The following is a 56303-nucleotide window of genomic DNA, read 5'->3' as shown; positions in this document are numbered from 1 at the left end:
TCCGCCGCCAGCAGCGGGTTGCCGCTACGTGGCGGCTCCTCGCTGAGCACATCGAACGCCGCGCCACCCAGCTGGCCGGCGCGCAGGGCATCGGCCAGGGCCTGCTCGTCGACCAGACCGCCGCGGGCGGTGTTGATCAGCAGCGCCTGGGGTTTCATCAATGCCAGCTCGGCGGCACCGATCAGGTGGCGGGTCTGCTCGGTCAGCGGGCAGTGTAGGCTCAGGGCATCGACCTGTGGCAGCAGCTCAGCTAATGGCAGGCGATCGGCGCGGGCCGGACGGCCGGGCAGGGCGCCATACAGCACGTGCATGCCCAAGGCCTCGGCCAGGCGGGCGAAGGCGCCGCCCAGCTCACCGTGACCGAGGATGCCGAGAGTCTTGCCCTGCAGCTCGATGATCGGGAAGTCGAGCAGGCAGAACTGGCTGGCGCGTTGCCAGGCACCGTCGCGGACTGCCGCCTGGTAATCCGGCAGGCGGGTGGCCAGGGCGAGCAGCAGCATCAGCGCGTGCTGCGCCACCGAAGCGGTGCCGTAGCCCTGGCAATTGGCGACCGTGATGCCGCGCGCGCGGGCGGCGGCCAGGTCGATGTTGTTGGTGCCGGTGGCGGAAACCAGGATCAGCTTCAGCTCGGGGCAGGCGGCCAGGGCGGCGGCGCTCAGGTGCACCTTGTTGCTGATCGCCACCTGGGCGCCATGCAGGCGTTCGGCGGCCTGTTCGCTGGTGGAGGCGTCGTGCAGGACCAGTTCGCCGAACACCTGGCGCAGAGGCGCCAGGTCGAGGTCGCCGAGATCGAGGGAGGCGTGATCGAGGAAGACCGCGCGAGGGCTGTTGGTCATCGGCTGTACCTGTTGCTAATACGAAGGACTGGCGTAAGGTTGCCAGCCCGTTGTCCTGATTCCCACTATTCGGAGGTCGCATGTACTGGGCGGAGTTTTTGACCGTGGCGCTGATCCACCTGCTGGCCGTGGCCAGCCCGGGGCCGGATTTCGCCATCGTGGTGCGCGAGAGCGTGGCCCACGGCCGTCGCGCCGGCACCTGGACGGCGCTGGGCGTGGGCACCGGCATCTTCGTGCATGTGGCCTATTCGCTGCTGGGCATTGGCCTGATCGTGTCGCAGTCCATCGTGTTGTTCAATGCGCTGAAGTGGCTGGCGGCGGCTTATCTGTTCTACATCGGCATCAAGGCGCTGCGCGCCAAACCCGCTGCGCCGGGCAGCCTGGATGTGGTTGGTGATACTGCCGAGCGTTCGCCGCGCGGTGCCTTCATGACCGGTTTCGTCACCAATGGCCTGAATCCCAAGGCCACGCTGTTCTTCCTCTCGCTGTTCACCGTGGTGATCAACCCGCACACGCCGCTGGCGGTGCAGGCCGGCTATGGCGTGTACCTGGCGTTCGCCACGGCGATCTGGTTCTGCCTGGTGGCATTGCTGTTCAGCCAGCATCGAGTGCGTGCCGGTTTCGCGCGCATGGGCCACTGGTTCGACCGGCTGATGGGCGCGGTATTGGTGGGGCTGGGTATCAAGCTGGCCTTTACCGAGTTGCGATAAACCGTCGCCCATAAAAAAGCCCCGCCTAGGCGGGGCTTTTCATTTATGCGCTGGTTACAGCAGCTCGATGGCCACGGCAGTGGCTTCGCCGCCACCGATGCACAGCGAGGCCACGCCGCGCTTGCCGCCCTTCTTCTGCAGGGCGTTGATCAGGGTGACGATCAGGCGCGAGCCAGTGGAGCCGACCGGGTGGCCCTGGGCGCAGGCGCCGCCGTAGACGTTGACCTTGGAGTGGTCCAGGCCGTGCTCGCGCATGGCCAGCATGGTGACCATGGCGAAGGCTTCGTTGATCTCGTACAGATCGACGTCTTCCTTGCTCCAGCCGGTCTTTTTGAACAGGTTGCTCATGGCACCGATCGGCGCGATGGTGAACTCACTCGGGTCCTGGCTCTGGGTGGCGTGGGCGACGATCCTGGCCAGCGGCTTGAGGCCGCGCTTGGCCGCTTCCTCGGCGGTCATCAGCACCAGCGCGCTGGCGCCGTCGGAGATCGAGCTGGCGTTGGCGGCGGTGATGGTGCCGTCTTTCTTGAATGCCGGCTTGAGGCCGGGGATCTTGTCCAGGTTGGCGGTCAACGGCTGCTCGTCGTCCTTCACCACCACCTCGCCCTTGCGGCTGGTGACGGTGACCGGGACGATCTCGCTGGCCAGCTCGCCGCTCTGGATGGCGGCCTGGGCGCGCTTGAGCGACTCGATGGCGTAGGCGTCCATCTCCTCACGGGTGATGCCGTACTTGTCGGCGGTTTCCTGGGCGAAGGAGCCCATCAGGCGACCGGTGCGGGCGTCTTCCAGGCCGTCGAAGAACATGTGGTCCTTGATCTCGCCATGGCCCATGCGCAGGCCGCTGCGAGCCTTCTCGATGATGTAGGGGGCGTTGGACATGCTTTCCATGCCGCCGGCGACCATCACTTCGTTGCTGCCGGCCTTGAGCGCGTCGAAGGCCTGCATCACGGCCTTCATGCCGGAGCCGCACAGCTTGTTGATGGTGGTGCAGCCGGTGGCGGACGGCAGGCCGGCGTTCAGCGAGGCCTGGCGGGCCGGGCCCTGTTTGAGGCCGGCGGGCAGTACGCAGCCCATGATCACTTCCTGCACGTCGGCGGGCTGGATACCGGCACGGGCCACGGCCTCGCGAATGGCGGCGGCCCCCAGATCCACGGCAGGGATGCTGGACAGGCTGCCCTGGAAGCCACCCATGGGGGTGCGGGCGCCGCTGACGATGACGATATCGGACATCGGTATTACCTCTGAAGAGTGACGCCGGAACGGCAGGTACGAGGAAATTCTACTGGGTGACCAAAGATGGCCAAAGAGTCACCGGCAAAATCATCCTTTGGGTGGATTAAGCCAGTGGCAGAGCGGTTCTAGATTGTCGACCAACAAAAAACGCAGAACGACAGGTTACCGCCATGCTGCAGACCCGTGTCATCCCCCCGACAGAAAACGCCAACCAGGCCCCGCTGCTGATCAAGCGCCTGCTGCTGTCCGGCAGCCGCTACGAGAAGACCCGCGAGATCGTCTACCGCGACCAGCTGCGCTACAGCTACGCCACCTTCAACGAGCGCGTGGCGCGCCTGGCCAATGTGCTGAGCGATGCCGGGGTGAAGGCCGGTGACACTGTGGCGGTGATGGACTGGGACAGCCACCGTTACCTGGAGTGCATGTTCGCCATCCCGATGATCGGAGCGGTGTTGCACACCATCAACATTCGCCTGTCGGCGGATCAGATCCTCTACACCATGAACCACGCCGAGGATAAGTTCGTGCTGGTCAACAGCGAGTTCGTGCCGCTGTACAAGGGCATCGAGAACCAGCTGACCACGGTGGAGAAGACAATTCTGCTCACCGACGGCGCCGAGAAGACCGCCGAGCTGCCCAACCTGGTCGGTGAGTACGAGAATCTGCTGGCTGCTGCCAGCCCGAAGTACGACTTCCAGGACTTCGACGAGAACTCGGTAGCCACCACTTTCTACACCACCGGCACCACCGGTAACCCCAAGGGCGTGTACTTCACCCATCGCCAGCTGGTGCTGCACACTCTGGCCGAGGCCAGCGTGCTGGGCAGCGTGGATAGCGTGCGCCTGCTGGGTACCAATGACGTGTACATGCCGATCACGCCGATGTTCCATGTGCACGCCTGGGGCATTCCCTACGCGGCCACCATGCTCGGCATCAAGCAGGTCTACCCGGGGCGCTACGATCCCGAGCTGCTGGTGCAGCTGTGGCGGAAGGAGAAGGTCACCTTCTCTCATTGTGTGCCGACCATCCTGCAGATGGTGCTCAACGCCAAGGCGGGGCAGGGCCAGGACTTTGGCGGCTGGAAGATCATCATCGGCGGCAGTGCACTCAATCGTGCGCTTTACGAGGCGGCCAAGGCGCGTGGCATCCAGCTCACCGCGGCCTACGGCATGTCCGAGACCTGCCCGCTGATCTCCTGCGCCCATATCAACGAAGAACTCAAGGCCGGCAGCGAGAGCGAGCAGATCACCTACCGCATCAAGGCCGGCGTGCCGGTACCGCTGGTGGAGACCGCGCTGATGGGCCCGGACGGCCAGCTGCTTCCGGCGGACGGCGAAACCCAGGGTGAGCTGGTGCTGCGCGCCCCCTGGCTGACCATGGGCTATTTCAACGAGCCGCAGAAGAGCGCGGAGCTGTGGGAACATGGCTGGCTGCATACTGGTGACGTCGCCACCCTGGACGATCTCGGTTACATCGATATCCGCGACCGTATCAAGGATGTGATCAAGACCGGCGGGGAGTGGCTGTCGTCGCTGGAATTGGAGGATCTGATCAGCCGGCACTCGGCAGTACGCGAAGTCGCGGTGGTCGGTGTGCCTGACCCGCAGTGGGGCGAGCGTCCCTTCGCCCTGCTGGTGCTGCGCGAGGGCCAGAGCCTAGATGCCAAGGGCCTCAAGGAACACCTGAAGCCTTTCGTGGAACAGGGCTGCATCAACAAGTGGGCGATACCCAGTCAAATCGCACTTGTTACCGATATTCCCAAAACCAGTGTGGGCAAGCTGGATAAGAAGCGAATTCGTCTTGATATCGCTCAGTGGCAGGCGGCAGGCAGCGCATTCCTGTCTACGCTCTGAGGCCTGAGGGCGGGGCGCATGGCCCTTTTATACTCCGTCCGAGCAAACGCTTGGCTTGTTAATTGCTATCGCGTGATGAATCTGGCTGGCACGCATGCGCGTGACCGGCCGGTCTAGAGAGGCTGGGGACTGGAAATCACACTTTAGGGGGATCAAGCCCAGGGGGGTGGTAGCTATAGTCCGCGGCATCCATAACAAAAAACACATGGAGTAGCGTCGATGACAACCACTAAACCGTTCTGGCGTATGGCCAAACTGCCTCTGGCAGTCAGCCTTGCCTCAACCCTCGCTGCCCCGGCTTTCGGTGTCACCTTCAATATTGGTGAGATCGAGGGTCAGCTCGATTCCTCTCTGTCCGTGGGGGCCAGCTGGTCGGTGCGCAGCGCCGATCGTGATTTGATCGGTGTCAACAACGGCGGCCAGGGCCTGTCGCAAACCACCGACGACGGTCGTCTGAACTTCAAGAAGGGCGAAACCTTCTCGAAAATCTTCAAGGGCATCCACGACCTCGAACTGAAGTACGGCGATACCGGCGTATTCGTCCGTGGCAAGTACTGGTACGACTTCGAACTGAAGGACGAGCATCGCCTGTTCAAGGACATCGACGACTCCAACCGCAAACAGGGCGCCCAGGCCTCCGGTGCCGAGATCCTCGACGCCTTCGTCTATCACAACTACGCCATCGCCGATCAGCCGGGCTCCGTGCGTTTTGGTAAGCAGGTCGTGAGCTGGGGTGAGAGCACCTTCATCCAGAACGGCATCAACGCGGTAAACCCGGTCGACGTGGCTGCGTTCCGTCGTCCTGGTGCCGAGATCAAGGAGGGCCTGATCCCGGTCAACATGTTCTACGTCTCGCAGAGCCTGACCGACAACCTGTCGATGGAAGCCTTCTACCAACTGGAGTGGGAGCAGACCGTAGTCGACAACTGCGGCACCTTCTTCTCCCAGGTTGACGTCGCGGCGGATGGTTGCGATGACAACCTGCGTCTGCTCACTAACAACGAGGCTCGCGTCAACGGTGTTCTGAACCCGCTGCTGGTTGCCAACGGTCTCGATCCGCTCGATATCAACAGCGAAGGTAACTTGGTCGTTCGCTCTGACGATCGTGATGCTCGCGATAGCGGACAGTGGGGCCTGGCATTCCGCTACTTCTTCGAACCGCTGGATACCGAGTTCGGCGCCTACGCCATGAACTACCACAGTCGCGCGCCGATCCTCAGCGCCACCGCGCCGGGTCAGGAAGTCTACGATGTGGCTAACGGAATCCTGCCAGTTCTCAATGGTTCGGCTTCTGCCCTGGCCATTGCCGGTAGCTCCAGCTACTTCATAGAGTATCCGGAAGACATCCGTCTTTATGGTCTGAGCTTCTCCACCACTCTGCCCACCGGCACCGCCTGGAGCGGCGAGGTCAGCTATCGCCCGAATGCACCGGTCGCTCTGAACACTACCGACGTGCTGTATTCGGCTGTTCGACCGCTGAACAACCCCGGCTTTGCAAACCCGTATGCCGATGCGTCCGTTCTGAGCGCAGCCCCGGGAGCGACCCGTCACGGCTACAACCGCAAGGAAGTAACGCAGATTCAGACCACCTTCACCCACTTCTTCGATCAGGTCATGGGCGCAAGCCGTCTGACCCTGGTGGGCGAAGTCGGCATGACCTTCGTCGGCGGCCTGGAGCACAACAGCGAGGCCCGCTACGGCCGTGATCCGGTCTTCGGTCCGGGCGAGCTGCCGAATGGTACCTGTGAGGCTCTAAACAATGTGACCATCGCTGGTGCGGTCGACAACGCCGACTTCAGCAATGCCACCAAGAACTGCAATGACGACGGCTTCACTACCCACAGCTCCTGGGGCTACCGTACTCGTGCCATCTGGGATTACCCGGATGTGTTCGCCGGTATCAACCTGCGTCCGAGCGTGGCCTGGTCGCATGACGTCGATGGCTACTCCCCGGGTCCGGGTGCCAACTTCGAAGAAGGTCGTAAGGCCGTCAGCCTGGGCCTCGAGGCCGAGTACCAGAACACCTACACGGCCAACCTGTCCTACACCGATTTCTTCGGTGGCGACTACAACACCTCGATTGACCGTGACTTCGTAGCCTTTAGCGTCGGCGCCAGCTTCTAAGCGACCAGGATCCTCTGAGGAAACACATGCAAATGAAAACAACAAAGTACATGCTGCAATCCGGTGTCCTGGCGCTTTCCATGCTGGCCACCAGCGTAATGGCTGCTGTTTCTGCCGATGAAGCTGCCAAGCTCGGCACCACCCTGACTCCGCTGGGCGCCGAGAAGGCCGGTAACGCCGATGGCTCCATCCCCGAGTGGACCGGTGGTCTGCCGCAGAACGCCGGCACTGTCGATGGTCGCGGCTTCCTGTCCGATCCCTTCGCCAGTGAACAGCCGCTGTTCACCATCACCGCGCAAAACGTCGATCAGTACAAGGACAAGCTGACCCCCGGTCAGCAGGCCATGTTCAAGCGCTACCCGGACAGCTTCAAGATCCCGGTGTACCCGACCCATCGTTCCGCCACTGCACCGCAGAGCGTGCTGGACGACGTGAAGGCTAACGCCACCACCACCAAGCTGGTCGAAGGTGGTAACGGTCTGGAAGGCTTCAAGACCGCCTATCCCTTCCCGATTCCGCAGAACGGCCTGGAAGCGATCTGGAACCAGATCACCCGCTATCGCGGTGGCAGCGTGCGTCGTCTGGTGACCCAGGCTACTCCGCAGGCCAACGGTTCCTACAGCCTGGTTTACTTCCAGGATGAGTTCACCTTCCCGACCAGCCTGACCGACTACGATCCGAGCAAGCCGAGCAACATCCTGTTCTACTTCAAGCAGCGCGTAACCGCTCCGGCTCGCCTGGCCGGTAACGTTCTGCTGGTCCACGAGACCCTGAACCAAGTGAAGGAGCCGCGTCTGGCCTGGCTGTACAACGCCGGTCAGCGCCGCGTGCGCCGCGCTCCGCAGGTGTCTTATGACGGTCCAGGTACCGCCGCCGACGGTCTGCGTACTTCCGACAACTTCGACATGTACAACGGTGCTCCTGACCGTTACGACTGGAAGCTGAACGGCAAGAAGGAGATCTACATTCCGTACAACTCCTACAAGCTGGACTCGCCGAAGCTGAAGTACGCCGACATCATCAAGGCCGGCCACCTGAACCCGGAGCACACTCGCTACGAGCTGCACCGCGTCTGGCACGTGACCGGTACCCTGAAGGCCGGCGAGCGTCACATCTACGCCAAGCGTGATGTGTTCATCGACGAGGACAGCTGGCAGGCCGCGGTCATCGACCATTACGACGGTCGTGGCGCCCTGTGGCGTGTCGCCGAGGCTCATTCCCAGTACTACTACGACAAGCAAGTGCCGTGGTACACCGTGGAAACCCTGCACGACATCATCTCCGGTCGCTACCTGGCCCTGGGCATGAAGAACGAGGAGAAACAGTCCTACGACTTCAACTACAAGGCCGCTACCACCGATTACACCCCGGCAGCTCTGCGTCAGGCCGGCGTGCGTTAATCCTCGCTCCACCCCTGAAAAAGCCGGCCTTGCGCCGGCTTTTTCTTTTCTGACGGACCGGCTGGGCTTCAAATGCACGGCGCAAGGGGATAGGCTGCGGGCATTTCACGTCCAGCCCAAGACCGCCCTTGTGACCGATCTTTCCAGCTCGCCCGGCCTCGTCAGCGTACCGGTTTCCACCGGCGAGCCGCGCTTCTTCAGACCTCCGCTACCTGCCGGACATGTGCGTCGGCCGCGCCTGTGCGAGCGTCTGGAACAGGGCATGGACGGGCGCCTGCTGCTGGTTTGCGCACCGGCCGGATTCGGCAAGAGCTCGTTGGCCGTGGAGTTCTGCGAGCGTCTGCCCGCCCAATGGCAGAGCCTGTGGCTGAGCCTGAATCGTCGCGACAGCGATCCCGGGCGCTTCCTCGAACGCCTGCTGGAAGGGCTGCGCCAGCATTTCCCGCGGATCGGTGACGAGGCCCTGGGCATGCTGAAGATGCGCCAGCGCCACCAGCCCTTCGCCTTCGAGGAATGGCTGGACGGCCTGCTCGACGAGCTGGGCGAGCACCTCGATCCGCATAACCCTTTGCTGCTGGTGCTGGACGACTACCACCTGGCTCAGGGTGCGGTGCTGGATCGCTGCCTGCAGTTCTTCCTCAACCATCTGCCGGCTGGGATGCTGGTGCTGGTCACCAGCCGTCAGCGCCCGGACTGGCATCTGGCGCGTCTGCGCCTGTCGCGGCAACTGCTGGAGCTGCAGGAGCAGGACCTGCGCCTGACCCTGGACGAGACTCGCGAGCTGTTCTGCGCCCAGGGCGCCGAATTGCCCGGTGAGGCGCTGGACAGCCTGCTGCAGCGCAGCGAGGGTTGGGTTGCTGGCTTGCGCCTGTGGCTGTTGGCCGCCAGCGAGGGCGAGCGCGATCTGCACGGCGCCCAAAGCATGATTCGCGACTACCTGCTGGAGGAAGTCATCGAGCGTCAGCCTCCCGAGCTGCAGGCCTTTCTCTATGACACCGCCTGCCTCGAGCGCTTCTGCGCCGAACTGTGCGATGCGGTGCGCGACAGCCACGACAGCACCGCCATCCTCCAGCACCTGCAGGCCCACCAGGTGTTCCTGGTGCCGCTGGACGATCAGGGGCGCTGGTTCCGCTATCACCACCTGTTCTCCGACCTGCTGCGCGCCAATCCGGCCAGCCAGCTGTCGCAACCGCCGGCGCGCCTGCACCTGCGTGCCTGCCGTTGGTTCAGCAGCCAGGGCCAGCTGGACGAGGCGGTCGAGCAGGCGTTGCGCGCCGGGCAGCCGGATGTGGCAGCCAGCCTGGTGCAGAACTTCTCCGAAGAACACCTGCTCGCCGAGCAGAACGTGGCCATGCTGCTGCGCTGGAAGATGGACCTGCCGGACAGCCTGCTGACCAGCACGCCGCGCCTGATCCTGCTGTACAGCTGGGCCCTGGCATTGGCCTGCCAGCTGGATGCGGCGGAGGACCTGGCCAATCACCTGGTGCGCTTCCTGCCGGCGCCCACCGCGGCCGAGCAGCAGTCGCTGCTGGCCCAGTGGCTGGCCGTCAGCGGAGTGATAGCCCGCGGCCGCGGCGACAGCCAGAATGCCGAACTCTATTGCGCCGAGGCCCTGGCCGGCATGCCTGCGCAACACTACGGCTCGCGCCTGCTGTGTCTCTCCACCCTGGCCAACCTGGCGGTGGTGCGTGGCGACCTGTGGCGCGCGCGTGGGCTCAACCGCGAGGCTCTGGAGCTGGCCCAGCGCCAGGACAACCCGTTGTTCGAGGCCTTCTGTCATTACGATCGTGGCCGGGTCCTGCTGGCCCGCGGCGAGATACTGCGGGCGCTGGAAGAGGTGCGTGCGGGGCTGGAACGCCTGCGTGGTCTGTCGCTGCAGCGGGTCTACGCGGTGCGCGCGCGTCTGACTCTCTATGAAGGTTTCCTGCTCGCCCTGCGTCTGCAGCCGGAGGAGGCCAGCCGCCGCCTGCAGGCCGGCATCGCCGAGGCGCGCAGCTGCCGCGACATCAGCCTGCTGATCGGCTACTGCATCCTGGCCAGCCAGGAGGGCAGGGCGGGGCGCTTCAACGAAGCCTTCGCCCAGCTGGCCGAGGCAGAGCGCCTGATGCACATCTGGGACGTGCCGCCGGTGTATTACCTGGCGATGATCACCGTGACCAAGTGCGAGCTGTGGCTCAGTCAGGGGCAGGTCGACCTGGCCAACGCCTGGCTGCTGCGCCTGGCCGAGACCTATGGTGGCGAGCAGGCGGCCGCCGCGCCGGAGTTCCATCCACAGTTGCCGCTGCATATCGAGCTGCAGCGCGCGGCCCTGGAGCGCCGCCAGGGCCAGCCCGAGGCCGCCGAGCGGCGTCTGCGTGCACTGGTGCTGCGAGCCCAGGCCCAGGGCGGACAGTTGCTGGGTGTATTCGCCCAAGTGCAGTTGAGTCTGCTGCTGTTTGCCGGTGGGCGCGAGCGCGATGCCCAGCAGCAGTTGCTGACCAGTTTCGAGACGGCTCGGGGCGGTACGCTACTGCCGTTCTATGAGCTGCTCGCCCACCAGCCGACCTGGCTGCGGGCGCAGTTGCAGACGGCGCCAGCGAGCCCGCTGAGTGAGGCCCTGCGCGAGCGCCTGCCGGCGGAGGTCGAGGCCGAGCCGCTGCCCAGCGGCGCGACCGAAGCGCTCAGCACCCGCGAGTTGGCGGTGCTGCGCCTGATCGCCTTGGGTTGCTCCAACCAGGAGATCAGCGAGCGCCTGTTCATCTCCCTGCACACGGTCAAGACCCACGCCCGCCACATCAACAGCAAGCTCGGCGTCGAGCGGCGCACCCAGGCGGTAGCCAGGGCCAAGGGCCTGGGCCTGCTCAGCTGACTTCCGCCACCGCGTCGAATTCGCGGCGTTTCTCCAGGATCAGCTGCAGATTGTCGTGCTGCCAGGGATGGAAGTCGGCCCGGTAGAAGTCAAAGTAGGCCCGTACCAGCGGGCGCAGGATGCCGCGGCTACCCCACAGCCAGACCAGGCCGTCGCGCCAGATTCGCCAGCTCGCCAGCAGGCCGTCGCGGCGCAGCATGTGCAATAGCCCCTTGATTGTGTCCAGGGTGAAGAAGAAGGTGCTCTGCAGCATGGCGCGGCGACGCATCCACAGTTGGCCGCAGACCTGCTGGTAGAGGTCGAAGGCCACCGCCTTGTGCTCGCTCTCCTCCAGCGCGTGCCAACGCCACAGACGGGCCATGTCCGGGTCGGCGCCTGCCAGCCAGTCGGGGTTCTGCAGGATGGCGTCGGCCATGATCGCGGTCAGGTGCTCCACTGCCGTGGTGGCTGCCAGGTGCACCTTGGGCGGCAGGTGCTTGCGCACGAAGCCCAGGCGTCGCTTCAGGCGCCGTTCCAGGTAGTCGAGGTCATAGCCGGTGGCGCGCAGGGCGTCGCTGTAGTGCTGGTGTTCGCGGCTGTGATGCGCCTCCTGACCGATGAAGCCGCGGATCTGTGCCAACTGCTGGGGATCGGTCACCTGGTCGCGGTAGGCGCGCACCGAGTCGATGAAGAAGCGCTCGCCCTCGGGGAACAGCAGCGACATGGCATCGAAGAAATGGCTCTTGAACGCGTCGCCGCCGTGCCAGTGGCGAGCCCAGGGCGTAGGGAAGTTGAACTCGGGCTGACGCGGCGCGATCTGCAGGTCGTGCGGGGTAAGGCTGTGCATGCGGCCTCCCATCTTGTTGTTATGGCGTGGTCGGACTATGGGCTTGCCGGCTTTTCGCGGACAAGGTTATCTTCAGCCAATATTCAGGTCATATCCGGCCACTGGCGAATACGGCGAGCGCTGATGAGCAGACCCCTGAACCTGCATTCCGAACTGGTGCCGATCACCTATGCCGAGGCCCTGCTGCAGCTGGCCGGCGAGTTCGGTGTCGCGCGTGAGCGCCTGCTCGGCGCCGCCGGTTTGCGTGCGGAGCTGCTGCTCAACCCCACGGGCCGGCTGTCCCTGGCCGACTTCCACCAGCTGGCCGGCGCCGCCTTGCTGTTGTGCGATGAGCCGGCCTTGGGCCTGCTGCTGGGCCTGCGCCTGAATGCCTCGGCCCACGGCATTCTCGGCTATGCCCTGCTGTCCAGCGCCAACCTCGGGCGCGCCGTGCAGTTCGCGCTCAGGTACTACCGGGTGCTGGGTCTGACCTTCGAGCTGGAGCTGGTGGACAACCCGGACTCGCTGGAGCTGCGCGCCAGCGAGTCGATTCCTCTGGGCGTGCTCGGTCGCTTCGCCGCCGAGGGCCTGTTCGGCAGCCTGTATGGCATCGCCCAGTTCCTCCTCGGCGAGCGCCCGCAGGGGGTGGAGATCGGCTTCGCCTATCCCGCGCCCGAGCATGCCGCGCGCTACGACGAGGCCTTCGGCGTGCCTGCCCAGTTCGATCAGCCCTGGCACTGGTTCCGCCTGCCGCGCCACTACCTGGACCGCCCCATGGCCCTGGCCAACCCGGCCACCATGCAGATGTGCGAGCAGCAGTGCGAGGCGTTGCTGGCCACCCTGGACGTGCAGGAGGGGCTGCTCAGTCGCCTGCGCCGTCTGCTGCTGGCCCGTCCCGGCGACTTTCCCAATCTCGACAGCGCCGCCAGTGCCCTGCACACCAGCGGGCGCAGCCTGCGCCGGCACTTGTCAGCCGCCGGCACCAGCTACCAGCAGGTGCTCGACGAGGTGCGCAAGCGCCTGGCCCTGCAGTACCTGGAGACCACCCACCTGCCGCTGTTCGAGATTGCCCTGCTGCTGGGCTTCAACGATCCGTCCAACTTCCGCCGGGCCTTCCGCAAATGGACGGGGAGGGCGCCGAAGGATTATCGTGCGCGGCCCGTGCCAGCCGAGGAGAGCTCCAGATGACCGCCGCCCCGCCACCCAGCCTGATCCGTGAAACCTTCCCGGCCGGCCCGCTGCAGTGCAACTGCACCATCATCGGCGACCCGGTGAGCAAGAAGGCCATTGTGGTCGACCCGGGCGGTAATCCCGACCTGATCATGGCGCGTCTGGAGGCCCATGGCCTCAAGGTGGTCAGCATCATCCACACCCATGCGCATCTGGATCACTTCCTCGCCTCCGGGCAGATGAAGGAGAAGACCGGCGCCAGCCTGCACCTGCACAAGGAAGACCAGTTCCTCTGGGACAACCTGGAAATGCAGTGCCAGATGTTCGGCGTGCCCTATACCCCGGTGCCGGCGCCGGACCAGTGGCTGGCCGACGACGAGGAGCTGGCCTGCGGCTGCGGTGTGGCCCTGCACACGCCGGGGCACACGCCGGGCTCCACCAGCTTCTGGTTCCCCGAAGCCAAGCTGCTGATCGCCGGCGACACCCTGTTCCGCCGCGGCATCGGCCGCACCGATCTGTGGGGCGGCGACTACGCCACCATCGAGCGCTCGATCAAGCGCCTCTACACTCTGGATGAGGACGCCACCGTGGTCACCGGCCACGGTCCGGATACCCGTCTGGGTGACGAGATGCGCGAGAATCCGTTCATTCGCGCCTGACCGGGAATCTTTGTCTGCCGCTTCGCTCTAACCCGTTGTCGGCCCTTTCGACCGTCAACCGCCGTTCCAGGAGTACTCCCATGTCTACCCCCTCACGCCTGACTCTCGCCGCCCTGCTGTTGGCGCTGCTGACTGGCTGTGCCTCGCAGAATCCCTATGAAAATCAGCCCCAGCAGAGCTCCGGGGGCATGAGCAAGACCGCCAAGTACGGCGGCCTGGGCGCGCTGGCCGGCGCCGTGGCCGGTGCCGCGATCAACCACGACAACCGTGGCAAGGGCGCGCTGATCGGCGCCGCGGTGGCCGGCGCGGCCGGTGCCGGCTACGGCTACTACGCGGACAAGCAGGAAGAAGAACTGCGCCGCAGCATGGAGGGTACTGGCGTCGAGGTGCAGCGTCAGGGCGACACCATCCAGCTGATCATGCCCGGCAACATCACCTTCGCCACCGACTCGGCGGACATCGCCAGCAGCTTCTACAGCCCGCTGAACAACCTGGCCACGTCCTTCCGCCAGTACAACCAGAACAGCATCGAGATCGTCGGCCACACCGACAGCACCGGCAACCATGCCTACAACATGAGCCTGTCGCAGCGCCGTGCGCAGAGCGTGGCCAATTACCTGATGGCCCAGGGCGTGGACGCCTCGCGCCTGAGCACCCGTGGTGCCGGCCCGGATCAGCCTATTGCCAGCAACGCCTCGGCCGACGGCCGCGCACAGAACCGCCGCGTCGAAGTCACCCTGCGTCCGTTGCCCGGCGCCCAGTACTGATAACGCCGTACAGAAAGGCCCCGCGAGGGGCCTTTTGCGTTTCTGCTGATGGCTAAATGCAGTCCGTCGTGCTGGTCTACCTAGGTAAATTCCTGACTACACTCTCAGCAGATAGCGCGCTAAGCCGCGTTCGAGTCGGCCTGCCTCAGGTGAGCGAGGCGTGTCGGGCTGGATCAGGAGACTTCATGGACGGCACCGCTCCCATCTTCCACTCCCGCAAACCCTGGATTCCCCTGCTGATCAGCCTGGTTCTGCTGATCGGTCTCGGCGCCCTGGTGTTCTGGCAATGGCGCACCCTCGAACAGAGCAATCGTCAGGCCCAGGAGCAGCGTTTCGCCCTGGCGGTGGACGGCGTCGAGCTGAGCGTGCGCGAGCGCATGCGCGCCTACGAAATGGTGCTGCGCGGCATGGCCGGGCTGATGGCCGGTAGCGACCAGGTCTCCAACGAGGAATGGCAGCGCGCCGCCGACCAGTTGCAATTGCAGGAGCAGTACCCGGGCATACAGGCCCTGTCCTGGAACCGTTACCTGCGCCAGGGCGAACTTCAGTCCTTCATCGATACGGAGCGTGCTAGCGGGCGTGGCGATTTCCAGGCCTACCCATCGGGGGAGCGAGAGGCTTACCTGGTGGTTACCTTCATCAACCCTCTGGACTGGCGCAACCGTCGCGCGCTGGGCTTCGACATGTACAGCGAGGCGACGCGCCGCGCCGCCATCGAGCGCGCTCGCGACAGCGGCGAGGCCGTACTCACCGGGCCGTTGCGCCTGCGCCAGGAAACCGAGAAGGACGCGCAGACCGGCATGCTGCTGTACCTGCCGGTGTTCCGCCCCAATGCCCCGCTGAGCACCACTGACGAGCGCCGCGAAGCGCTGCATGGCATGGTTGCCGGCACCTTCCGTCTGGCCGACCTGATGCACGGCATCCTCGGTAGTGGCGGCAGCCAATTCGAGATAAAGCTGCTCGATCTGGCCGATCCCGCCCAGCCGCTGCTCAGCAGGAGCGGCATGCAATCTCACAATCCGCGCTTCCGTGCGCAGCGCACACTGAGCATCTATGGCCGGGAGTGGCAACTCGACGTGGGTAGCACTGCAGCCTACGAGGCTGCTCTGGGTGACGGAGACCTGCCGATCAGCCTGGGCACCGGCCTGCTGGCTGCGCTGTTGCTGTCGCTGCTGGTCGGCGGCTTCCTGTTCCTGCGCGACCGCGCTCTGGGCGACAGCGAGCGGCAGCGCCAGCAGTTGCGCGAGAGCGAAGGGCGCTTCCGCCTGGTGGTCGAGGCCTCGCCCAATGCCATCGTGCTGGTCGACGGCAGCGGCAAGGTGGTCATGGTCAACCGCCAGGTCGAGTTGATGTTCGGCTACGAGCGTGACGAACTGCTGGGCCAGCCGGTTGAGCGCCTGCTGCCGGAACAACTGCGCCAAGGCCACCCGGCCATGCGCCAGGCCTACCAGAAGGCCCCCGAGCAACGGCGCATGGGCGGCAACCGCGAGCTGTTCGGCCAGCACCGCGATGGTCGCCTGATTCCCCTGGAGGTCGGCCTGGCGCCGATCCGCGTCGGCGAGGAGATGCTGGTGCAGGCGGTGATCATCGACATCAGCGAGCGCAAGTCCGCCGAAGAGCGCTTCCGCCTGGTGGTAGAGGCCTCGCCCAACGCCATCGTGCTGGTCGACGGCAAGGGCCGGCTGAGCATGGTCAACCGCCAGACCGAGCAGATGTTCGGCTACGAGCGCGCCGAGATGCTCGGTCAGCCGGTAGAGATGCTCCTGCCGGAAGCCGCCCGTGCCCAGCACCCGAGCCTGCGCGACGGCTTTATCAAAGACCCGTCGCCGCGGCGCATGGGCGGTAACCGCGAGTTGTTCGGCCAGCACCGCGATGGCCGCCTGATTCCCCTGGAAGTCGGCCTGTCGCCGATCCGCGCCGACGGCGAGCGCCTGGTGCAGGCGGTGATCATCGACATCAGCGAACGCAAGGCCGCCGAGCAGCGCCTGCGCGAGCAGGCCGAGCAGCTGGCATTGGCCAACCGCTACAAGTCGGAGTTCCTCGCCAACATGTCCCACGAGCTGCGCACGCCGCTCAACAGCATCCTGATCCTCAGCGAGCAGCTGCGCCACAACGTGGCCGGCAATCTGACCGAGAAGCAGGTCAAGCATGCGGATATCGTCTACAAGGCCGGCAACGACCTGCTGCAGCTGATCAACGACGTGCTCGACCTGGCCAAGATCGAGGCCGGACGCGTGCAGCTCAAGCTCGAACCGCTGAACATCCACGACCTGCTGGTGGAGCTGGATTCCAGCCTGCGACCGATGGCCGAGATCAAGGGGCTGCGCCTGCTCACCCACCTGGAACCGGGCGTGGCGCGGATGATCCACAGCGACCGTGGGCGCCTGCAGCAGATCCTGCGCAACCTGCTGTCCAACGCCCTCAAGTTCACCGAACACGGCGAGGTGGAGCTGAGCATCGGCCTCTCGCCGGTGTCCCTCGACGACGAGCGCGAGACCCTGCAGTTCGTCGTGCGCGACAGCGGCATCGGCATCGACCCGGCGCAGCACGAGCGCATCTTCCAGGCCTTCCAGCAGATCGACGGCTCCACCAGTCGCCGTTTCGGCGGTACCGGCCTGGGGCTGGCCATCACCCGCCAGCTGGTGGAGGTGCTGGGTGGGCAGATCAGCCTGGAGAGCACGCCGGGGCAGGGCTCGCGCTTTATCGTGCGGCTGCCGGTGGTGGCGCTGAATCCGCAGGCGAAGGAGGACGAATCGCTCAGTGCCACGCCGCAGCGCAGCGGCAGCGGGCCGGCGGTGCTGATCGTCGAGGACGACCCCAACTTCGCCGCGGTGATCGCCGAGGAGGCCCAGGCCCACGGCTTCTCCAGCGTGCATTGCCGCAACGGCAAACAGGCCATCGGTCTGTTGCAGAGCGAGCGTTTCGTCGCGGTGATCCTCGACATCCTGCTGCCGGACATCAGCGGCTGGCAGATCTACCGACGCCTGCGCGGCCTGATGCAGTACCGCGACGTGCCGGTGCACATCGTCTCCTGTGTACCGCAGCCGCAGGACTGGCACGGCGACGGCACGCGCTACCTGGTCAAGCCGGTGGCGCGTCAGGACCTGGAGCGGGTGTTCGAGGATATCGTCGTGCTCAGCGCGCCGAGCCGCGACCTGCTGCTGGTGGAAGACGTGGAGGTGGAGCGCGAGCATTACCGCGAGCACCTGGTTCAGATGGGCTTCCGGGTCACCGCCGTGGCCAGCGCCGAGCAGGCGCGCCAGGCCTACGCGGCACAGTCGTTCGACGCCCTGGTGATCGACCTCGATCTGCCCGATCAGGATGGCTTCGACCTGCTCGAGACGCTGCAGCGCGAACGCGCCCTGCGGGACACCCAGGTGGTGATCAATACCGGCGTGGACATCACCCGTCAGGACCTGCAGCGCCTGCGCCGCTACTCGGCAGTGGTGGTGCGCAAGAGCGGTGACGACCTCCGCCCGCTCGGTGCCGCGCTGCAGGGCTTCCTCTCCACCGTGCGCGAGCCCCCGGCCGATGGCTCGCAGCTGGCCGGCAAGCGCGTGCTGCTGGTGGACGACGACATCCGCAACATCTACGCGATGACCGCCCTGCTCGACGAGCTGGGCCTGGCGGTGGTGCCGGCCAAGGATGGCGAAGAGGCCCTGGTGGCGTTCGATCGCGAGCCCTTCGACCTGGTGCTGATGGACATGGCCATGCCCAACATGGACGGCTACACCGCCACCCGTATCCTGAAAGATGAACGTGGCTGCGGCATCCCGGTCATAGCCCTCACGGCACATGCCATGAAGGGCGACCGCGAGAAGTGCATCACCGCGGGCTGCGACGACTATCTGGCCAAGCCGGTGGCGCGTCAGGAACTGCTGGAAATGCTCCATCGCTGGCTGGCGGCATCGGCGCAGTCGCGACGCCAGGCGCGGGGCTGAGGAGATGAAAGGGATGCCGAAGAGAGGAGGGCTGCATGGCGCAGTTGCAACTTGAGGCGTTAGCGGAGCAGCAGATTCTGCTGGTGGTCGACGACCGCGAGGAGAATCTGGTGGCCATGGAGGCGCTGCTCGGCGATGAGGGTTGGAACGTGCGCACCGTCGATTCCGGCGAGGCGGCGTTGCGCTGCATGATGGACGAGGATGTCGGCCTGGTCCTGCTCGACGTGCAGATGCCGAAGATGGATGGCTTCGAGGTGGCCCGCCTGATGCGCGGCAGCCCGCATACCCGGCATACACCGATCATCTTCCTCTCCGCCATCGCCCATACCGAAGAGTCTGTTCTGCAGGGCTACGCCATCGGGGCGGTGGACTTCATCCTCAAGCCCTTCGATCCCAAGGTGCTCAAGCACAAGATCGGTACCCTGCTGGAGCAGGAGCGCCATCGCCACGAGCTGCTACAGCTGACCCAGCAGCTGGACCGCGAGCGCGCCTTCAACGCCTCGGTGCTGGACAACGCCTCCGAAGGCATCCTAGTGATCGACAAGGATGGCTTCATCCGCTTCGCCAATCCGGCCATGGCGCAGATGCTTCAGGGCGAGGTGGCCGATCTGCAGGGCAGTGCGCTGCTGTCTTACCTCAAGGCGCCGGAGATGCCCGGCGAATGGAAGGACAGCGAGTTCTACCAGCACTGGCGCTCCGGCCAGACCTATCGCATCCATGACGCGGTGCTCGGCACCCTGACCGGCGGTTATCTGCCGGCCGCGCTGTCCTGCTCGCCATTGCCGCAGTACCAGAACTCCATGGTGCTGATCGCCCTGGACATGTCGGTGGTGCGCAACCTGCATGCCCAGCTCGAATCCCAGGCGGTCACCGACGCGCTGACCGGCCTGTACAACCGCCGTGGCTTCCACCAGGCGCTGGATAGTGCGCTGTCGCGCGTCGACCGCAGCGGCAAGCGCATGGCCGTGCTGTACCTGGATCTGGACGGTTTCAAGCGCATCAACGATTCCCTCGGCCACGACGCCGGCGACCAGATACTGCGCAAGGTCGCCGAACAGCTGAAGACCTGCCTGCGCCCGTACGACATCGTGGCGCGCATGGGCGGCGACGAGTTCACCGCACTGCTGGATACCCTCGACCATCCCGAGGACGCGGCGCGGGTGGCGGAGAAGCTGATCGAGCTGATCTCGGTGCGCCACCAACTGGACGGTGTGGAGGTCACCCTGGGCGCCAGCATCGGCATCGCCTGTTTCCCCGAATGCGGGCAGAACGTGGACGGCCTGCTGCGCTCGGCCGACATGGCCATGTACGAGGCCAAGCGCGCCGGCCGCCAGCAGTACCGCTTCTTCTCGCCGGAAATGAACGGCCGCGCCCGCTCGCGGCTGATGCTCGAGGAGAGCCTGCGCACGGCCATCGAGCAGGACGACTTCGTGCTGGTCTACCAGCCGCAGATCGACCTGGCCAGCGGTTGCCTGCGTGGCTTCGAGGCACTGCTGCGCTGGGAGCACCGGGTCGCCGGGACCATCTCGCCGGGGGTGTTCATTCCGCTGCTGGAGGAGACCCGCCTGATCAACCGCCTGGGCGACTGGATCTTCAACCAGGGCATTCGCCAGTGCCGGGCCTGGCGTGCCCAGTTCGGAGAAAAGCTGCTGCTCAGCCTCAACGTCAGCCCCGTGCAGTTCGGCATGCCGCAACTGGTGGACGATCTGCGGCGGATGCTGGAGTTGCACCAGCTCAAACCGTCACAGCTGGAAGTGGAGGTCACCGAGAGCGCGCTGATGCAGGACCTGGACACCACCCGCGAGCAGCTGCGCCAGCTGCGCGAGCTGGGGGTGCGCATCGCCATCGACGACTTCGGCACCGGCTATTCGTCGCTGGCCTACCTGCGGCATTTCGAGCTGGACACCCTGAAGATAGACCGCCTGTTCGTCGCCAACATGCTCGATTCGCCCAAGGACGCGGCGATCGTCAGCACCATCATCGACCTGGGGCACCACCTGGGCCTGGAGGTGGTCGCCGAAGGCGTGGAAACCCTGGAGCAGCGCGACTGGCTGATCGCCCACCGTTGCACTACCATGCAGGGCTTCCTGGTGGCGCCGGGACTGCCCGTGGAGCGCGCCGGCGCATTCCCGCCGCGCCTGGACTGGGCCAACTGGCGGCCCGACGAGCCGCCGCTGGTGGTGCGCTGAGCTTCAGTTGCGGCCGGGGAACTGCTGGTGCAGCTCACCCAGCTGCGCGTCCTTGGCCTGCCACAGCTGATTGACCCACTGCTGGAACTGCAGGCGGTATTCCTCGTCCTGGTCGTAGTTGCGACCGATGAACTCGGTGGGAATGGCCAGCTTGTCGAAGCGCACCACCACCTGGTCCAGGCGGCCGCAGAGCAGGTCCCAGAAGCCCGGGTTGCCGGACGGGTAGTGGATGGTGACGTTGACGATGGCGTCCAGCTGCTCGCCCATGGCATCCAGCACGAAGGCGATGCCGCCGGCCTTGGGCTTGAGCAGGTACTTGAAGGGCGATTGTTGCTGGGCGTGCTTCTGCGGGGTCAGGCGGGTGCCTTCGAGGAAGTTGAACACCGACACCGGGTTGCTCTTGTAGCGGGCGCAGGCCTTGCGGGTGGTGGCCAGATCCTGGCCGCGCTTCTCCGGGTACTTGGCCAGGTATTCCTTGCTGTAGCGCTTCATGAACGGGAACTCGAGCGCCCACCAGCACAAGCCGATCACCGGCACCCAGATCAGCTCCTGCTTGAGGAAGAACTTCAGCAGCGGCATGCGCCGGTTGAGCAGGTACTGCAGCACCAGGATGTCCACCCAGCTCTGGTGGTTGCTGGTGACCAGGTAGGAGTGGCGCATGTCCATGCCGGCGATGCCCTCGACATCCCAGCGGGTGTCGCGCACCAGGTTCATCCAGAACTTGTTGACGCTGATCCAGAACTCGGCGATGCCGTGCATCACGAAGCGGAGGCCGCGCTGGATCGGCGGGATCGGCAGCAGCAGCTTGAGCAGCGCCACGGCGAACAGCGGCCAGCAGCAGATCAGGGTGTTGAGGGCCAACAGCAGCGCGCTGATGACACCGCGCAGAGGGGCGGGCAGGAAATGCAGCATGGGCTCGAAAGGCTCCTGGTCAGGGGGCTTTCTGTGTGCGCCCCGATGCGGTCGAGATACCTGCAGCACTCCTTGCGGCAAGTCGGTCCGGCGCCAAGGTTAACGCTTGTACACTGAACGGCAAGTGCTGCGGCTGACCTGTTGGTCAGCCCGGCGTTGTCGGCCAGCTGCGACGGGCGGGCGGATTCTAGCGCAGCATCAATGGGGCGGGTGAGCCCGCGTCGGCTCACCCGCCCCACGAAGCGCCTTAGCCTTCGCGTACCGCCTGGATCGCGGTGAGGGCGATGGTGTAGACGATGTCGTCCACCAGGGCGCCGCGCGACAGGTCGTTCACCGGCTTGCGCAGGCCCTGCAGCATGGGGCCGACGCTGACGCAGTCGGCGCTGCGCTGCACGGCCTTGTAGGTGGTGTTGCCGGTGTTCAGGTCGGGGAACACGAACACCGTGGCGCGGCCGGCCACCGGGCTGTCCGGCGCCTTCTGCCGGCCGACGCTGGCGATGGCGGCGGCGTCGTATTGCAGGGGGCCATCGATCAGCAGGGCGGGGTTGATTTCACGGGCCAGGCGGGTGGCGTCGCGCACCTTCTCCACTTCGGCGCCACTGCCGGAGTCGCCGGTGGAATAGCTGATCATCGCCACCCGCGCCGGCACGCCGAAGGCCTCGGCCGAGGCGGCGCTCTGCAGGGCGATCTCGGCCAGCTCGGCGGCGTTGGGGTCGGGGTTCACCGCGCAGTCGCCATACACCAGCACCTGGTCCGGCAGCAGCATGAAGAACACCGAGGACACCAGGTTGTAGCCGGGCGCCGTCTTGATCAGCTGCAGGGCGGGGCGGATGGTGTTGGCGGTGGTGTGGATGGCGCCGGAGACCAGGCCGTCGACCTCGTCCAGGGCCAGCATCATGGTACCCAGCACCACGCTGTCCTCCAGCTGGGCCAGGGCCATGGGAGCGTTGAGGCCCTTGCCTTTGCGCAGCTCGACCATGGGCTGCACGTAGCGCTCGCGGATCAAGTCCGGGTCGAGGATTTCCAGGCCCTCGGGCAGCTCGATGCCCTGGGCCTTGGCCACGTTGTGCACGTCTTCCGGCTTGGCCAGCAGCACGCAACGGGCGATGCCGCGGGCCTGGCAGATGGCGGCTGCCTGCACGGTGCGCGGCTCGCTGCCTTCCGGCAGGACGATGCGCTTGTTCGCCGCCTGGGCGCGGCGCACCAGCTGGTAGCGGAACGCCGGTGGCGACAGGCGCAGCTCGCGCGGGGTGCCGCAGCGCTGCTTGAGCCAGTCGTGATCGATGTGCCCGGCGACGAACTCGGTGACCTTCTCCGCACGTTCGCGGTCGTCCACCGGGATTTCCTTGTTCATGCGGTTGAGGTTGGTCGCCGTGTCGTAGGACCCGGTGCTCACGCTCATCACCGGCAGGCCGCCCTGCAGGGCGCCCTGGCACAGCTCGAGGATGCGCGGGTCCGGCGGGAAGTCGCTGCACAGCATCAGGCCGGCCAGTGGCACGCCGTTCATCGAGGCCAGGCTGGCGGCGAGGATGATATCGTCGCGGTCGCCGGGAGTGACCACCAGCACGCCGGGCTTGAGCAACTGCACCGTGTTGGGCACGGCGCGGGCGCACAGCACGATCTTCTGTACGCGGCGCTGCTCGTAGTCGCCGGCGTTGAGGATCTGCGCGCCGAGCAGTTCGGCCACGTCGCGGGTGCGTGGGGCGTTCAGTTCGTCTTGCCAGGGAATGCAGCCGAGCAGGTGGAAGTCGCCGCCGCGCAGCAGCGGCGAGAGCTGACCGAGCTGCTCGGTGAAGGCCTCCAGGCCTTGCGGGTGGCGCACCTTGTTGAGGATCACGCCGATCACTTTCGGGTCCTTCGGCCCGCCGAACAGCTGGGCCTGGATCTCGATGCGGTCGGACAGCTCGGTGAGGTTCTCCGGTTCCTCGCCCTCCGGCGCCGAGACCAGGATGATCTCGGCGTCCAGGCTCTTGGCCAGGTGCACGTTGACCCGCGCGGCGTAGCTGGCGTGGCGGGTCGGCACCATACCCTCGACGATCAGCACGTCCATGCCCTGGGCGGCCTGCTGATGCAGGCTGACAATCTCCTCCAGCAGCTCGTCCAAGTGGCCATCGCCGAGCATGCGCTCGACCTGCGCCAGCGGCAGCGACTTGGGTGGCAGCAGGCCGTGGGTGCGCGCGATCAGTTCGCTGGAGCGTTCCGGGCCGGCGTCGCCGGGGTGTGGCTGGGCGATCGGCTTGAAGAAGCCGACCTTCAGCCCGGCACGCTGCAGGGCGCGAACCAGGCCGAGGCTGATGGAGGTGAGGCCGACACCGAAACCGGTGGGGGCGATGAAGAAGGTATGCATGGGCGTTCCTTGGTGCGTACCGCTCACCGTCAGGCGGTGAGCAGGGCCAGGGTGTCGAGGGCGATCTGCCGTTCCTCGTTGGTCGGCACCACCAGCACCCGTGGGTGGCCGTGGGCCTGGATGGCGCCAGCGACGCCGCGGATGCAGCGGGCGTTGGCTTCCTTGTCGAGGGCGAGATTCAACAGTTTCAGGTGGGCCACCGTCTTGCTGCGGATCAACGGCGAGTTCTCGCCGATGCCGCCGGTGAAGATCAGCCCGTCCAGCTGGGGCAGGGCGCAGCTCATGGCGGCCAGCGACTTGGCCAGGCGGTAGCAGAACACCTCGATGGCCAGGGTGGCGCCGGGGTGGCCCTGCTCGCGGGCCTGCTCGAGCGTGCGCATGTCGTTGGACAGGGCGGACAGGCCGAGCAGGCCGCTGTCCTTGTTCAACATGTTGTCGATCTGCTCCAGGCTCCAGCCCAGGGTACGGGACAGGTGGCCGTGCAGGTTGGGGTCGATGTCACCGCTGCGGGTGCCCATCACCAGGCCTTCCAGCGGGGTCAGGCCCATGCTGGTATCGCGGCTCTTGCCGTCGACGATGGCGCAGGTGGAACAACCGTTGCCCAGGTGAGCGGACAGCCAGCTGCTGTCGCCGCTGGACAGCCCGGCCATCTCCGCGGCGCGGCGACTGACGAAGCGGTGGCTGGTGCCGTGGAAGCCATAGCGGCGCACGCCGTGCTCTCGGTACAGATGCTCCGGCACGGCGTAGCGGTAGGCGTGCTCGGGCAGGCTCTGGTGGAAGGCGGTGTCGAACACCGCGACCTGGGTGAGGTTGGGGAACAGCTTGAGCGCCGCCTCGATGCCCAGCAGGTTGGCCGGGTTGTGCAGCGGCGCCAGCGGCGCGGTGGCGCGGATCGCCTGCAGGCTATGGGGATCGATGCGGCAGGCGGCGGTGAACTGCTCGCCACCATGCACCACCCGGTGGCCGATGCCGTGCAGCTTGCCGCCGGCGGCGCCCTGGACCAGTGGCAGCAACTGATGCAGCGCGGTGCGGTGGTCGCCGCCCGGCAGCATCAGGCTGTCCTTCTCGCCGCCGCGCTGCCAGTGCAGCATCGCCTCCGGGCTGCCCAGGCGCTCGGCCAGGCCGCTGAGGGTGAATTGCGAGTGGGCCTCGTTGACCAGGGCGAATTTGATCGACGAGCTGCCGCAGTTGATGACCAGAATATTGCGTGCCGGCATGACTATTCCCTATTCGATTGTGCGCACCAGCCACAGGCGAAGGGCTGACCCAGATGACGCTGGCGCTGCACGGGGTCGATGACCCAGGCCCGATTCTGCCACGGCGGCTGATGCCGCAGATGCTGCGTATGGCCGCAGGACAGGTCGGCCACCCAGTGGCCGTCCTCGTCCTGGTGAAAGCCCAGCAGCAGGATGGCTGGGACGTCCCGTCCGTCAGGCGCGCGGTCGCTTTCGGCCGGTATGGCGGGTAAACTTGCCTCCTTTCCAATCTCTAGCAAAAGGTTTCCCCTCCATGCTGATCGCCGCCAACAAGGCTGTCTCCATCGACTATACCCTGACCAACGATGCCGGTGAGGTGATTGACAGCTCCGCCGGCGGCGCCCCGCTGGTGTATCTGCAGGGTGCGGGCAACATCATCGTCGGCCTGGAAAAGGCCCTCGAGGGCAAGCAGGTCGGTGACGAGCTGAGCGTGGCCATCGAGCCGGCCGAAGCCTACGGCGAATACAGCGCCGAACTGGTCGCCACCCTGAACCGCAGCATGTTCGAAGGCGTCGACGAACTGGAAGTGGGCATGCAGTTCCACGCCTCCGGTCCGGACGGCGGCATGCAGATCGTCACCGTGCGTGACATCGACGGCGACGACGTGGTCGTCGACGGCAACCACCCGCTGGCCGGCCAGCGCCTGAACTTCCAGGTCAAGGTGGTCAACGTGCGCGAAGCCAGCGCCGAAGAAGTCGCCCATGGTCACATCCATGGCGAAGGCGGCCACCATCACTGATCTGTGATCGGGCCCAGCAATACGACTTATGGTCGTTCCCAGCCAGGCCCCGGCTGCTAAGCTGAGTTAACCGAAAAGGCGCCCACGGGCGCCTTTTTTGTCCCTGCGCATGCTCAAGGAGTCAGCCATGAGTGCCTTTCACGATCTCAATCTGCGCGCGCTGGATGGCCAGGATCTGCCACTGGCGCCGTACAAGGGCCAGCTGGTGCTGGTGGTCAATGTCGCCTCCAAGTGCGGCCTGACTCCGCAGTACGCCGGCCTCGAAGCGCTGCATCAGCAATACCACGACCGCGGCTTCACCGTGCTGGGCCTGCCGTGCAACCAGTTCGCCGGCCAGGAGCCTGGCAGCGAAGACGAGATCCGCGAGTTCTGCAGCCTCAACTACGGGGTGACCTTCCCGCTGGGCAGCAAGCTGGAGGTCAACGGCCCCGGCCGCCATCCGCTGTACCGCCTGCTGGCGGGCGAGGGCGCCGAGTTCCCCGGCGACATCACCTGGAACTTCGAGAAGTTCCTGGTCGGCCGCGACGGCCGCGTGCTGGCGCGCTTCTCGCCGCGCACCACGCCGGACGATCCGGCGCTGATCCAGGCCATCGAGAAAGCCCTAGGCTGATTGCGCCATTCATCCGGCCGATCTCTCCCGGCCGTCTTGCCCTCTCGGCACCCCGATTGCCTAATCGGGGCATCTGCCGAGGAGGCCCGCGATGACCAGTTTCTCCCCTGACGATCTCAGCCCGACTGCCTCGCCTGAGGCATTGCGCGCGCTGATCGAGAGCCGTCGCTCGGTGCGCCGCTTCCTGCCCGAGGCGGTGCCGGACGAGGTGATCCGCGATTGCCTGGAACTGGCCGTGCTCGCGCCCAACTCCTGCAATCTGCAGCCGTGGAGCTTTCAGGTGGTGCGCGATCCGGCGCTGTTGGCGCGCCTGCACCCGGTGTGCATGAGCCAGAACGCGGCCAGGGCGCCGCTGCTGATTGCCGTGCTGGCCCGGCCGGATACCTGGAAGCAGGCCTGCGCCAACATGGTGGAGTACTGGCCGGAGCCCGAGGTGCCGCTGCGCGTTCGCAGCTTCTACGCCAAGACCGCGCCGTTCCAGTACAACCAGGGGCCGCTGGGCCTGCTTGGCCTGGTCAAGCGCCAGCTGGTGCGCCTGGCCGCGCTGCGCAAGCCGCTGATGCGCAAGCCCAACAGCCGCGCCGACATGCGCATCTGGGCGGTCAAATCCACGGCCCTGGCGGCGGAGAACCTGATGCTGGCCTTCCAGAGCCACGGCTACGCCAGCTGCCCGATGGAAGGCTTCGACGAGGTGCGCCTGCGCCGGGTGCTGGATATCCCGCGCCAGGCCATCCCGATCATGCTCCTGGCCGTCGGGCGCCAGGGCGAGAGGGGCGTGTACAACCCGCGCCTGCGCTTTCCCCTGGAGCAGCATGTCACCTGGCTGTAGCCGTCCGGTTTCTGGCCCTTAATCACTGAGATCAATAGTGCTGGGCGAGGCGAGACGACCGGTCATATGCTCGCCGCCATGAACAACACAGTCCGACTCGACAAGCGCGACCTGATCCTGGCCAAGGGCTCGGAGGTGATGACGCGCCGTGGCTACCACGGCACCGGCGTGATGGAGATCGTCCAGGCCGCCGGCATCCCCAAGGGCAGCTTCTATCACTACTTCGCCAGCAAGGAAGACTTCGCCCTGCAGGCGCTGGAGTTCGTCTACGGACCACGCCTGACGCGCTACACCGAGGCGCTGAGCAACCCGGCGCTGAGCCCGCGGGCACGCATCATCGGCTATTACAGCGAGCTGCTGGCGCACTTCAGCCGCCAGGAGCAACCCGAGTACCACTGCTTCATCGGCAGCCTTAGCTTCGAGATGAGCGAAGTGCTGCCGGCCATCGGCGCCGAGGTCGAGCGCATCCAGCAGGCCTCGGTGGAGATCCTGCAGGGTTGCCTGGAGCAGGCCAAGGCCGCCGGCGAGCTGGCCGCCTGTGAGGATTGCGAGAACCTGGCGACCTTTATCGCCAACGCCTGGCAGGGCGTGCTGGCGCGCCTCAAGGTCGGCCGCAGCCTGCAGCCGCTGGAAGCCTTCATTCACCGTCTGGAGCTGCTGCTGCGACCCTGACTGTTTTTTTGCCCATTGACGAGACGACCGGTCAGCTGGCCGGCACCAAGGAGTACCCATGACCGCTAAAGCCCTGTTCGAGCCCTTCCGCCTGGGCAACCTGGAACTGCCGACCCGCGTGGTCATGGCGCCGATGACCCGCTCCTTCTCCCCGGGCGGCGTGCCCAATGCCAAGGTGGTCGAGTACTACCGTCGCCGCGCCGCCGCCGGCGTCGGCCTGATCGTCACCGAGGGCACCACCGTCGGTCACAAGGCCTCCAACGGTTACCCGCACGTGCCGCGCTTCTACGGTGAAGACGCCCTGGCCGGCTGGAAGCAAGTGGTCGATGCGGTGCACGCCGAAGGCGGCAAGATCGTTCCGCAGCTGTGGCACGTGGGTAACGTGCGCAAGGCCGGCACCGAGCCGGACGCCAGCGTGCCGGGCTACGGCCCGAGCGAGAAGGTCAAGGAAGGCAACGTGGTGGTCCACGGCATGACCAAGCAGGACATCGCCGAAGTCATCGCCGCCTTCGCCCAGGCCGCCCTGGACGCCAAGACCATCGGCATGGACGGCGTGGAAATCCACGGCGCCCACGGCTACCTGATCGACCAGTTCTTCTGGGAAGGCAGCAACAAGCGCACCGACGAATACGGTGGCGACCTGGCCCAGCGTTCGCGCTTCGCCATCGAGCTGATCCAGGCCGTGCGCGCCGCCGTCGGTCCGGACTTCCCGATCATCTTCCGCTTCTCCCAGTGGAAGCAGCAGGACTACACCGCGCGCCTGGTACAGAGCGCCGAGGAGCTGGGCGCCTTCCTCAAGCCGCTGGCCGATGCCGGCGTGGACATCTTCCACTGCTCGACCCGCCGTTTCTGGGAGCCGGAGTTCGAAGGCTCCGACCTCAACCTGGCCGGCTGGACCCGTCAGCTGACCGGCAAGCCGACCATCACCGTGGGCAGCGTCGGCCTGGACGGCGAGTTCCTGCAGTTCATGGTCAACACCGACAAGGTGGCCGAGCCGGCCAGCCTGGAGAAGCTGCTGGAGCGCCTGAACAAGCAGGAGTTCGACCTGGTGGCCGTGGGCCGCGCCCTGCTGGTCGACCCGGACTGGGCGGTGAAGGTGCGCGATGGCCGCGAAGGCGACATCCTGCCGTTCAGCCGCGAGGCCCTGAAGCAGCTGGTCTGATCATTCGCTTTACCCCGGCGCGTCGTTGACGCGCCCCTCCAAGCCCCGGCACACCGGGGCTTTTTTTATGCCTGGCGGGCCTGCAGCAGGTGTTCCTCGAACTGCTCGACGATGGCTGGCCAGCCCTGTTTGCCGGCGTGCTGGCGAGCGTTCAGGCGTACCCGGCGAAATATCTCGCCGTCCTCCAGCAACCAGCGCGCGGCCTCGATGAAGGCCTGTTCGTCGCCCGGGATGGCGAGGGCGCCGTTGTGCCCGTGGCGGATGTGCTGGGCCGCCGCGGCCTGGTCGAAGGCGACCACCGCCAGGCCCGAGGCCAGGGCTTCGAGCACCACATTGCCGAAGGTCTCGGACAGGCTGGGGAAGAGGAACAGGTCGCCGCTGGCATAGTGCGCGGCCAGCGCCTCGCCACGCTGCACGCCGCAGAACAGGGCGTCCGGCAGTTGTTCCTGCAGCGGCGCACGCAGCGGGCCGTCGCCCACCAGCACCAGGCGCAGGCGCCGTTGCGGCAGGCCGCGCTGCAGTGCGCGGAAGGCGCGGACCAGCAGCTGCAGGTTCTTCTCCGCGGCCAGGCGGCCGACATGGACCACCGCGATCTCGTCCTCGGCCATGCCCCACTCGGCGCGCAGCTCGCTCGAACGGCGCGCCGGATGGAACAGCTGGCCGTCGACGCCGCGCGCCAGCAGCTCCAGGCGCTCGAAACCACGGCGCTGCAGCTCCAGGCGCTGGCTGGGGCTGGGCACCAGGGTCAGCCGCGAGCGGTTGTGGAACCAGCGCAGGTAGCCGGTCAGCAGGCGGGTGAGCAGGCCGAAGCCGTAGAGGTCGCTGTACTGCTGGAAGTTGGTGTGGAAGCCGCTGACCACCGGGATGCCCAGGCGCCGCGCCGCGCGCAAGGCGGACAGGCCGAGCGGGCCCTCGGTGGCGATATACAGCACGTCCGGGCGATTGCGCTTCCAGCGCCGCAGCAGCTTGTGCAGCGAGGCGTGACCCCACTGCAGGCCGGCATAGCCGGGCAGTGGCCAGCCGCGGGTCAGCAGCAGTTCCTCGTCGCTGCGGTTCGGCTCGTCGGCCTGACGCGGGCGCACCAGCTGCAAGCGATGGCCACGCTCACGCAGGCCCTGGCACAGGCGGCCAAGGGTATTGGCCACGCCGTTGACTTCGGGTGGGTAGGTCTCGCTGACCAGGGCGATATGCAGGCTTGTGACATTCATGGCACCAGTCTGGAAGGGCGCCGTGTCGCGTTCGTGACGCTGGCGTGACCGAATCGTGACTGGAGGCTCAGCCTGGGGTCTGTTGCAGGGGGGGCGCCGGCTGGGGGATCAGCGGTGCAGCAGGTCGGAGCGGTAGCGGGTCGGGCTGGAGTCGCCGCCGTCTCTCGCCAGCTCGTAATCGAAGCAGATATCGCTCACCAGCTGGCTGATCTGGTCGTCATCGCCCAGGTTACCGATATCGATGCCCACCACGGTGAGCTCCACATTGTCGGAACCTTCGGCCAGGATCTGGATCGTCATAAAGCGGCCATCGGGAATGCTGCACACACAGCGAAGCGGGAGGAAGGCGTTCTCCACGTTCCTGCAGAGCTCCACATTGGTCAGCGACTGTCCCATCTCTTGGCCCCCCTGGCGTTGGTACAGCGTGGTGTAGAAGCCTGACCATAGCAGTTGGGTATCTGCAGCGCTGCCCCTTTCATCGGTAAAAATATCGAGATAGAGCGGTTCGGCACAGTTTTACGTACTGGCGAGTGGCCATTGGCTGGCGCATGAAGCCCGTCCCGCAAGGGACGGGGAGCAGCGCCGGGGTGCGAGCGGCTGGCCAGAAAAATTGCCAGCCGGCCTTCACTGTGGCGCCGGCACCGCCTCGCTGCGTTCACGCACCCAGAACAGCGTGGCGCCGGCCACGGCGGCGGGCATCACCAGGATGTTGACGAAGGGAATCAGCAGCGCCAGGTATACCGTGCCGCCGAAGCCCAGGCTCTGCCAGCGCTTCTCGCGCAGCCAGGCGAGCATCTCGTTCCAGCCCAGCTTGTTGTTGTCCGCCGGGTAGTCGATGTACTGCACCGCCATCATCCAGATGCCGAACAGTATCCACAGCGGTGCGGCCACCAGGTTGAGCACCGGCACGAAGGTGAGGATCAGCAGCGGGATGGCGCGTGGCAGGAAATACGCCAGCTTGCGCATCTCGCGGCCGATGGTGCGCGGCATCATGGCCATCAGCTCGGCCCAGCTGAAGGGCGGGAAGTCGTCGCGGCCGCGCAGCACCACTTCCACCTTCTCGGCGAGGAAGCCGTTGAAGGGCGCGGCGATGATGTTGGCCAGCAGGGTGAAGGTGAAGAACATGATCACCAGCACCAGCAGGAAGAACAGCGGGGTGAGCACGTAGGTGAGGAAGCTCAGCCAGTCGGGCAGGTTGGGCATCAGGCTGTCCATCCAGATACCGAACTGCTGCATGGCCAGCACGATCAGGCCGAGGAACAATAGCGTGTTGACGGCCAGCGGCAGCAGCACGAACAGGCGCAGGCCGGGGCTGAGGACCAGCTTCAGGCCTTCGCCCAGGTATTGCGGGCCGGAGAGGGCGGGATTGAGCATGACGAGCTCCGCGACAATGGAATCGCGCCGACCTTAACCACTTTGCCGGGAGGAGGAAAGCAGCCGCGGATGATACAGGCAGGCGCGGTTGCGCTCGCGCTTGGCCTCGTACATGGCGCTGTCGGCGGCCTTGACCAGGCCTTCAGGGTCGCCGGCGTGGTCCGGGTAGAGCGCGATACCGATACTCGGCGTAACAAAATCGATGACCTGTCCGTCGAGGCTGGCCGGGCTCTGCAAGATGCCGAGGACGCGCCCGGCCAGCTTGTAGGCGGCCTCCACGGTGCTACCGGGCATCAGCAGGGTGAATTCGTCACCGCCCAGGCGGTACACCCGGTCCGGCTGGCGCATGGTGCCGCGCATGCGCTCGGCGATGCTCACCAGCAGGGCATCGCCGACGTCATGGCCGAAGCGGTCGTTGACCTCCTTGAAGCGGTCCAGGTCCAGGTACAGCAGGGCCAGGTTGCTGCCGCTGCGCTGGGCCTGATCGACGGCCTGCTTGAGGTGTTCGCTGAAGGCCTTGCGGTTGCCCAGGCCGGTCAGAGGGTCGCGGTAGGCCATGTCCAGCAGCTGGTTCTGGTACGCCACCTGATCGCTGATGTCGCGCAGGATGCCGCGGTAGCCGGCGAAGTTGCCCTGGCCGTCGTGGATCAGCGAGAAGCGCGTCTCGTAGTAGCCCTGGCTGCCGTCACGCCGGCGAAAGGGGGCGGCGAAGCGGACGTTCTCGCCGCTTTCCAGGGCCTGGCCGAACAGCATGCGCGCGCGCTCCACATCCTCGCCATCGAGCACCGTCTCGAACGAGTGCTCCAGCAGCGCATCGCTGGGGTAGCCGAGCATGCTGCACAGGGCGCGGTTGACGGCGACTATCGTGCCCTTCGGCGTCAGCTCGAAGTAGCCGTCCTGGATGGCGTCGAGAATCTCGCGGTCGCGCACCTCGCTCTGTTCCAGGCGCTCGAGCATGCGGTTGACCTCCTGGGCCAGCTGGCCCAGCTCGTCGTTGCCGCGGTCGCCGATGCGCTGGTGCGCAGAGCCGGGGCCGATGGCGGCGATCTCCCGGTTCATGCGCAGCACCCGGCGCAGGATGCCGAAGTCCAGGCCAAGGTAGATCAGCACCCAGGCCACCAGGCCGACGGCGGTGGCCTCGGCGAGGAAGATGGCGATGGCCTTGTGGCCCTCCTGGTGCAGGCGGCGCTCGCGGGTCAGCTCCATCAGCAGCTGCGGCTCGCCCAGGCTGTTGCGAAACAGCAGATCCAGCTGCTGGCGTTCCTCGTCGAGCACCCGACGCGGGCTGATCTCTATCTGGTTGAGGCTGGCGCCGCCGAGCATCGGCAGGGTCCGCCAGGCGATCTTGGGGGCAGTCGGCGGTAGCAGACGCAGCGTGCCATTGACCTGGCTCTGCAGCAGCTCGGCGCGCTCGCCGTCGATGAAGTGCCCGGCCACCAGGGTGCCCACGCTCGGCAGGCTGTTCTGGTTGTTGCTGATGTCGCTCATGGCCAGCACCAGTGGCACGCCCTGGATCACCACGATCTGCCCGCGCAAGTCCGTGCGGTTCTCCGGCTGGCGCAGGTGGTGGATCTGTTGAAGGATGCTGCGGCGCAACGACTCATGGCTGCGCGGCCGCTCCGTGCCGAGGCTGAGCATGTCCGGCAGGTCCGGCGGCAGCCATTGCTCGGCTTGTACTTGATCCTGCAGGTCGAGCAGCAGCATGAAGTCGAAATTGATCTGGCGCAGCGCCTCCGGGTCCATATTGCGGCGTATGAAGTCCGGGCGCTGGCCGAGCATGAATTCGTAGGTGTCGTCCCACTTGGCGTAGCTGAGCACCAGGTCGAGGTTGCGCTTGAGATTGTTGTCGAGCAGCGCCTGCAGGCGCTTGGCCTCGGCGTTCAGCAGGGCCGCGTCCTGGCGGTCGAAGCGGCTGAGGATCAGGCTCTGCGACAGCAGGTAGGCGAAGCCCAGCGCGAGCAGCAGCAACGGGGCGAACAGCCAGAACAGACGTTTGCGCAGAGTCATGCCGGGCAGCCTGGGTGGGGGTGAACCGAGTATAGCCAAGGGAGCCAGCTCTCCCTGGCGCATAGCCTCGGCCTATTGGCCGCATTGAGAATGGGCATTTTCCCGGATGGCGCCGCCTGGGTAGCCTTGCCGGCAATTGCCCTTGTCGGGGCCGTGCCCATCTCAAGCCTTCCCCAAGCGCTGCGGGCCGGTCCCTTTTTCTTCAGGAGTTGGCCATGTCCGCTACCCGCCACGCCCGCGTGATCATTCTCGGCTCCGGCCCCGCCGGTTACAGCGCCGCCGTGTACGCGGCGCGCGCCAACCTCAAGCCGCTGCTGATCACCGGCATCCAGGCCGGTGGCCAGCTGACCACCACCACCGAGGTCGACAACTGGCCCGGCGACCCCCACGGCCTCACCGGCCCCGCGCTGATGCAGCGCATGCAGGAACACGCCGAGCGCTTCGAGACCGAGATCGTTTTCGACCATATCAACGCCGTGGACCTGGCCGGCAAGCCCTTCACCCTGGTCGGCGACAGCGCTACCTACACCGCCGACGCACTGATCATCGCCACCGGCGCCAGCGCCCGTTACCTGGGCCTGCCCTCGGAGGAGGCGTTCATGGGCCGCGGCGTATCCGCCTGCGCCACCTGCGACGGCTTCTTCTATCGCAACCGCGAGGTGGCGGTGGTCGGCGGTGGCAACACCGCCGTGGAGGAGGCGCTGTACCTGGCCAATATCGCCAGCAAGGTGACCCTGGTGCATCGTCGCGAGACCTTCCGCGCCGAGAAGATCCTGCAGGACAAGCTGCGTGCACGCATCGCCGAAGGCAAGATCGAGCTGCGCCTGAACGCCGCGGTGGACGAGGTGCTGGGCGACGCCAGCGGGGTGACCGGCGTGCGCCTGCGGCACAACGACGGGGCCAGCAGCGAGCTGCGCGTCGACGGCCTGTTCGTCGCCATCGGCCACACGCCCAACACTGGACTGTTCGAGGGCCAGCTGGCGCTGAAAGATGGCTATCTGGTGGTCAACGGCGGGCGCGACGGCAATGCCACCGCGACCAGCATCCCCGGTGTGTTCGCCGCCGGCGACGTGGCCGACTCGGTGTACCGCCAGGCCATCACCTCGGCCGGCGCCGGCTGCATGGCGGCGCTGGATGTGGAGCGTTATCTCGACTCGATCTGAGTTCTGTCTGGCCATAAAAAAGCCCCGCGCTGCGGGGCTTTTTCGTTCTCACCGGTTCACTCGCTGCTTTCACCCCGCTCATGTTCGGCAGGTGGCGCGCGCCGGAGCGATTGCTGTGGGTGGCCTGAGTGCGAAGGACTAGCCGCCCAAGAGGTCGTGGGAGTCGAGCAGGCGATAGGCGATTTCCGGGTGGCGTTCCAGGCCGCGGCGGATGGCGGCGGGGATCGCCTGGCGGGTCTTGCGGCACAGGCCTGGGAGAGGGCCGATGGTGATGGCGATGCCGCGCATGCTGCGCACCTCGTTGAGGCCGGGCGCCACTTCCACGCGGATGCCGAGCTGTTCGTACATGCGCTGCTGCATATGGCGCAAGTCGTCCAGGCTCTTCAGATTCTCCAGGCGCTCTAGCAGGCGCTGTTCCTCGTTGCGGGTCAGCAGCAGGATGCGCATGTCGCTGCCGGGGCTGTCCAGCAGCCGCTCGCGCTCGCAGTCGCAGGCGCCGGGCGGGCAGGGTTGGCGGAGCTGGGGTGGGGATGACATGGGTGTCGATCATAGCCAGCCCGCTTCGTGCTTGCCCAGTGGGCATGCCGACCTCCCGTCGCCCCTGGTGACTGGTGCGCAGGTGGCTCCGCGACACATGCGGCTTTCTCGCGCCCATGAAAAAAGCCCCGCCTGGGCGGGGCTTGGTGCATCCGAGGCGATGCGGTTACAGGCGCGGATAGTCGATGTAGCCGACCGGGCCTGGGGCGTAGAACAGCTCCGGGCGCGCTTCGTTGAGCGGGGCGTCCTTGGCCAGGCGCTCGACCAGGTCCGGGTTGGCGATGAAGGGCACGCCGAAGGCCACGGCGTCGGCCTTGCCGTCTGCCAGCCAGGCGTTGGCCTGATCCTTGGTGAAGCGCTCGTTGGCGATGACCAAGCCGCCGAACTGCTCCTTGATGAAGGGAGTCAGGCTGTCGTCGCCTTCCTTCTCGCGGGTGCAGATGAAGGCCACGCCACGCTTGCCCAGCTCGCGGGCGACGTAGCCGAAGGTTTCGCGCGGGCTGTCGTCGCCCATGTCGTGGAGGTCGCGACGCGGCGACAGGTGCACGCCGACGCGATCTGCGCCCCATACGGAGATCGCCGCGTCGGTGACTTCCAGCAGCAGGCGCGCGCGGTTCTCGATGGAGCCGCCGTACTGGTCGCTGCGCTGGTTGGTGCTGCTCTGCAGGAACTGGTCGAGCAGGTAGCCGTTGGCGCCGTGGATCTCCACGCCGTCGAAGCCGGCTGCCTTGGCGTTTTCCGCGCCGTGGCGATAGGCCTCGACGATGTCGGCGATCTCCTCGGTCTCCAGGGCGCGCGGGGTCTCGAAGCCCTTCATCGGGCGGACCAGGCTGACGTGGCCGGCCGGCGCGATGGCGCTGGGGGCGACCGGCAGCTCGCCGTTCAGGTAGATCGGGTCGGAGATGCGGCCGACGTGCCACAGCTGCAGGAAGATGCGCCCGCCGTTGGCGTGCACGGCGCGGGTGACGTTGTGCCAGCCGCGTACCTGGTCTTCCGACCAGATGCCGGGGGTGTCCGGGTAGCCCACGCCCATCGGCGTGACCGAGGTGGCCTCGCTGAGGATCAGGCCGGCCGAGGCGCGCTGCACGTAGTACTCGGCCATCAGCGCGTTGGGCACGCGGCCCTCGTCGGCGCGGCAGCGGGTCAGCGGGGCCATGATGATGCGGTTGGGCAGCTCCAGGCTGCCGAGCTTGATGGGGTCGAACAGGGTAGTCATGGTGCAGCCTCCAGTGGTTCAGTCGAGCAGGGCTTCGGCAGGGCTTGCGCTGCTGCCGAAGGAGAAAGTGAGCAGGGCGGCGACCAGCGCCAGGGCGGCCAGCACGGCGGCGGCCAGCGGTACGCTGGTCAGCCCGAGGCCCTGGCTGATGACCAGGCCGCCGACCCAGGCGCCCAGGGCGTTGCCCAGGTTGAAGGCGCCGATATTGAGGGTGGCCACCAGGTTGGGTGCGGCCTGGCCGAAGTTCATCACGTTGACCTGCAGGGCCGGCACGGCGGCGAAGGCGGCCATGGCCCAGAGCAGCAGGTTGATCTCCAGCGGAATCAGCAGCGGGCTGGTCCAGCGCACCAGGGTGGAGAACAGGGCCAGGGTCAGCAGAATGGCGGCCAGGGCCTTGGCCAGGTTCCAGTCGGCCAGGCGGCCGCCGATCAGGTTGCCGAGGGTCAGGCCCACGCCGATCAGCAGCAGGGTCCAGGTGATGCCGCGCGGCGACACGCCGGTGACCTCGCCGAGCAGCGGCGCGATATAGGTGAACAGGGCGAACACGGCGGCGGAGAACAGCACGGTGGTGGACAGCGCCAGCCACAGCCCGGCGCCGCGCATGGCTTTCAGTTCGCCACGCAGGTCGGTCGGTTCCTGTTCGCGATTGTTCGGCAGCACGCGCCACAGGCCGATAAAGGCAACGATGCCGATGGCGGTCACGGCCCAGAAGGTCGAGCGCCAGCCGGCATATTGGCCGAGCGCGGTACCCAGCGGCACGCCGAGTACGTTGGCCAGGGTCAGGCCGGTGAACATCAGGGCCACGGCCGAGGCCTTGCGGTTCTCCGGTACCAGGCTGGCGGCGACCACCGAGCCGATGCCGAAGAAGGCGCCGTGGCAGAGGGCGGTGACCACCCGTGCGATCATCAGCAGCTCGTAGTCGGCGGCGGTGGCGCACAGCAGGTTGCCCAGCACGAAGATGCCCATCAGCGCCAGCAGGGCCAGCTTGCGCGGCCAGTTGGCGGTGACCAGGGCCATGAACGGCGCGCCTAGCGCCACGCCGAGGGCATAGCCGGTGACCAGCCAGCCGGCACCGGGAATGGACACGCCGAGGTCGGTGGCCACCTCGGGCAGCAGGCCCATGATGACGAATTCCGTGGTGCCGATGGCAAACGCGGACAGAGCGAGGACGAGAAGCGGTAACGGCATGGGGCCGGCTCCTGGAAATTCGGTTGGAAGAGGTGGCCTGCTGCGGGCAGGCATCCGCTCAGAGCTGGGCGTCGAGGTCCTTGAGGAAGGCCTGGATGACCTCCTCGTTACGCTTGAAGAAACTCCATTGGCCGACCTTGCGACAGGTCACCAGACCGGCACGCTGCAAAGTCGCCAGGTGCACCGACACGCTCGACTGGGACAGGCCGCAACGCTCGAACTTGCCGGCGCAGACGCCGAGCTCCAGCGGGTGGTCCTGGTCGGCGAAATGCTTCTCCGGCTCCTTGAGCCATTGCAGGATCTCGCGGCGGACCGGATGGGCCAGGGCCTTGATGATTTCGTCGATGTCGATCGGGCTGCTCATGCTGGTACTGTCGTATATCGGGTTGAGGCGAACTCTATATCGGGTTGGTCCGATATGGGGATCGTTTGTGCCGATACTGACTATCAGTGCAGCTGATGGGATGAGGTGGAGCCATCAATGGATGGCTCCTTTTCGGTGCTGCGCGTCAGTCCTCCAGCGCTTCGAACTCGTCCTTTACCCGGATGGCGCAGTCCGGGCAGGCGAAGTCTTCCGGCAGTTCTTCCCAGGGCGTACCCGGCGGGTAGCCGTGGTGCGGCTCGCCCTTGGCCTCATCGTAGCGATAGCCGCACTCCGGGCAGCGATAGCGGCTCATGTCGGCTGCTCGCCGAGGCCGTAGCGGCGCATCAGGCGTTCGCGCTGGCCGGGCTGGAAATTGATCCGCGCCGCGTCGCCATGCACGGCGGTGATCAGCCGTGGATTCATCACCTGGAACCATAGTGGCGGTACGTAGGCCACCAGGTACATGCCGAAGTAGCCGCTGGGCAGGCGCGGCAGATCGGGGAAGTTGCGCAGCGACTGGTAGCGCCGGGTCGGGTGGGCGTGGTGATCGGAATGCCGTTGCAAGTGGAACAGCGCCCAGTTGGAGAACAGGTGGTTGCTGTTCCACGAATGATGCGGCTGGCAGATCTCGTAGCGGCCGCTGTCCAGCTTGCGGCGCAGCAGGCCGTAGTGTTCCAGGTAGTTGGCCGAGGTCAGCTGGAAGGCGCCCCACACGGCGGTCAGCAGCAGGTACGGCAGGATGGTGAGGCCGAAGGCCAGGGTCAGCCCGCCATACAGCACCAGGCTGGCCAGTGCCGGTTGCAGCACCTCGTTGTCCAGGCTCCAGGTGCGCTTGCCACAGCGCGCCAGGCGCTCCTTCTCCAGCTGCCAGGCGCGACGGAAGCCGCCGGGCATCTCGCGCAGGACGAAGCGGTAGATCGATTCGCCCATGCGCGACGAGGCGGGGTCCACCGGGGTGGCCACGTCGCGGTGGTGACCACGGTTGTGCTCGATGTAGAAGTGCCCGTAGCAGGCCACGGCCAGCGCCAGCTTGCCCAGCCAACGCTCCAGCGTGCTTTTCTTGTGGCCCATCTCGTGGCCGAGGTTGATGGCGAAGCCGAGGCCGCCGCCGGTGCTGATGATCATCGCCAGCACGCCATGCCAGGCCAGCGGCTGGGTGGCGACGAAGGCGGTGGTGGCGATGAAGGCCGCCCACAGCACCGGCACCAGCAGGTAGGTGATCCAGCGGTAATAAGGGTCGGCCTCCAGCGCCGGTACCTCGGGTTCGGGCGGGTTGCTCGGGTCCTCGCCGATCAGCGCATCGAGCAGCGGCACGCCGAAGTAGAAGAACGCCGGCGGCAGCCAGAGCCAGGCGTCGTGCGGCGATACCAGCAGGTACAGGGCGGGGCCGATCAGTCCCAGACAGGGCACGAGCAGCGACAGCAGCCACAGTGGGCGTTTGCGATCACGGTAGGGCAGGGTGGCGGGCATTGTTGTTCTCTCCACGGTTCTTCGACCTGGGTCCAGCATGCGCTGGCGCGGCCAGTGGCATAACCGTTGAGCTGGGCAGAAAATCGTCATATGGTGACAGCTCGCTCCGCGCGTGGACCGCCGCCATGGACCCGAATCTCGCCCCGCTGCAACCCTGCCTGCACCCCATCTACGCCCGCCTGTTGTGCGCGGCGTTGCGCCAGCGCGGCTTCGGCGAGGCCGAGATCCTGCACGGCACCGGGCTGGACTGGGCGAACCTGCACCGCGACAACCGCCCGCTCAACTTCGCCCAGGTGCAGCGCCTGATCCGTCGCGGCATCCAGCTCACCGACTGTCCCTGGCTGGGCCTGGAAGTCGGCTGCGCCATGCCGGTGTCGGCCCACGGTCCGGTGGGCTACGCCGCCGCCCTGTGCCCGGACCTGCGCGGCGTGCTGGCGGTGCTGGAGCGCTTCAGCGTGCTGCGCCTGTCCAGCCTGCGCCTCGGTGGCGAGATCGAAGGCGAGCGTTACCGCATCTGCGTCGAGGAGCTGTTCGACCTGGGCAACGTGCGCGAGCACATTTTCACCAGCCTGGCCGGCGTCTGCCTGCGCCTGCTGGAGGCGGTGTGCGGCGTGCTGCCGGACGACTGCCTGGCGTTCGCCTTTCCCTTCGCCGAGCCACCCTGGTCGGCGCGCTATCGCGAGCTGCTCGGCCCCGGCGTCAGCTTCGGTGCCGAGCGCTTCAGCGTCAGCCTGCCGCTGGAGTGGCTGGATCGCCCCAGCCTGAGCGCCGACCCCCAGGCCGCGCGCATCGCCCTGCGTGATTGCGAGCACCAGCTGCAGGGCGCCAGCCCCGGCGGCGACTGGACCAGCCGGGTGCAGCTGCGCCTGGTGGCCTGCGAGGGCAGCTACCCGACGCTGGAGCAGCTGGCGGACGAATTCCACCTCTCCGAGCGCACCTTGATCCGCCGCCTGCGCGACGAAGGCGTGCACTACCAGCAACTGCTCGACGAGGTGCGCCAGGAGCTGGCCTGCTGGCTGCTGCAGAGCACGTCGCTGAGCGTGGAGGCGGTGGCCGAGCGCCTGGGTTATCGCGATACCAGCAACTTCAGCCGCACCTTCCGCCGCTGGCTGGGCATGACGCCGAATGCCTGGCGCAAGGGGGCGGCGTGAACTACCTGGCTCACCTGCACCTGGGCGGCGACGCGCCGGAACAGCTGCTCGGCAGCCTGTACGGCGACTTCGTCAAGGGGCCGCTGGCGGGGCGCTTTCCGGCCGAGATCGAGGCGGCCATCCAGCTGCACCGGCGCATCGACGCCTTCACCGATCGCCACCCGCTGATCGAACAGGCGCGCTCGCGCTTTCCCGCCGAGCGGCGGCGCACTTCAGGGATTCTGCTCGACCTGTTCTTCGACCACTGCCTGGCCCGTGACTGGGCCGAGTTCGCCAGCGAGCCGCTGGCGCAGTTCACCGACCGTGTCTACCGGGTGCTGGCCGCCCAGCCCGAGTTGCCCGAGCGCCTGGCCTATATCGCGCCGCGCATGGCGGCGCAGGACTGGCTGGGCAGCTACAGGGATTTCGCCGTGCTGGAGCAGGTGCTATTGGGCATGAGCCGACGGCTGTCACGGCCGCAGATGCTGGATGGTGCCATGGGCGAACTGGAGCGCTTGTACGAGCCGCTCAGCGCGGACTTCCGTGAGTTCTATCCGCAGTTGCAGGTGTTTGCCGGACGCTGAGGTGGGCTGCCGCTGCGCGGCGAGGCCACCCTACGGGGACTTTGTAGGGTGTACTCGCCACAGACAGTACACCAAGTGCTATCAGGCCGCCTGCGACTGTTCCTGCGGCTCGCCAAACAAGGCCACCTGCACTGCCCGTTGCGCCAGGCGCGCCAGCACGTTGCGCTCCTGGCCGGTGCTGGCGATGGGCGTGAGCAGCTGGATCTCCACCTTGGCGCGATCCGCGGCGAACAGGCGCAGCAGGTGCGAGGGCAGGTCGTCGTCGCCGATAAAGGGCGCGACCAGGTCGGTCTCGCCATTGCGCAGGTAACGGATCGCCACCGGCTGCAGCGGCGTGCCGGTGTCGATGGCGCTGGTCAGCAGGCGACCGTGGAAAGTGCGTACCTGCAGGCCGTCGGTGGTGGTGCCCTCGGGGAATATCAGCAGCTGGCGCCCGGCGCTCAGGTGGCGATGCAGCTGGCGGGCGAGCAGGGCGCTGTCCCCGGAACCACGGCGGATAAACAGGGTACCGGCCTTGTGCGCCAGCCAGCCGGCCAGCGGCCAGGTTCGCACCTCGGCCTTGGACAGGAAGGACAGGGGCAGCAGCTGGCCGAGCAGCGGGATATCGGTCCACGACACATGGTTGCTCAACCACAGGTGCGGGCCCTGCGGCAGCTCGCCCCGCACCTCGACCTCGAACGGCAGGGCGGCGCTCAGGCGACGCATCAACCAGGCGGTGAGGTGCTGGCGCAGGCCCATCAGGTCACCGCGGCGCACCCGCTCGGCCAGGGCGACGCCGCTGGCCAGCAGCATGCCGAGCAGCAGCACGGCGGCCAGACGGATGAGACGCAGGTAAAGGCGAAGTTTGATCATCGTGACACTCGGGCAGCGTGAGAGCGGAGGGGTTGCCCCCCCACGCTCGGCGGCTAGACGGCAGCTTTGAAGTGACGGGCATAGCGCGGGCACAGTTCGTCGCGCTTGAGCAGGATGAACACGTCGGCCACCTGGAAGTCCTGGTCCCAGCACGGCTCGCCGCACACCTTGGCGCCCAGGCGCATGTAGGCCTTGAGCAGCGGTGGCATCTCGGCGATGACGTTGCCCGGCAGGTCCATGGCCGGCAGCGGGTTGCGCGGTTCGGCGCGCAGGTGTTCGGTGCACAGGTGGCGTTCGCGCAGGCGCTGCATGATCGCCTGGGCCTGGATGCCGCCGTCCTGCATGGGGATGCTGGCGCAGCCCATCAGGTAGCGGTAGCCGCCCTCGTTGAGCACTTCGGCCAGTTCGCTCCACAGCACGGCGATGGTGCCGCCGTTGCGGTAGGCCGGGTCGACGCAGGTGCGGCCGATCTCCAGTACCGGGCCTTCGAGGTGGGCCAGGCCGTGCAGGCTGAACTCTTCCTCGCTGTAGAAGCGCCCCAGGCTGGCGGCGGCGCGATGGTCGAGCAGGCGCGTGGTGGCGACCAGGCGGCCGCTGCTCAGATCGCGCACGCCGATATGCTGGCAGTGCGGGTCGTAGTCATCCATGTCCAGGCCCAGCTCGGCGCCTTTCAGCTTGGCATCGAACTCGCGGCTGAACACGGCGTAGCGCAGGGTCTGGGCTTCGCGCAGCGCATCCGGGCCGATCAGACGTTCGGCGTGCAGGCGGCGTTCGGCAGTTCGGGCGATCTGGGTCATCGATTAGCCTCCGTGAGCCAGCCTGCGATGGGTTGCGGCCGGTCGATGTTGTTGGGCAAGCTCAGGCTAGGAAGACCCGGTGTCACCTCCATGAAGATTCGGTGATGCTTGTGTGACAGACGACGAGGATTTATGTGATGCCCTGGCAACCCCTGCTGGAAACCCGTGACCGCCTGAGCGCGAGCAACCTGGACGACTGGTACGCCGCGCTGCTGGAGCGCGCCGGCGACACCACTCCCTTCGCCCTGGCCGTCCTCGGCGGGCGCCTGGCGGCCACGCCCGGCCTGGCCTTTCTCGCCGGCTACCAGGGCGCGCTGCGTGCGCTGTGGCCGGCGGCGCCGCTGAGCCTGGGCGCGCTGTGCGTGACCGAGAACAGAAGCACCCGCCCGGCGGACCTGCAGACTCGTCTGAGCGGCCTGCACCTGTCGGGGCGCAAGGACTTCGTCACCGCCGCCGATGCCGCCGACTGGCTGCTGGTGGCGGCGCGGGTGGAAGAGGAGGGCGCGCCGCGCCTGGCCGTCGGCGTGGTGCGCAGTGGCGCGCCGGGTGTGCGGATCGAGCCGCTGCCGGCGCTGCCGCTTATGCCGGATATCGGCCACGCCCGCCTGCACCTGGACAACAGCCTGTGCGAACTGCTGCCCGGCGATGGCTGGGACAGTTACGTGAAACCCTTCCGCAGCATCGAGGACCTGCACGTGCTGGCCGCCCTGAGCGCCTGGCTGTATGGCGTCGGTCGCGACAGCGGGTGGCCGCAGGAGCTGCCCCTGCGCCTGCTGGCGCTGCTCAGCGGCTGCGCCGAAGTGGCGCGGCACAACCCCAGCGATCCGCTCACCCATGTTCTGCTGGCCGGGCAGTTCGCCCAGTTCAAGACCCTGCGTCCGGAGCTGGACGCCGCCATGGCTGCCGGCCCCCAGGAATGGGCGGCGCTGTGGGCGCGTGACTGCAATCTGCTGGAAGTGGCGCGCACGGCCCGCGAGAAGCGCCTGGAGAAGGCCTGGGCGGTGTTCGTCTAGGGCATTCCCTGGCGTTATGGCGGGCATGCACCTCTGATATTGGCGGCGCGGAAGCGTGCTCTTTAGAGTCGAGCGGCTTCGACGCGTCCGTCTATACCAACAAGAGCAGAACGAGTCCTTTCATGCCCAGCTTCCGCCTTAGCGCCCTCGCCCTGGCGCTCATCCTTTCGCCGGCCTATGCCGAACAGGCCACGCCGGCCAAACCTGCCAGCGAGATCACCCGCGAGCGCAACCAGGCCTGGCTGCAGCGTCTGCCGTTCAGTGACCGCGCCGACTTCGACAATGCCCGCCGCGGGCTGATCGAGCCGTTCGGCGGCGTGGTCGAGAATGCCGAGGGCCAGCCGGTGTGGAACCGCATGGCCTACAACTTCCTCGACGGCAACGACGCCCCGGCCAGTGTCAACCCGAGCCTGTGGCGTATCGCCCAGCTGAACAACATCGCCGGCCTGTTCGAGGTGCGCGAGCGGGTGTACCAAATCCGCGGCATGGACCTGTCGAACATGACCATCATCGAGGGCGACAGCGGCCTGATCCTGATCGATCCGCTGATCAGCACCGAGACCGCCCGGGCCGGCCTCGAGCTGTACTACAAGCATCGTCCACGCAAGCCGGTGCTGGCGGTGATCTACAGCCATTCGCATGTCGACCACTTCGGCGGTGTGCGTGGGGTGATCGACGAGGCCGACGTCAAGGCCGGCAAGGTCCAGGTCATCGCTCCCGAGGGCTTCTACGAACACGCGGTCAGCGAGAACGTGCTGGCCGGCCCGGCGATGATGCGCCGCGCCCAATACATGTACGGCTCGCTGCTGCCGCGCGACGAGCGCGGCCAGGTCGACGCCGGCCTCGGCAAGGGCACGCCGAGCAACGCCACGGTGACCCTGATCGCGCCGAACGTGCTGATCGCCCAGCCGGTGGAGACGCGCAGCATCGATGGCGTGGAGATCGAGTTCCAGCTCACTCCCGGCACCGAGGCGCCGGCCGAGATGAACATGTACTTCCCGCAGTTCAAGACCCTGTGCATGGCCGAGAACGCCACCCACACCCAGCACAACGTGCTGACCCTGCGCGGCGCCCTGGTACGCGACTCCAAGGTCTGGGCGCACTACCTGGACGACGCCCTGATGCGCTACGGCGACAAGGCCGAGGTGCTGTTCGCCCAGCACCATTGGCCGACCTGGGGTGGCAATGAGATCCGCGACTATCTGGCTGACCAGCGTGACATGTACGCCTTCCTCGACAGCCAGACGCTGCGCCTGATCAACCAGGGTCTGACCCCGACCGAAATCGCCGCCCAGCTGCAGTCGCTGCCGCCGCGCCTGGCCGGCAAGTGGTACAGCCGTGACTACTACGGCTCGCTGAGCCACAACGTGCGCGCCGTGTACCAGCGCTACATGGGCTTCTACGACGGCAACCCGGCCAACCTCGACCCGCTGCCGCCTGAGGATGCCGGGCGCCGTTACGTGGCGGCCATGGGCGGCGCCGACGCAGTACTGCAGAATGCGCGCCAGGCCTTCGCCGCCGGCGACTACCGCTGGGCAGCGCAGCTGCTCAATCACTTGGTGTTCGCCGAGCCGGACAACGCGTCGGCGCGCGAGCTGCAGGCCGACACCCTGGAGCAGCTCGGCTACCAGAGCGAGAACGCCACCTGGCGCAACGTCTACCTGAGCGGTGCCCTGGAGCTGCGCCAGGGCGTGGCCGAGGCGCGTGCACGCAACGGCGCGCCGGACATGATCCGGGCCCTGACCCCGAGCATGTTCTTCGACTATCTGGCGGTGCGCATCGACGCGATGAAGGCGGCCGACGAGGATCTGTTGATCAACTGGCGCTTCAGCGACCTCGACGAGGATTACGCACTGACCCTGCGCAACGGCGTGCTGACCCAGCGCAAGGGCGCGCGCCACGCCCAGGCCGACGTCGACCTGAGCATGACCAAGGCGCTGCTCGACCGCATCGCGCTGAAGGAAACCGGCTTCCTGAAGGAAGCCACCATCGGTGGTATCGAGTTCGAGAGCGGTCGGCTCAAGCTGCTCAAGCTGCTCGGCGGCCTCGACGAGCCGAACCCGCAGTTCAACCTCGTCACCCCCTGAGACCTGCTGGGAAAAAAACGCCCCGCACGACAGTCGTCGTGCGGGGCGTTGTTCATTGCGCGAGCTGAATGGCCGGCGGCAACCAGCGCCGTTCGAGCACCTCGGGCTGCGGCCAATACAGGCGCAGGAACAGGTTGAAGCGGCCATCCGGCGCTGGCAGCCAGTTGCGGCGCTGGTCGGCAGCGGCCGGCTGATCCTTCTGGATGTACAGGTCCAGCGAGCCGTCGGCGTTGTAGTGCAGGTCGTCACGGTCACCCAGGGCATAGCGGTTCAGCGGGTTGGCCGAGAGGAATTGCGCGGCGTTGTACAGCGTCAGCGACCAGAACGCCCGCGCCGGCGGCAGCTGATCCTTGGCGAAGTGCAGCACGTAGCGGTTCTCGCCGCTCAGCGGGCGGCCCTGCGCGTCGCTGTGCAGGTTCGGGTAGATGGCATCCTCGGGGCTGTTGGCGCCGAGGCCGAGCTTGGCCACCAGCGCGCGCTGCTGGTAACGGGTGCCGTATTCGCCGAGTTCATAGCCGATGCGCCAGCCGTTGAAGGTGGGGCGCTTGTCGAGTAGTTGCTGGCTGTCGTCGAGCTGGGCGACCACCTTGCGGTAGCCGAGCGCGCTGCCCAGTCGCTGCAGCGGCGACTGTTGCGGCTGGCAGTCGTCGGTGAGCAGGCCGGTGGCGCGGATGCGCTCGAGCATCGGCGCATCCTCGGCGCGCGGTGGGTTGTCGGCCAGCAGCTGGCAGAAGGTGCGGAAGAAGGTCTCGCGGTCCCACACGGCCAGCTGGCGGTCGGGGCCCTGGCTGCGCTCCAGCGGTGGCAGCTCGACCATCGTCGCCGGGGCTGCGGCAGCCGCCTGTCCCTGCCAGGCGCTCAGCGGCATCAGCTTGAAGCGCTGCTGCAGCGCATGCACCTCGGCGTAGTCCCGCGGCCCGGCGCTCTTGATGCGGCCGATCATCCAGGCCATCTGCGTGGGTATGCGGATCGGCTGCATGCCGGCCGGTACCTCGCCCTGCCAGGTCGGGCCGACAACCAGGAAGTCCTTTGCGCCGGTGCCGATGGTGCGGGTGCCGGGGCTGCTCACCACGTTGGTCCAGGCATCCATGATCGGCATCATGTAGTAGTGCCCGCTGGTGTCGGGGATGCTCATCACCACCGGCTCACGGCGCAGGTCGAAGTGGACGATGCTGTAGAGGGTGTCGACGTTCGGCGACACCACGCTGTTGAAACTGGCGTCGGGGAAGCGCCGGCTGTGGCGAAAGCCGTTGATGGCCGTGGTGCCGAGCAGCTGCTGGTGCTGCTTGGTCAGCTCCATCAGTACCAGCGGGTAGCCGAACAGGTAGGCCTGGGCGGTCTCCCGCGCCTGCTGCAGCACGCTGTAGGTGGCCAGGCCGCCGGCCAGCAGCACGATGCCGGCGAGGCCCAGGGCCCGGCGGCTTTTCTTACCGATGTGCATGGCTGTGCGCTCCCGTCGGGTGGGGAAAAGGCAAGGCGCGGGCGTGCCGCTCCAATGGCGTGATCATGCTTGGGTTCTCCGTGTGCCGGGTGCTCTGGTCCGGCAGGCAAGGTCAGAAGTGAAGAGTGGAGACGGCCTTGAGCATCGCCAGCAGGGCCATTGCCAGCAGCGCCAGGCTGGTGCCGAGCACGGTGCGCAGGCGCGCGCGGCCGCATTCGTCGCGCAGCATCGCCAGGCTGCGCTGGTAGCGCCGGCCCTGGCGCAGCCAGAGGATGCCGGCCGTGGCGAGGGCGATCAGCACCAGCGGCGGGTCCTGCCCGCGCAGGGCCAGGCAGGCGATCACCAGCAGCGAGATCTGCGTGCGGCGCCAGGCCAGTTCGGTACGCTCGGCCTGCAGCCCGGCGTCGACCGGCCTGTCAGCCATGCCAGCGCGGCCAGAACAGGCCGGCCAGCACCAGCGCGGCCAGGCAGCAGCCGAGTGCCAGCAGTGGCACCAGCACCGGCAGGGGCAGGGCGCGGCGGTGGCGCAGCGCACGTTCCACCGCCAGCCAGCGCAGGCCGGCCCCGACGCTGACCAGGATGCTCAGTGACAGCAGGCTGAGGGTGATGATCAGGCGCAGCTGTGGCCCGAATGCCTCGCCGGCGAATGTCTCGACGGCGATGCCGCCGCCGAGCAGGGCCAGGGCCGTGCGCACCCAGGCCAGGAAGGTGCGCTCGTTGGCCAGGGTGAAGCGCGGGTCCGGCTCCTCGCCGCCCAGCAGGGACTGCGAGAGTGGCTTGCGTGGCGGCGGGGTTGCGGGAGTGCTCATGACTGACCGTCGGTGGTTGGGTTCAGCGCAGGCCCTTGCTGCGCAAGGCGCCCGGCGAGTAGTCGGAGACGCTGGCGCGGTAGCTGAAATCGAACGGCTGGCGCTGTTCGTTGGTCAGCCCGGAGGCGATGTAGCGGCCGTTGTTGAGGTCGTAGGTGATTTCCATGGCGTTGACCGCGGCGTTGCCGGTGGGGTGGTAGAAGCTGTGAGCCTCGCCGACCCGCCACAGTTCACCACGGCTGTCGTAGTGGTCGGCCTCGACGATGGCCCAGGTGTCCTCGTCGATGAAGTAATGGCGCTTGCTGTAGATGTGGCGCATGCCCGGCTTCAGCGTGGCGACCACTTCCCAGACCCGGTGCAGTTCGTAGCGGGTGGCGTCGGGGCGGACATGGCCGGGCTGGATCAGCGTCTCGTAGCTCAGCTCGGGCGAGGCCAGGCGGTAACTGTTGTAGGGCACGTAGAGGGTCTTCTTGCCCACCAGCTGCCAGTCATAGCGGTCCGGCGCGCCGTTGAACATGTCGCGGCTGTCGGCGGTGCGCAGGCCGGCGGTGGTCGGGCCGGCAGTGTCGTAGGCGATGCTCGGGGCGCGCCGTACGCGGCGTTGGCCGGCGCTATACAGCCAGGACAGGCGCGGCTCGGCCACCTGGTCGAGGGTCTCGTGCACCAACACCACTTCACCCACCATGCGTGATGGCGCGGTGATCTTGTGGCTGTAGAAGTAGAGGATGTTGCGCCCCTCGTCCGTCGCCAGTCCTTGCACCGCGTCGCGGCGAGTGAAGTACTGCTGGGTAGTCATGATGCTGTAACTGCCGTCCTTCTGCGGCGCGGCGCTGTCGTTGGTCAGGCTGGAGCTGGCGTTGCGGTTGCGTGTCAGGTGGTTCCACAGCACTTCCAGACCATTCTTGGGAATGGGGAAGGCGACCACGCCGGCGAAACCCTCCAGGCCATTGCCGTCGTTGATCAGACGAGCGCCTGTGGCGTTGCGCGCGGCCGACTCGGCCACCGCGTCCGTCACCGCGACCGTGCGGTGGCTCGGATACACCGGCAGGCGCAGGCTGTCCGGGAAGCGCTGCAGCAGGGCGATCTGCCCCGGGCTCAGCTGGTCGCGGTACTGCTCGAAGTTGCTCGCATCGATGCTGAACAGCGGCTGTTCATCCTTGAACGGGTCGAGCGGCGTGCCGTTGGCGGCGAACTGCAGCTGGGTCTTCAGGCCGCCGTCCCAGGCGGGGATCTTGCCGTCGGCACTGGCGCCGCGTTCGGCGCCGACTGGGGTCAGGCTGGTCTGCAGCTGTGCGGCTTCCTCGGCCGCTACGGCCGCCAGGGCGTTGCCGGCCAGCAGAAGGGCGCAGCACAGTGCGCCGCCGCGTATGAGGCGATGAGTCTGATTCATGGGTGGGCTCCGCTTAGAAGTTGACGCCGAGGCTGATCGACACGTAGTCGCGGTCGCCGCGGGTGCCGTAGTCGCCGTCGATGAAGTCGGTGAACGCCAGGCTGGCGTTGTAGGTGTTGTTCAGCGAGGCATCGAGGCCGACGCTGATGGCCTTGGAACCCTCGCTGAAGGCCGAGCCCTCGCCCGGACCGTTGCCGTCCACGTCGTGCTGCCAGGACAGGTTGGGGCGCAGGTCGATGCCGGCCACGGCGTTCGGGTAGCTCAGGCTGGCGCGCAGGCGGTAGCCCCAGGAGAAGCGGGTGAGGAAGCCATCGTCGTTGCAGTATTCCGGCGTGCGCGAGATCGCCGCGCAGTTGCCGCCCGCCAGCACGCCGTTGCCATAGGTGCCGTTGCGTCCATAACGCGCGCCGTAAGTGCCTTCCAGGCCGCCGACCCAGGTGCCCGCGGCCTCGCCCACGAGCATCAACTGATCGGCGCCGAGTACCTGGGCGAACGAGTGGGTCGCGGTGACCTGGGCCTGGGTGACTTCCTTGCGCAGGTAGCCGTTGAACAGGGTGTTCGCCGCCGGCGAGCGGATGCCTTCGGCGACCAATGGCGAACGGTTCGGATCATTGAGCAGCGACTGGATGACGTCGGTGCCGTTGAGCTGGATCGGCATGTTCGGCCGATAGCTGATCTCGCCCTGCAGCGCGGTGCCGGTATCCAGGTTGGTGGAGAACGACAGGCCGTACAGGCGGATGTCTTCGGGGTACTGCGCGACGTACCGCGAGGTGCCCAGGCGCAGGGCATTGTCGAGGGCGTTACCGAATACCGTGCTGTTGTAGTACGGGCTGCTGATGGTGCCCATGTAGGGCAGGCGGCTGTGGTAATTGGCCACATAGGCGCCGAACTCGGTGTCCAGGTCGGCGGCGAACCAGCGCAGCGACAGGCCCCACTGGCCGCTGTTGCGGGCGTCCTGGTCCTTGGCCCGGGGAATGCGGATGCCTTCGTCGGTGAGGTTGACGCCATAGGGCGTCAGCGCCGCCACTGCCGCCGGCACGCCGGTCAGCACGCTGCCCACGTCCAGGCCATCACAGCCATCGGCGAGGAAGTCGTTGCTGGAGAAGAAGGTGCCGCAGTTGTCGAGCTGGGTCTGCTCCCAGTCGAGTTGGTAGAAGAAGTCGGTGGACAGGGCTTCGGTGAGGTTCTGCGAGACGTAGAACATGTTCACCGGCACCAGGCCTTCCTTCACCTCCGAGCCCGGCCGGCGCAGCGCCGACAGATTGAACGGATTGACCACGTTGAGGCCACCCTGGATGAAGGTACTCTCGCCCCAGTTCACCACCTGCTTGCCGAGGCGTGCCGAGCCCGGTTGTTCGGCGAGGGCGTAGTTGTAGTAGACGAAGGCGTCGAGCAACTCGGTGCCGGCAGACTTTGCCGAGCGCTTGCGGTTGTTGTCCTCGACGTTCTTGAAGCGCTGGTCCTGGTCGCGCAGCACGTAGTCGTACCAGTAGCTGCCGCGCAGGAACAGGCCCATGTCGCCATGGCGCAGCTCTAGGTCATGGTTGCCCTTGAATAGGCCGGAGAAGGCGTCACCGGAGCGGAAGTTGCGCCGGCCGTCGTCACCCGTGGCGCTGTTCAGCTGCTTCGGGTCGGGATTGGCGGTAGAGATGCTGGTGCCGATGGACAGTGCGGAATCCAGTTGTCCCTCGATCTCTCCGAGCTGGAAATCGACCGCCTGGACGCTGCCGATCATGCAACTCAGGGGCAGCAGAAGATAGGGCGGTTTAAATAAGCCGTGCAGTTTGAATCGCATCACTCATTGTCCTCTTTGTTGTCGAGTGAGAATTGGAATTCACGCGCAGAGAACAACAAGTTGCGAAACACACAGGCAATGAAAGCCGCGTCCCGCCTGGGGCGAGACAATATTCTTCGGCAGAATGGCAGTTCTTGCGGAGCGGGCTTTTATTGGCGCTACTTATTGTTCTGCACTGTAACGTCGAGTGGCGGATACTCCCTTCGCTTTAGTGTTTCGGGGATACTAGGGAGCCTCGAAAAGCCCCACAAATAGTGTCTTCGGATAGATGCCATAACGCTTTGGCATGGCCATAGAGAGAACCGCATGACCCTCAAGCAGCTCCGTTATCTGATCGCCATCGCCGAGGCCGGCAGCTTCTCCGCCGCCGCGCGGCGGGCCTATATCGCCCAGCCGGCACTGAGCCGGCAGATCGGCCTGCTGGAGAGCGAGCTGGAGATGCAGTTGCTGGAGCGCCAGCACGACGGCGTGGCCCTCACCGACGCCGGCCGGCGCCTGTACGAGGTGGCGCGGTCGGTGGTGCAGAAGCTCGATTCGGTGAAGGATGAGCTGGCCTCGACCCGTGGCGACCCCAAGGGCCATGTGTCGATCTCGATCCCGGCCACCGCCTCGGCGCTGCTGCTGCCGGCGATCATCGCGCGAGCCGCGGAGAAGTTTCCCAGCATCACCCTGACCATCTGCGACGGTCTGACTCGCGAGGGTGGCCAGGCCATCGAGCTGGGCAAGGTCGATTTCGGTGTGGTGCCGAATGCCGAGGAGCTCGAGCATGTCGCTGCCGAGCCGATCTTCATCGAGGACCTGTATTGGGTCGGGATGGGCAGCCAGGGTCTGCACGGCGACCCGATCACCCTGGCCGAGGCTGGTGCCACAAGGTTGGTGATGGCGCCGCGGGCGCTGCACCTGCGCCGGCGCATCGAGCAGGCGGCGATGGAGGCGGGGGTGGTGCTCAACGTCGCCTACGAGCAACAATCCGCGCCGGGTATCGCCAGCCTGGTGCGCAGCGGCCTGGCGGCGACCATCAGCAACTGGCCGCCGCTAGCCGACCTGTTCGAGCCGACCGAGGCGCGGCAGATCGTCGAGCCGCGCATCACTCGCACCGTGTCCATCGCCTACTCGGTGCACAAGCCGCTGTCGTTCGCCGCCTCATGCATGCGTGACCTGGTGCGCGGCCTGCTGGTGGAGGCGGTGCGCGACGGCCGCTGGCGCGGCAGTCTGATCGAGCGCAGCGCCGATGATCAGGCTCAGGCCCGCGAGCAGGCGCCCGACATCTCTTCCTGAGCCAGGCGCTCGCGCGAGCGCTGCGGGTTCATCGTCACCAGGCCGATCAGGCCTGCCACGATCATCACACCACCGCAGACGAAGAAGCCCTGGGCATAGCCTTGCGGGTGCCCGGCCCCCGCGCCGTGCACCAGCAGGCCGGTGACCACCGGCGCCGACAGTCCGGCCAGCGAGGCCACGGCGTTGCCGATGGCGAGGATGCCGCCGCGCTGGCTGCTCGGGGTGAATTCGGCGAGCATCGCCGGCCCCACCGAATACATCACCAGGGCCAGGCCGCCGCTCAGGGTCAGGGCGATGATCCGCGTAGTCACCGATAGCTCGGTGAGCATCAGCGCCGAGGAGAACAGCCCGCCGGCGATCAGGCACAGCGAGACGAAGGCGCCGCGCGCCAGGCGCGACGACACGCCACGACGCATCAAGCGCTGCGACAGCCAAGCCATCAGCAGGCTCAGCGGCGTGGTGACGACGACGAACATGACGAACATGTGCCCGGTCTTCAGTGGGTCGATGCCGAGGCCGATCTCCAGATAGCTGGGCACCCAGGTCAGGGTCAGTGCCAGCGACCAGTTGGCGGCGAAGTGGCAGGCGTAGTTGCCGAGCACGCTGCTGTCGCTCAGCAGGCGGCGGTAGGGCACGCGCGGCTCGTTCTGCGCGGCGTTGGGTTGGCCGCGGCGCAGGGTGTCGAGGGTGCCTTCGCGGCCGAGCAACAGCCACAGCCCGCACCAGACCAGGCCGATCACCGCGAGCACGGCGAAGTTGGTGCGCCAGCCGTAGTTCAGACTGATCCACGGGATCATCGCGCCGGCCACCAGCAGACCCATGGCGCTTCCGGAATGCAGCAGGGCCACCGGCAGGCTGCGGCGGTCATCGGGGAACCACTTGTACAGGGCGTGGGTGGCGACCGGCGAGGCCGGACCCTCGCCGATGCCGAGCAGCACGCGGCAGGCGACGATCATCCACAGCGAGTTGGCGAACAGCATCGGCAGCTGGATCAGCGCCCAGAACAGGCCCATGCCGAGTAGCAGGCTGCGGGTCGGCCGACGGTTGGCGAGGAAGCCACCGACCACCGCCGATATCGCGAACAGCCAGTGCAGGGCGCCGCCGATCAGGCCGAACTCGGTCGGGCTGAGGTTCAGTTCCTGAGTCATCGGCACGCCGACCAGGCCGATCACCACCTTGTCGAGGAAGTTGACCAGCATCATGAAGGCCAGCAGGAAGGCGATCGTCCAGGCCTGGCGCGGACGGAAGGCAGAGTCTTGTACGGACATGGGAATTCTCTTTTGTTGTTGTGGGGCCGGCCGACTTCCCTGGCGGCGGCCCTGCTAGCGGTGCGGCAGCACCCGCCTGGTGGCGGGGCTGCGGGTGGCACTCAGCTCGGCAGCAGAATGCCCTTGGCGATGGTGTTGCGCTGAATCTCGCTGGTACCGGTCAGGATGCGCATCATCCGCGTCGCACGGAAGAACCATTCGACCGGATGGCCCTTGATCAGACCGGCGCCGCCGTGGATCTGCACCGCCTTGTCGGCGATACGGAAGGCGGTTTCCGAGGCATACAGCTTGCACATCGGTGCCTGCACCTTGATATCGCCGCCGGCGTCGTTGTTCGCCGCGGTGGCGTACATCATGCTGCGCGCGGCATACAGCTCGGTGGCCATGTCGGCGAGCATATGGTTGATCGACTGGAACATGGCGATCGGCTGGCCGAACTGCTTGCGGGTACGGGCGTAGTCCAGCGACAGGTTCAGCGCCAGGCCGGCCATGCCGAGCATGGTCGGGCAGTGCAGCAGGCGGTTGAGGGTGATGCGCCCCATCGCCAGCCTGAAGCCCTGGCCTTCCTCGCCGATGCGGTTGGCCACCGGCACGCGCACGTCCTCGAGGAGGATATTGCCGTGGGCGCCGCCGCCGGACATCACCGAGTAGTCGCTGTCGACGCTGACACCTTCGGCATGCAGGTCGACGAAGAACGCCGAGATGCCCTGCGGACCGCGCCCCCGCGTGGTCACCGCGAGCAGCACGGCGATGTCGGCATAGGGCGCGCCGGAGATGTAGCGTTTGGCGCCGCGCAGCACGTAGTGGTCACCCTCCAGGCGCGCCTCGGTGCCGAGCGCGGTGGCGTCGGAGCCGGCCTCGGCCTCGGTGAGGGCGAAGCACACGGCCTTCTCGGCGCGGCAGATCGGTTGCAGGATGGTTTCGATCTGATGCTCGTTGGCGACCTTGAACAGGTGCCCGACGCGCGGCGGGCCGGACAGCTCGCCGAGGATGTGCGGGGCCAGCGGCGAGCCGGTGAGCACCGCGGCCTCCTTCAGCGCACACAGCTCGGTGACGCTCAGCCCGGCGCCGCCCAGGGCTTCGGGCAGCATGGCGTTGTAGAAGCCCAGCTCGCAGGAGCGGCGCCAGATATCGCGCAGCAGCGGCTTGGCGACCGGCTCGCCCCAGCGGATGCCTTCGCGCTCCACCAGCGGGGCGAGTTCGTCGCGGGCGAAGGCGTTGATGCCTTCGATCAGGTGGGCGGCTTTTTCACTTGGCTTGATCATCTGTTGTCTCCGCTCAGATCCGGCGTTCGCTGTTCTGCCAATACGCTTCGCGGATCAGGCGGCGCACGACCTTGCCATTGGGGTTCTTCGGCAGCTCCTGAACGAAGTCCACCGCGCGCGGCTTCTTGAAGCCGGCCAGGGAGCGACCGCAGTGCTCGATGATTTCCTCGGCGCTCAGGCTCTGGCCCGGCTTCAGTACCACCACCGCGCGGATCGCCTCGCCCCATTGCTCGTCGGGCACGCCGACCACCGCCGCCTCGAATACCTGCGGCAGGCTGTAGAGCACCTGCTCGACCTCGGTCGGGTAGACGTTGAAGCCGCCGGAGATGATCATTTCCTTCTTGCGGTCGACGATGAACACGTAGCCATGCTCGTCGACCGTGGCCAGATCGCCGGTCAGGTAGTAGCCGTCGCGCATCACCTCGGCGGTGAGCTCCGGCGCCTGCCAGTAGCCCTTCATGATGTCCGGCCCCTTGACCACGATCTCGCCGATCTCGCCGGGCTGCACGTCCACGAACTGTTCGTTGACCACCCGCAGGTCGGTCTCGAAATAGCAGCGACCGCAGGAGGCCAGGCGGCGAGCGTCATCGCCCTCGACCAGGTGATCCTCTTCGGTCAGCACGGTGACCAGCGAGCAGGTCTCGCCGGCGCCGTAGCCCTGTACCAGGATCGGCCCGAACAGGTCGATGGCGCGCTTGACCAGCGCCGGCGCCATCGGTGCGGCGCCGTACATCACCACGCGCAGGCTGGAGAGGTCGAAGCGCTCCACCTCGGGGAAGTTCACCAGGCGGTTGATCATCGCCGGGACCAGGAACAGGCGGGTGACGCGCTCGCGCTCGATGGTTTCCAGCAGCAGGCGGTCGTCGTAGCGCTCCAGCAGCAGGTTGCAGGCGCCGACGGCCAGCAGCGGCATGATCTGCATGCCGCTGGCATGGGTGATCGGGCCGACATGCGCCATCACGTCACCGGGGGCGGAGCGGCGGGTCGGGCTGGCGATGCTCTTGC

General features: G+C 66.7%; 48 protein-coding genes (2 of these 48 cut by a window edge). 21 read left to right on the top strand and 27 right to left on the bottom strand.

Annotation, left to right across the window (positions count from 1 at the left end):
• Positions 1-836, bottom strand: the 5' portion of a protein-coding gene (locus OH686_RS06225) for a 2-hydroxyacid dehydrogenase (RefSeq protein ID WP_289536893.1). Its footprint begins 133 nt before the window's first position; only the first 836 of its 969 coding nucleotides appear in the window; it begins with the start codon at positions 834-836; the stop codon falls past the left edge of the window.
• Between the two features lie 80 nt (positions 837-916).
• On the opposite strand from OH686_RS06225, the gene OH686_RS06220 reads away from it, so the two are divergent.
• Positions 917-1546, top strand: a complete 630-nt coding sequence (locus OH686_RS06220) for a LysE family transporter (protein WP_289536891.1) — start codon at positions 917-919, stop codon at positions 1544-1546.
• Positions 1547-1600: 54 nt separating this feature from the next.
• Here OH686_RS06220 and OH686_RS06215 read toward each other — a convergent pair whose 3' ends face one another.
• Positions 1601-2776, bottom strand: a complete 1176-nt coding sequence (locus OH686_RS06215) for a thiolase family protein (RefSeq protein WP_289536890.1) — start codon at positions 2774-2776, stop codon at positions 1601-1603.
• 173 nt (positions 2777-2949) lie between these two features.
• Between OH686_RS06215 and OH686_RS06210 the strand changes: the two genes are divergently transcribed.
• The 4 genes from OH686_RS06210 to OH686_RS06195 all read left to right on the top strand — a co-directional run bounded on the left by OH686_RS06210 (position 2950) and on the right by OH686_RS06195 (position 11004).
• Positions 2950-4632 carry a fatty acid--CoA ligase gene (locus tag OH686_RS06210; RefSeq protein WP_289536888.1) on the top strand — a complete coding sequence of 561 codons (1683 nt, stop codon included), beginning with the start codon at positions 2950-2952 and terminating at the stop codon, positions 4630-4632.
• A gap of 219 nt (positions 4633-4851) precedes the next feature.
• Entirely contained in the window at positions 4852-6756 is a 1905-nt protein-coding gene (locus OH686_RS06205) for a DUF1302 domain-containing protein (RefSeq protein WP_289536886.1), read from the top strand.
• A 32-nt stretch (positions 6757-6788) separates the two neighbouring features.
• The gene (locus OH686_RS06200; protein ID WP_289536885.1) at positions 6789-8156 is read left to right on the top strand and encodes a DUF1329 domain-containing protein; all 1368 of its coding nucleotides are present in this window, start codon (positions 6789-6791) and stop codon (positions 8154-8156) included.
• A gap of 130 nt (positions 8157-8286) precedes the next feature.
• Positions 8287-11004 (top strand): winged helix-turn-helix domain-containing protein, encoded by a 2718-nt coding sequence (locus OH686_RS06195; RefSeq protein ID WP_289536884.1) that lies wholly within the window; start codon positions 8287-8289, stop codon positions 11002-11004.
• On the opposite strand, the gene OH686_RS06190 is transcribed toward OH686_RS06195, so the two are convergent.
• Entirely contained in the window at positions 10997-11830 is an 834-nt protein-coding gene (locus OH686_RS06190) for a metal-dependent hydrolase (protein ID WP_289536883.1), read from the bottom strand. The two genes, OH686_RS06195 and OH686_RS06190, sit on opposite strands and share 8 nt — an antisense overlap.
• Before the next feature lie 123 nt (positions 11831-11953).
• Between OH686_RS06190 and OH686_RS06185 the strand changes: the two genes are divergently transcribed.
• From OH686_RS06185 to OH686_RS06165, 5 genes are all read left to right on the top strand, one after another.
• Positions 11954-12997, top strand: coding sequence for an AraC family transcriptional regulator (locus tag OH686_RS06185; protein ID WP_289536881.1), 1044 nt, complete (start codon positions 11954-11956; stop codon positions 12995-12997).
• Complete coding sequence (locus tag OH686_RS06180) at positions 12994-13638, top strand: MBL fold metallo-hydrolase (RefSeq protein WP_289536879.1); 645 nt, start codon at positions 12994-12996, stop codon at positions 13636-13638. Before OH686_RS06185 ends, OH686_RS06180 begins: the two co-directional genes overlap by 4 nt.
• 80 nt (positions 13639-13718) lie before the next feature.
• A complete protein-coding gene (locus tag OH686_RS06175; RefSeq protein ID WP_137974360.1) occupies positions 13719-14405 on the top strand; it encodes a YiaD family glycine zipper/OmpA-like lipoprotein in 687 nt (228 codons plus the stop codon).
• A 185-nt stretch (positions 14406-14590) separates the two neighbouring features.
• Positions 14591-18346: a CHASE domain-containing hybrid sensor histidine kinase/response regulator family protein gene (locus tag OH686_RS06170; protein WP_289536876.1), complete on the top strand. Its 3756-nt coding sequence runs from the start codon at positions 14591-14593 to the stop codon at positions 18344-18346.
• A 35-nt stretch (positions 18347-18381) separates the two neighbouring features.
• Positions 18382-20535, top strand: coding sequence for a putative bifunctional diguanylate cyclase/phosphodiesterase (locus OH686_RS06165; protein WP_289536874.1), 2154 nt, complete (start codon positions 18382-18384; stop codon positions 20533-20535).
• Positions 20536-20538: 3 nt separating this feature from the next.
• Here OH686_RS06165 and yihG read toward each other — a convergent pair whose 3' ends face one another.
• The 4 genes from yihG to OH686_RS06145 form a co-directional block, all read right to left on the bottom strand.
• Positions 20539-21447 (bottom strand): 1-acylglycerol-3-phosphate O-acyltransferase, YihG family, encoded by a 909-nt coding sequence (gene yihG / locus OH686_RS06160; RefSeq protein WP_289536872.1) that lies wholly within the window; start codon positions 21445-21447, stop codon positions 20539-20541.
• Between the two features lie 247 nt (positions 21448-21694).
• Positions 21695-23794, bottom strand: a complete 2100-nt coding sequence (gene pta, locus OH686_RS06155; RefSeq protein WP_289536870.1) for a phosphate acetyltransferase — start codon at positions 23792-23794, stop codon at positions 21695-21697.
• A gap of 29 nt (positions 23795-23823) precedes the next feature.
• Positions 23824-25011 (bottom strand): acetate kinase, encoded by a 1188-nt coding sequence (locus OH686_RS06150; protein WP_289536869.1) that lies wholly within the window; start codon positions 25009-25011, stop codon positions 23824-23826.
• A 2-nt stretch (positions 25012-25013) separates the two neighbouring features.
• The gene (locus tag OH686_RS06145) at positions 25014-25253 is read right to left on the bottom strand and encodes a DUF3565 domain-containing protein (RefSeq protein WP_354005289.1); all 240 of its coding nucleotides are present in this window, start codon (positions 25251-25253) and stop codon (positions 25014-25016) included.
• A 50-nt stretch (positions 25254-25303) separates the two neighbouring features.
• Between OH686_RS06145 and OH686_RS06140 the strand changes: the two genes are divergently transcribed.
• From OH686_RS06140 to OH686_RS06120, 5 genes are all read left to right on the top strand, one after another.
• Positions 25304-25789 (top strand): FKBP-type peptidyl-prolyl cis-trans isomerase, encoded by a 486-nt coding sequence (locus tag OH686_RS06140; protein ID WP_192396806.1) that lies wholly within the window; start codon positions 25304-25306, stop codon positions 25787-25789.
• 127 nt (positions 25790-25916) lie between these two features.
• Positions 25917-26399: a glutathione peroxidase gene (locus OH686_RS06135; protein ID WP_289536868.1), complete on the top strand. Its 483-nt coding sequence runs from the start codon at positions 25917-25919 to the stop codon at positions 26397-26399.
• 91 nt (positions 26400-26490) lie between these two features.
• Positions 26491-27228 (top strand): nitroreductase family protein, encoded by a 738-nt coding sequence (locus OH686_RS06130; protein WP_289536866.1) that lies wholly within the window; start codon positions 26491-26493, stop codon positions 27226-27228.
• Positions 27229-27306: 78 nt separating this feature from the next.
• A complete protein-coding gene (locus OH686_RS06125) occupies positions 27307-27900 on the top strand; it encodes a TetR/AcrR family transcriptional regulator (RefSeq protein ID WP_502942775.1) in 594 nt (197 codons plus the stop codon).
• Positions 27901-27958: 58 nt separating this feature from the next.
• Entirely contained in the window at positions 27959-29062 is a 1104-nt protein-coding gene (locus OH686_RS06120; RefSeq protein ID WP_289536863.1) for an NADH:flavin oxidoreductase, read from the top strand.
• Between the two features lie 65 nt (positions 29063-29127).
• Here the strand turns inward: OH686_RS06120 and OH686_RS06115 are convergent, their stop codons facing one another.
• From OH686_RS06115 to OH686_RS06100, 4 genes are all read right to left on the bottom strand, one after another.
• Positions 29128-30270: a glycosyltransferase family 4 protein gene (locus OH686_RS06115; RefSeq protein WP_289536861.1), complete on the bottom strand. Its 1143-nt coding sequence runs from the start codon at positions 30268-30270 to the stop codon at positions 29128-29130.
• Positions 30271-30378: 108 nt separating this feature from the next.
• Positions 30379-30666 (bottom strand): DUF1652 domain-containing protein, encoded by a 288-nt coding sequence (locus tag OH686_RS06110; RefSeq protein WP_289536859.1) that lies wholly within the window; start codon positions 30664-30666, stop codon positions 30379-30381.
• A 228-nt stretch (positions 30667-30894) separates the two neighbouring features.
• A complete protein-coding gene (cysZ, locus tag OH686_RS06105; RefSeq protein ID WP_289536857.1) occupies positions 30895-31644 on the bottom strand; it encodes a sulfate transporter CysZ in 750 nt (249 codons plus the stop codon).
• A gap of 33 nt (positions 31645-31677) precedes the next feature.
• Complete coding sequence (locus tag OH686_RS06100; protein WP_289536856.1) at positions 31678-33651, bottom strand: sensor domain-containing diguanylate cyclase; 1974 nt, start codon at positions 33649-33651, stop codon at positions 31678-31680.
• Between the two features lie 215 nt (positions 33652-33866).
• Between OH686_RS06100 and trxB the strand changes: the two genes are divergently transcribed.
• Positions 33867-34814 carry a thioredoxin-disulfide reductase gene (gene trxB, locus OH686_RS06095; protein WP_289536855.1) on the top strand — a complete coding sequence of 316 codons (948 nt, stop codon included), beginning with the start codon at positions 33867-33869 and terminating at the stop codon, positions 34812-34814.
• 138 nt (positions 34815-34952) lie between these two features.
• On the opposite strand, the gene OH686_RS06090 is transcribed toward trxB, so the two are convergent.
• The 6 genes from OH686_RS06090 to OH686_RS06065 all read right to left on the bottom strand — a co-directional run bounded on the left by OH686_RS06090 (position 34953) and on the right by OH686_RS06065 (position 39589).
• Positions 34953-35351 (bottom strand): hypothetical protein, encoded by a 399-nt coding sequence (locus OH686_RS06090; protein WP_289536854.1) that lies wholly within the window; start codon positions 35349-35351, stop codon positions 34953-34955.
• 166 nt (positions 35352-35517) lie between these two features.
• Entirely contained in the window at positions 35518-36567 is a 1050-nt protein-coding gene (locus tag OH686_RS06085; protein WP_289536853.1) for an alkene reductase, read from the bottom strand.
• Between the two features lie 18 nt (positions 36568-36585).
• The gene (locus OH686_RS06080) at positions 36586-37755 is read right to left on the bottom strand and encodes an MFS transporter (RefSeq protein WP_289536851.1); all 1170 of its coding nucleotides are present in this window, start codon (positions 37753-37755) and stop codon (positions 36586-36588) included.
• 58 nt (positions 37756-37813) lie between these two features.
• On the bottom strand, positions 37814-38119 hold the full coding sequence (locus OH686_RS06075) for an ArsR/SmtB family transcription factor (protein WP_137974387.1): 306 nt from the start codon (positions 38117-38119) through the stop codon (positions 37814-37816).
• A gap of 145 nt (positions 38120-38264) precedes the next feature.
• Entirely contained in the window at positions 38265-38432 is a 168-nt protein-coding gene (locus OH686_RS06070) for a rubredoxin (RefSeq protein ID WP_289536849.1), read from the bottom strand.
• The gene (locus OH686_RS06065) at positions 38429-39589 is read right to left on the bottom strand and encodes an alkane 1-monooxygenase (protein ID WP_289536847.1); all 1161 of its coding nucleotides are present in this window, start codon (positions 39587-39589) and stop codon (positions 38429-38431) included. Before OH686_RS06065 ends, OH686_RS06070 begins: the two co-directional genes overlap by 4 nt.
• A gap of 125 nt (positions 39590-39714) precedes the next feature.
• Between OH686_RS06065 and OH686_RS06060 the strand changes: the two genes are divergently transcribed.
• Together OH686_RS06060 and OH686_RS06055 are read left to right on the top strand one after the other, a co-directional pair.
• The gene (locus OH686_RS06060; protein WP_289536845.1) at positions 39715-40740 is read left to right on the top strand and encodes an AraC family transcriptional regulator; all 1026 of its coding nucleotides are present in this window, start codon (positions 39715-39717) and stop codon (positions 40738-40740) included.
• Positions 40737-41303, top strand: coding sequence for an acyl carrier protein phosphodiesterase (locus OH686_RS06055; RefSeq protein WP_289536844.1), 567 nt, complete (start codon positions 40737-40739; stop codon positions 41301-41303). The genes OH686_RS06060 and OH686_RS06055 overlap by 4 nt, the downstream gene beginning before the upstream one ends.
• Before the next feature lie 81 nt (positions 41304-41384).
• On the opposite strand, the gene OH686_RS06050 is transcribed toward OH686_RS06055, so the two are convergent.
• Both OH686_RS06050 and olsB read right to left on the bottom strand, forming a co-directional pair.
• Positions 41385-42155, bottom strand: coding sequence for a lysophospholipid acyltransferase family protein (locus OH686_RS06050; protein WP_289536842.1), 771 nt, complete (start codon positions 42153-42155; stop codon positions 41385-41387).
• Between the two features lie 53 nt (positions 42156-42208).
• Positions 42209-42952 (bottom strand): L-ornithine N(alpha)-acyltransferase, encoded by a 744-nt coding sequence (gene olsB / locus OH686_RS06045; protein WP_289536841.1) that lies wholly within the window; start codon positions 42950-42952, stop codon positions 42209-42211.
• Positions 42953-43089: 137 nt separating this feature from the next.
• Here olsB and OH686_RS06040 point away from each other — a divergent pair, with 137 nt between their 5' ends.
• Positions 43090-43965, top strand: a complete 876-nt coding sequence (locus tag OH686_RS06040) for an acyl-CoA dehydrogenase family protein (RefSeq protein ID WP_289536840.1) — start codon at positions 43090-43092, stop codon at positions 43963-43965.
• A 122-nt stretch (positions 43966-44087) separates the two neighbouring features.
• Positions 44088-46052, top strand: a complete 1965-nt coding sequence (locus OH686_RS06035) for an alkyl/aryl-sulfatase (RefSeq protein ID WP_289536838.1) — start codon at positions 44088-44090, stop codon at positions 46050-46052.
• Positions 46053-46104: 52 nt separating this feature from the next.
• On the opposite strand, the gene OH686_RS06030 is transcribed toward OH686_RS06035, so the two are convergent.
• The 5 genes from OH686_RS06030 to OH686_RS06010 all read right to left on the bottom strand — a co-directional run bounded on the left by OH686_RS06030 (position 46105) and on the right by OH686_RS06010 (position 51427).
• The gene (locus OH686_RS06030; RefSeq protein WP_289536837.1) at positions 46105-47493 is read right to left on the bottom strand and encodes a DUF1254 domain-containing protein; all 1389 of its coding nucleotides are present in this window, start codon (positions 47491-47493) and stop codon (positions 46105-46107) included.
• 112 nt (positions 47494-47605) lie between these two features.
• A complete protein-coding gene (locus OH686_RS06025) occupies positions 47606-47917 on the bottom strand; it encodes a DUF202 domain-containing protein (protein ID WP_137974396.1) in 312 nt (103 codons plus the stop codon).
• Complete coding sequence (locus tag OH686_RS06020) at positions 47910-48302, bottom strand: YidH family protein (protein ID WP_289536836.1); 393 nt, start codon at positions 48300-48302, stop codon at positions 47910-47912. Before OH686_RS06020 ends, OH686_RS06025 begins: the two co-directional genes overlap by 8 nt.
• 22 nt (positions 48303-48324) lie before the next feature.
• Positions 48325-49692 carry a DUF1329 domain-containing protein gene (locus OH686_RS06015; protein WP_289536834.1) on the bottom strand — a complete coding sequence of 456 codons (1368 nt, stop codon included), beginning with the start codon at positions 49690-49692 and terminating at the stop codon, positions 48325-48327.
• 13 nt (positions 49693-49705) lie between these two features.
• Complete coding sequence (locus OH686_RS06010; protein ID WP_289536832.1) at positions 49706-51427, bottom strand: DUF1302 domain-containing protein; 1722 nt, start codon at positions 51425-51427, stop codon at positions 49706-49708.
• A gap of 366 nt (positions 51428-51793) precedes the next feature.
• On the opposite strand from OH686_RS06010, the gene OH686_RS06005 reads away from it, so the two are divergent.
• A complete protein-coding gene (locus OH686_RS06005) occupies positions 51794-52765 on the top strand; it encodes a LysR family transcriptional regulator (RefSeq protein WP_289536830.1) in 972 nt (323 codons plus the stop codon).
• On the opposite strand, the gene OH686_RS06000 is transcribed toward OH686_RS06005, so the two are convergent.
• The 3 genes from OH686_RS06000 to OH686_RS05990 all read right to left on the bottom strand — a co-directional run.
• Positions 52729-54033, bottom strand: coding sequence for an MFS transporter (locus tag OH686_RS06000; RefSeq protein ID WP_289536828.1), 1305 nt, complete (start codon positions 54031-54033; stop codon positions 52729-52731). The genes OH686_RS06005 and OH686_RS06000 overlap by 37 nt on opposite strands.
• Before the next feature lie 101 nt (positions 54034-54134).
• Positions 54135-55298 (bottom strand): acyl-CoA dehydrogenase family protein, encoded by a 1164-nt coding sequence (locus OH686_RS05995; RefSeq protein WP_289536827.1) that lies wholly within the window; start codon positions 55296-55298, stop codon positions 54135-54137.
• Between the two features lie 13 nt (positions 55299-55311).
• Positions 55312-56303: the 3' portion of an AMP-binding protein gene (locus tag OH686_RS05990; protein WP_289536826.1), read on the bottom strand. The gene runs 556 nt beyond the window's last position; only the last 992 of its 1548 coding nucleotides appear in the window; its start codon lies beyond the right edge, outside the window — the gene reads right to left on this strand; the stop codon is at positions 55312-55314.

Source organism: Pseudomonas sp. SO81 (assembly GCF_030374125.1).
Classification (GTDB): Bacteria; Pseudomonadota; Gammaproteobacteria; order Pseudomonadales; family Pseudomonadaceae; genus Aquipseudomonas.
Note: the sequence above shows the minus strand (reverse complement) of the source record. Positions and strands in the feature narration are given on the sequence as shown.

What these genes read in the sequence shown, in the direction of transcription:
- OH686_RS06020 (WP_289536836.1), bottom strand. Translation starts at nt 48,302, where the DNA reads ATGAGCACTCCCGCAACCCCGCCGCCACGCAAGCCACTCTCGCAGTCC.
- pta (WP_289536870.1), bottom strand. Translation starts at nt 23,794, where the DNA reads ATGCATACCTTCTTCATCGCCCCCACCGGTTTCGGTGTCGGCCTCACC.
- OH686_RS06030 (WP_289536837.1), bottom strand. Translation starts at nt 47,493, where the DNA reads ATGCACATCGGTAAGAAAAGCCGCCGGGCCCTGGGCCTCGCCGGCATC.
- OH686_RS06000 (WP_289536828.1), bottom strand. Translation starts at nt 54,033, where the DNA reads ATGTCCGTACAAGACTCTGCCTTCCGTCCGCGCCAGGCCTGGACGATC.
- OH686_RS06115 (WP_289536861.1), bottom strand. Translation starts at nt 30,270, where the DNA reads ATGAATGTCACAAGCCTGCATATCGCCCTGGTCAGCGAGACCTACCCA.
- OH686_RS06085 (WP_289536853.1), bottom strand. Translation starts at nt 36,567, where the DNA reads ATGACTACCCTGTTCGACCCCATCAAGCTCGGCAGCCTGGAGCTGCCC.
- OH686_RS06090 (WP_289536854.1), bottom strand. Translation starts at nt 35,351, where the DNA reads ATGTCATCCCCACCCCAGCTCCGCCAACCCTGCCCGCCCGGCGCCTGC.
- OH686_RS06220 (WP_289536891.1), top strand. Translation starts at nt 917, where the DNA reads ATGTACTGGGCGGAGTTTTTGACCGTGGCGCTGATCCACCTGCTGGCC.
- OH686_RS06175 (WP_137974360.1), top strand. Translation starts at nt 13,719, where the DNA reads ATGTCTACCCCCTCACGCCTGACTCTCGCCGCCCTGCTGTTGGCGCTG.
- OH686_RS06060 (WP_289536845.1), top strand. Translation starts at nt 39,715, where the DNA reads ATGGACCCGAATCTCGCCCCGCTGCAACCCTGCCTGCACCCCATCTAC.
- OH686_RS06150 (WP_289536869.1), bottom strand. Translation starts at nt 25,011, where the DNA reads ATGCCGGCACGCAATATTCTGGTCATCAACTGCGGCAGCTCGTCGATC.
- OH686_RS06015 (WP_289536834.1), bottom strand. Translation starts at nt 49,692, where the DNA reads ATGAATCAGACTCATCGCCTCATACGCGGCGGCGCACTGTGCTGCGCC.
- cysZ (WP_289536857.1), bottom strand. Translation starts at nt 31,644, where the DNA reads ATGCTCAATCCCGCCCTCTCCGGCCCGCAATACCTGGGCGAAGGCCTG.
- OH686_RS06130 (WP_289536866.1), top strand. Translation starts at nt 26,491, where the DNA reads ATGACCAGTTTCTCCCCTGACGATCTCAGCCCGACTGCCTCGCCTGAG.
- OH686_RS06210 (WP_289536888.1), top strand. Translation starts at nt 2,950, where the DNA reads ATGCTGCAGACCCGTGTCATCCCCCCGACAGAAAACGCCAACCAGGCC.
- OH686_RS06205 (WP_289536886.1), top strand. Translation starts at nt 4,852, where the DNA reads ATGACAACCACTAAACCGTTCTGGCGTATGGCCAAACTGCCTCTGGCA.
- OH686_RS06180 (WP_289536879.1), top strand. Translation starts at nt 12,994, where the DNA reads ATGACCGCCGCCCCGCCACCCAGCCTGATCCGTGAAACCTTCCCGGCC.
- OH686_RS06200 (WP_289536885.1), top strand. Translation starts at nt 6,789, where the DNA reads ATGAAAACAACAAAGTACATGCTGCAATCCGGTGTCCTGGCGCTTTCC.
- OH686_RS06185 (WP_289536881.1), top strand. Translation starts at nt 11,954, where the DNA reads ATGAGCAGACCCCTGAACCTGCATTCCGAACTGGTGCCGATCACCTAT.
- olsB (WP_289536841.1), bottom strand. Translation starts at nt 42,952, where the DNA reads ATGACCCAGATCGCCCGAACTGCCGAACGCCGCCTGCACGCCGAACGT.
- OH686_RS06065 (WP_289536847.1), bottom strand. Translation starts at nt 39,589, where the DNA reads ATGCCCGCCACCCTGCCCTACCGTGATCGCAAACGCCCACTGTGGCTG.
- OH686_RS06120 (WP_289536863.1), top strand. Translation starts at nt 27,959, where the DNA reads ATGACCGCTAAAGCCCTGTTCGAGCCCTTCCGCCTGGGCAACCTGGAA.
- OH686_RS06100 (WP_289536856.1), bottom strand. Translation starts at nt 33,651, where the DNA reads ATGACTCTGCGCAAACGTCTGTTCTGGCTGTTCGCCCCGTTGCTGCTG.
- OH686_RS06035 (WP_289536838.1), top strand. Translation starts at nt 44,088, where the DNA reads ATGCCCAGCTTCCGCCTTAGCGCCCTCGCCCTGGCGCTCATCCTTTCG.
- OH686_RS06075 (WP_137974387.1), bottom strand. Translation starts at nt 38,119, where the DNA reads ATGAGCAGCCCGATCGACATCGACGAAATCATCAAGGCCCTGGCCCAT.
- OH686_RS06050 (WP_289536842.1), bottom strand. Translation starts at nt 42,155, where the DNA reads ATGATCAAACTTCGCCTTTACCTGCGTCTCATCCGTCTGGCCGCCGTG.
- OH686_RS06010 (WP_289536832.1), bottom strand. Translation starts at nt 51,427, where the DNA reads ATGATCGGCAGCGTCCAGGCGGTCGATTTCCAGCTCGGAGAGATCGAG.
- OH686_RS06110 (WP_289536859.1), bottom strand. Translation starts at nt 30,666, where the DNA reads ATGGGACAGTCGCTGACCAATGTGGAGCTCTGCAGGAACGTGGAGAAC.
- OH686_RS06135 (WP_289536868.1), top strand. Translation starts at nt 25,917, where the DNA reads ATGAGTGCCTTTCACGATCTCAATCTGCGCGCGCTGGATGGCCAGGAT.
- OH686_RS06125 (WP_502942775.1), top strand. Translation starts at nt 27,307, where the DNA reads ATGAACAACACAGTCCGACTCGACAAGCGCGACCTGATCCTGGCCAAG.
- OH686_RS06190 (WP_289536883.1), bottom strand. Translation starts at nt 11,830, where the DNA reads ATGCACAGCCTTACCCCGCACGACCTGCAGATCGCGCCGCGTCAGCCC.
- yihG (WP_289536872.1), bottom strand. Translation starts at nt 21,447, where the DNA reads ATGCTGCATTTCCTGCCCGCCCCTCTGCGCGGTGTCATCAGCGCGCTG.
- OH686_RS06005 (WP_289536830.1), top strand. Translation starts at nt 51,794, where the DNA reads ATGACCCTCAAGCAGCTCCGTTATCTGATCGCCATCGCCGAGGCCGGC.
- OH686_RS06040 (WP_289536840.1), top strand. Translation starts at nt 43,090, where the DNA reads ATGCCCTGGCAACCCCTGCTGGAAACCCGTGACCGCCTGAGCGCGAGC.
- OH686_RS06165 (WP_289536874.1), top strand. Translation starts at nt 18,382, where the DNA reads ATGGCGCAGTTGCAACTTGAGGCGTTAGCGGAGCAGCAGATTCTGCTG.
- OH686_RS05995 (WP_289536827.1), bottom strand. Translation starts at nt 55,298, where the DNA reads ATGATCAAGCCAAGTGAAAAAGCCGCCCACCTGATCGAAGGCATCAAC.
- OH686_RS06070 (WP_289536849.1), bottom strand. Translation starts at nt 38,432, where the DNA reads ATGAGCCGCTATCGCTGCCCGGAGTGCGGCTATCGCTACGATGAGGCC.
- OH686_RS06080 (WP_289536851.1), bottom strand. Translation starts at nt 37,755, where the DNA reads ATGCCGTTACCGCTTCTCGTCCTCGCTCTGTCCGCGTTTGCCATCGGC.
- trxB (WP_289536855.1), top strand. Translation starts at nt 33,867, where the DNA reads ATGTCCGCTACCCGCCACGCCCGCGTGATCATTCTCGGCTCCGGCCCC.
- OH686_RS06025 (WP_137974396.1), bottom strand. Translation starts at nt 47,917, where the DNA reads ATGGCTGACAGGCCGGTCGACGCCGGGCTGCAGGCCGAGCGTACCGAA.
- OH686_RS06215 (WP_289536890.1), bottom strand. Translation starts at nt 2,776, where the DNA reads ATGTCCGATATCGTCATCGTCAGCGGCGCCCGCACCCCCATGGGTGGC.
- OH686_RS06170 (WP_289536876.1), top strand. Translation starts at nt 14,591, where the DNA reads ATGGACGGCACCGCTCCCATCTTCCACTCCCGCAAACCCTGGATTCCC.
- OH686_RS06140 (WP_192396806.1), top strand. Translation starts at nt 25,304, where the DNA reads ATGCTGATCGCCGCCAACAAGGCTGTCTCCATCGACTATACCCTGACC.